This window comes from Pseudonocardia sp. CA-107938 (assembly GCF_050936315.1).
GTDB lineage: Bacteria > Actinomycetota > Actinomycetes > Mycobacteriales > Pseudonocardiaceae > Pseudonocardia.
Map to the genome: position 1 here is coordinate 2999743 of NZ_JBNJNA010000001.1, position 55778 is coordinate 3055520.

The 55778-nt window shown below is 72.7% G+C and carries 56 protein-coding genes (2 of these 56 only partly in view); 32 read left to right on the top strand and 24 right to left on the bottom strand.

The window, feature by feature from the left end; translation table 11 throughout:
- The 3 genes in view from ACQEVB_RS14940 to ACQEVB_RS14950 are tightly spaced (at most 49 nt apart) and all read right to left on the bottom strand, a layout consistent with a single transcriptional unit that may run on beyond the window.
- Positions 1–112, bottom strand: partial view of a sulfotransferase family protein gene (locus tag ACQEVB_RS14940; RefSeq protein ID WP_432970714.1) — the 5' end (the start) only. Its footprint begins 1034 nt before the window's first position; the window shows 112 of its 1146 coding nt (coding positions 1–112); it begins with the start codon at positions 110–112; its stop codon lies off the left edge, out of view.
- Entirely contained in the window at positions 109–1179 is a 1071-nt protein-coding gene (locus tag ACQEVB_RS14945; RefSeq protein ID WP_432970717.1) for a DUF1214 domain-containing protein, read from the bottom strand. Before ACQEVB_RS14945 ends, ACQEVB_RS14940 begins: the two co-directional genes overlap by 4 nt.
- Before the next feature lie 49 nt (positions 1180–1228).
- Positions 1229–1837: a TetR family transcriptional regulator gene (locus ACQEVB_RS14950; RefSeq protein WP_432970720.1), complete on the bottom strand. Its 609-nt coding sequence runs from the start codon at positions 1835–1837 to the stop codon at positions 1229–1231.
- A gap of 66 nt (positions 1838–1903) precedes the next feature.
- Here ACQEVB_RS14950 and ACQEVB_RS14955 point away from each other — a divergent pair, with 66 nt between their 5' ends.
- Entirely contained in the window at positions 1904–2695 is a 792-nt protein-coding gene (locus ACQEVB_RS14955) for an SDR family oxidoreductase (protein WP_432980364.1), read from the top strand.
- A 5-nt stretch (positions 2696–2700) separates the two neighbouring features.
- The gene (locus tag ACQEVB_RS14960) at positions 2701–3771 is read left to right on the top strand and encodes an NAD(P)H-dependent amine dehydrogenase family protein (protein ID WP_432970723.1); all 1071 of its coding nucleotides are present in this window, start codon (positions 2701–2703) and stop codon (positions 3769–3771) included.
- A gap of 4 nt (positions 3772–3775) precedes the next feature.
- Here ACQEVB_RS14960 and cyaB read toward each other — a convergent pair whose 3' ends face one another.
- The 4 genes from cyaB to kstR are packed head-to-tail and all read right to left on the bottom strand — an operon-like array spanning position 3776 to position 6837.
- Positions 3776–4333, bottom strand: coding sequence for a class IV adenylate cyclase (gene cyaB, locus ACQEVB_RS14965; protein ID WP_432970726.1), 558 nt, complete (start codon positions 4331–4333; stop codon positions 3776–3778).
- A gap of 45 nt (positions 4334–4378) precedes the next feature.
- Positions 4379–5242, bottom strand: a complete 864-nt coding sequence (locus ACQEVB_RS14970; RefSeq protein WP_432970729.1) for an LLM class flavin-dependent oxidoreductase — start codon at positions 5240–5242, stop codon at positions 4379–4381.
- The gene (locus ACQEVB_RS14975; protein WP_432970732.1) at positions 5239–6153 is read right to left on the bottom strand and encodes a quinone oxidoreductase family protein; all 915 of its coding nucleotides are present in this window, start codon (positions 6151–6153) and stop codon (positions 5239–5241) included. The genes ACQEVB_RS14970 and ACQEVB_RS14975 overlap by 4 nt, the downstream gene beginning before the upstream one ends.
- 48 nt (positions 6154–6201) lie before the next feature.
- Positions 6202–6837, bottom strand: a complete 636-nt coding sequence (gene kstR, locus ACQEVB_RS14980; protein ID WP_432970735.1) for a cholesterol catabolism transcriptional regulator KstR — start codon at positions 6835–6837, stop codon at positions 6202–6204.
- A gap of 139 nt (positions 6838–6976) precedes the next feature.
- Here kstR and ACQEVB_RS14985 point away from each other — a divergent pair, with 139 nt between their 5' ends.
- The 6 genes from ACQEVB_RS14985 (at position 6977) to ACQEVB_RS15010 (ending at position 13849) form a co-directional block, all read left to right on the top strand.
- The gene (locus ACQEVB_RS14985; protein ID WP_432970738.1) at positions 6977–9121 is read left to right on the top strand and encodes an acyl-CoA dehydrogenase family protein; all 2145 of its coding nucleotides are present in this window, start codon (positions 6977–6979) and stop codon (positions 9119–9121) included.
- A 68-nt stretch (positions 9122–9189) separates the two neighbouring features.
- Positions 9190–10245 (top strand): acyl-CoA dehydrogenase family protein, encoded by a 1056-nt coding sequence (locus ACQEVB_RS14990; protein ID WP_432970741.1) that lies wholly within the window; start codon positions 9190–9192, stop codon positions 10243–10245.
- A gap of 10 nt (positions 10246–10255) precedes the next feature.
- Entirely contained in the window at positions 10256–11428 is a 1173-nt protein-coding gene (locus ACQEVB_RS14995) for an acyl-CoA dehydrogenase family protein (RefSeq protein WP_432970744.1), read from the top strand.
- Positions 11425–12306 (top strand): bifunctional MaoC family dehydratase N-terminal/OB-fold nucleic acid binding domain-containing protein, encoded by an 882-nt coding sequence (locus ACQEVB_RS15000; RefSeq protein ID WP_432970747.1) that lies wholly within the window; start codon positions 11425–11427, stop codon positions 12304–12306. The genes ACQEVB_RS14995 and ACQEVB_RS15000 overlap by 4 nt, the downstream gene beginning before the upstream one ends.
- Positions 12303–12683 carry an acyl dehydratase gene (locus tag ACQEVB_RS15005; RefSeq protein WP_432970750.1) on the top strand — a complete coding sequence of 127 codons (381 nt, stop codon included), beginning with the start codon at positions 12303–12305 and terminating at the stop codon, positions 12681–12683. The genes ACQEVB_RS15000 and ACQEVB_RS15005 overlap by 4 nt, the downstream gene beginning before the upstream one ends.
- A complete protein-coding gene (locus tag ACQEVB_RS15010) occupies positions 12680–13849 on the top strand; it encodes a lipid-transfer protein (protein WP_432970753.1) in 1170 nt (389 codons plus the stop codon). Before ACQEVB_RS15005 ends, ACQEVB_RS15010 begins: the two co-directional genes overlap by 4 nt.
- 6 nt (positions 13850–13855) lie before the next feature.
- Here ACQEVB_RS15010 and ACQEVB_RS15015 read toward each other — a convergent pair whose 3' ends face one another.
- Positions 13856–14290, bottom strand: a complete 435-nt coding sequence (locus tag ACQEVB_RS15015; RefSeq protein ID WP_432970756.1) for a MarR family winged helix-turn-helix transcriptional regulator — start codon at positions 14288–14290, stop codon at positions 13856–13858.
- 62 nt (positions 14291–14352) lie between these two features.
- Between ACQEVB_RS15015 and ACQEVB_RS15020 the strand changes: the two genes are divergently transcribed.
- On the top strand, positions 14353–14721 hold the full coding sequence (locus ACQEVB_RS15020) for a VOC family protein (RefSeq protein WP_432970759.1): 369 nt from the start codon (positions 14353–14355) through the stop codon (positions 14719–14721).
- A gap of 64 nt (positions 14722–14785) precedes the next feature.
- On the opposite strand, the gene ACQEVB_RS15025 is transcribed toward ACQEVB_RS15020, so the two are convergent.
- The 6 genes from ACQEVB_RS15025 to kstD all read right to left on the bottom strand — a co-directional run bounded on the left by ACQEVB_RS15025 (position 14786) and on the right by kstD (position 20174).
- Complete coding sequence (locus tag ACQEVB_RS15025; protein WP_432980367.1) at positions 14786–15049, bottom strand: NUDIX domain-containing protein; 264 nt, start codon at positions 15047–15049, stop codon at positions 14786–14788.
- 147 nt (positions 15050–15196) lie between these two features.
- The gene (locus tag ACQEVB_RS15030; protein WP_432970762.1) at positions 15197–16054 is read right to left on the bottom strand and encodes a MaoC/PaaZ C-terminal domain-containing protein; all 858 of its coding nucleotides are present in this window, start codon (positions 16052–16054) and stop codon (positions 15197–15199) included.
- A gap of 11 nt (positions 16055–16065) precedes the next feature.
- On the bottom strand, positions 16066–17094 hold the full coding sequence (locus tag ACQEVB_RS15035) for a 2Fe-2S iron-sulfur cluster-binding protein (protein WP_432970765.1): 1029 nt from the start codon (positions 17092–17094) through the stop codon (positions 16066–16068).
- A complete protein-coding gene (locus ACQEVB_RS15040) occupies positions 17087–17362 on the bottom strand; it encodes a hypothetical protein (protein ID WP_432970768.1) in 276 nt (91 codons plus the stop codon). Before ACQEVB_RS15040 ends, ACQEVB_RS15035 begins: the two co-directional genes overlap by 8 nt.
- Positions 17359–18495 carry a Rieske 2Fe-2S domain-containing protein gene (locus ACQEVB_RS15045; protein WP_432970771.1) on the bottom strand — a complete coding sequence of 379 codons (1137 nt, stop codon included), beginning with the start codon at positions 18493–18495 and terminating at the stop codon, positions 17359–17361. The genes ACQEVB_RS15040 and ACQEVB_RS15045 overlap by 4 nt, the downstream gene beginning before the upstream one ends.
- Positions 18492–20174 (bottom strand): 3-oxosteroid 1-dehydrogenase, encoded by a 1683-nt coding sequence (kstD, locus tag ACQEVB_RS15050; RefSeq protein WP_432970774.1) that lies wholly within the window; start codon positions 20172–20174, stop codon positions 18492–18494. The genes ACQEVB_RS15045 and kstD overlap by 4 nt, the downstream gene beginning before the upstream one ends.
- A 97-nt stretch (positions 20175–20271) precedes the next feature.
- Between kstD and ACQEVB_RS15055 the strand changes: the two genes are divergently transcribed.
- The 5 genes from ACQEVB_RS15055 to hsaB are packed head-to-tail and all read left to right on the top strand — an operon-like array spanning position 20272 to position 25383.
- Positions 20272–21873 (top strand): FAD-binding protein, encoded by a 1602-nt coding sequence (locus ACQEVB_RS15055; protein ID WP_432970777.1) that lies wholly within the window; start codon positions 20272–20274, stop codon positions 21871–21873.
- Between the two features lie 9 nt (positions 21874–21882).
- Positions 21883–23046, top strand: coding sequence for a 3-hydroxy-9,10-secoandrosta-1,3,5(10)-triene-9,17-dione monooxygenase oxygenase subunit (gene hsaA / locus ACQEVB_RS15060; RefSeq protein WP_432970780.1), 1164 nt, complete (start codon positions 21883–21885; stop codon positions 23044–23046).
- Positions 23046–23927, top strand: coding sequence for a 4,5:9,10-diseco-3-hydroxy-5,9,17-trioxoandrosta-1(10),2-diene-4-oate hydrolase (gene hsaD, locus ACQEVB_RS15065; protein ID WP_432970783.1), 882 nt, complete (start codon positions 23046–23048; stop codon positions 23925–23927). Before hsaA ends, hsaD begins: the two co-directional genes overlap by 1 nt.
- Positions 23924–24826: an iron-dependent extradiol dioxygenase HsaC gene (gene hsaC / locus ACQEVB_RS15070; RefSeq protein ID WP_432970787.1), complete on the top strand. Its 903-nt coding sequence runs from the start codon at positions 23924–23926 to the stop codon at positions 24824–24826. Before hsaD ends, hsaC begins: the two co-directional genes overlap by 4 nt.
- Positions 24823–25383: a 3-hydroxy-9,10-secoandrosta-1,3,5(10)-triene-9,17-dione monooxygenase reductase subunit gene (gene hsaB / locus ACQEVB_RS15075; RefSeq protein ID WP_432970790.1), complete on the top strand. Its 561-nt coding sequence runs from the start codon at positions 24823–24825 to the stop codon at positions 25381–25383. Before hsaC ends, hsaB begins: the two co-directional genes overlap by 4 nt.
- Positions 25384–25769: 386 nt before the next feature.
- Here the strand turns inward: hsaB and ACQEVB_RS15080 are convergent, their stop codons facing one another.
- Positions 25770–26900 carry a steroid 3-ketoacyl-CoA thiolase gene (locus tag ACQEVB_RS15080; RefSeq protein ID WP_432970793.1) on the bottom strand — a complete coding sequence of 377 codons (1131 nt, stop codon included), beginning with the start codon at positions 26898–26900 and terminating at the stop codon, positions 25770–25772.
- Positions 26901–27021: 121 nt separating this feature from the next.
- Between ACQEVB_RS15080 and ACQEVB_RS15085 the strand changes: the two genes are divergently transcribed.
- Together ACQEVB_RS15085 and ACQEVB_RS15090 are read left to right on the top strand one after the other, a co-directional pair.
- Complete coding sequence (locus ACQEVB_RS15085; protein ID WP_432970796.1) at positions 27022–28248, top strand: cytochrome P450; 1227 nt, start codon at positions 27022–27024, stop codon at positions 28246–28248.
- A gap of 11 nt (positions 28249–28259) precedes the next feature.
- Positions 28260–29375 (top strand): NDMA-dependent alcohol dehydrogenase, encoded by a 1116-nt coding sequence (locus ACQEVB_RS15090; protein WP_432970799.1) that lies wholly within the window; start codon positions 28260–28262, stop codon positions 29373–29375.
- An 18-nt stretch (positions 29376–29393) separates the two neighbouring features.
- On the opposite strand, the gene ACQEVB_RS15095 is transcribed toward ACQEVB_RS15090, so the two are convergent.
- From ACQEVB_RS15095 to ACQEVB_RS15115, 5 genes are read right to left on the bottom strand one after another with little or no spacing between them, the layout of a single operon-like run.
- Complete coding sequence (locus ACQEVB_RS15095; RefSeq protein WP_432970802.1) at positions 29394–29816, bottom strand: nuclear transport factor 2 family protein; 423 nt, start codon at positions 29814–29816, stop codon at positions 29394–29396.
- Between the two features lie 10 nt (positions 29817–29826).
- Positions 29827–30693, bottom strand: a complete 867-nt coding sequence (locus ACQEVB_RS15100; protein WP_432970805.1) for a TIGR03619 family F420-dependent LLM class oxidoreductase — start codon at positions 30691–30693, stop codon at positions 29827–29829.
- Positions 30690–31859 carry a thiolase domain-containing protein gene (locus ACQEVB_RS15105; RefSeq protein ID WP_432970808.1) on the bottom strand — a complete coding sequence of 390 codons (1170 nt, stop codon included), beginning with the start codon at positions 31857–31859 and terminating at the stop codon, positions 30690–30692. Before ACQEVB_RS15105 ends, ACQEVB_RS15100 begins: the two co-directional genes overlap by 4 nt.
- Positions 31859–32917 (bottom strand): thiolase domain-containing protein, encoded by a 1059-nt coding sequence (locus tag ACQEVB_RS15110; protein ID WP_432970811.1) that lies wholly within the window; start codon positions 32915–32917, stop codon positions 31859–31861. Before ACQEVB_RS15110 ends, ACQEVB_RS15105 begins: the two co-directional genes overlap by 1 nt.
- Positions 32914–33873, bottom strand: coding sequence for a Zn-ribbon domain-containing OB-fold protein (locus ACQEVB_RS15115; protein ID WP_432970814.1), 960 nt, complete (start codon positions 33871–33873; stop codon positions 32914–32916). The genes ACQEVB_RS15110 and ACQEVB_RS15115 overlap by 4 nt, the downstream gene beginning before the upstream one ends.
- A 47-nt stretch (positions 33874–33920) precedes the next feature.
- Between ACQEVB_RS15115 and ACQEVB_RS15120 the strand changes: the two genes are divergently transcribed.
- Both ACQEVB_RS15120 and ACQEVB_RS15125 read left to right on the top strand, forming a co-directional pair.
- On the top strand, positions 33921–34961 hold the full coding sequence (locus ACQEVB_RS15120; RefSeq protein WP_432970817.1) for an LLM class F420-dependent oxidoreductase: 1041 nt from the start codon (positions 33921–33923) through the stop codon (positions 34959–34961).
- Between the two features lie 22 nt (positions 34962–34983).
- Positions 34984–36546, top strand: a complete 1563-nt coding sequence (locus ACQEVB_RS15125; RefSeq protein ID WP_432970820.1) for an acyl-CoA synthetase — start codon at positions 34984–34986, stop codon at positions 36544–36546.
- Here the strand turns inward: ACQEVB_RS15125 and ACQEVB_RS15130 are convergent.
- Complete coding sequence (locus ACQEVB_RS15130; RefSeq protein WP_432970823.1) at positions 36509–37291, bottom strand: crotonase/enoyl-CoA hydratase family protein; 783 nt, start codon at positions 37289–37291, stop codon at positions 36509–36511. The two genes, ACQEVB_RS15125 and ACQEVB_RS15130, sit on opposite strands and share 38 nt — an antisense overlap.
- 61 nt (positions 37292–37352) lie before the next feature.
- Between ACQEVB_RS15130 and ACQEVB_RS15135 the strand changes: the two genes are divergently transcribed.
- From ACQEVB_RS15135 to ACQEVB_RS15145, 3 genes are all read left to right on the top strand, one after another.
- The gene (locus tag ACQEVB_RS15135; protein WP_432970826.1) at positions 37353–38975 is read left to right on the top strand and encodes an acyl-CoA synthetase; all 1623 of its coding nucleotides are present in this window, start codon (positions 37353–37355) and stop codon (positions 38973–38975) included.
- Entirely contained in the window at positions 38975–40084 is a 1110-nt protein-coding gene (locus ACQEVB_RS15140; RefSeq protein ID WP_432980370.1) for an NAD(P)H-dependent flavin oxidoreductase, read from the top strand. Before ACQEVB_RS15135 ends, ACQEVB_RS15140 begins: the two co-directional genes overlap by 1 nt.
- A 216-nt stretch (positions 40085–40300) precedes the next feature.
- The gene (locus ACQEVB_RS15145) at positions 40301–41566 is read left to right on the top strand and encodes a DUF222 domain-containing protein (protein WP_432970829.1); all 1266 of its coding nucleotides are present in this window, start codon (positions 40301–40303) and stop codon (positions 41564–41566) included.
- A gap of 69 nt (positions 41567–41635) precedes the next feature.
- Here the strand turns inward: ACQEVB_RS15145 and ACQEVB_RS15150 are convergent, their stop codons facing one another.
- Entirely contained in the window at positions 41636–42364 is a 729-nt protein-coding gene (locus ACQEVB_RS15150) for a Rid family hydrolase (protein ID WP_432970832.1), read from the bottom strand.
- A 39-nt stretch (positions 42365–42403) separates the two neighbouring features.
- Here ACQEVB_RS15150 and ACQEVB_RS15155 point away from each other — a divergent pair, with 39 nt between their 5' ends.
- Positions 42404–43177: an arginase family protein gene (locus tag ACQEVB_RS15155; RefSeq protein ID WP_432970835.1), complete on the top strand. Its 774-nt coding sequence runs from the start codon at positions 42404–42406 to the stop codon at positions 43175–43177.
- A 3-nt stretch (positions 43178–43180) separates the two neighbouring features.
- On the opposite strand, the gene ACQEVB_RS15160 is transcribed toward ACQEVB_RS15155, so the two are convergent.
- Together ACQEVB_RS15160 and ACQEVB_RS15165 are read right to left on the bottom strand one after the other, a co-directional pair.
- Positions 43181–44251 (bottom strand): acyl-CoA dehydrogenase family protein, encoded by a 1071-nt coding sequence (locus ACQEVB_RS15160; RefSeq protein ID WP_432970838.1) that lies wholly within the window; start codon positions 44249–44251, stop codon positions 43181–43183.
- Between the two features lie 13 nt (positions 44252–44264).
- On the bottom strand, positions 44265–45425 hold the full coding sequence (locus ACQEVB_RS15165; protein WP_432970841.1) for an acyl-CoA dehydrogenase family protein: 1161 nt from the start codon (positions 45423–45425) through the stop codon (positions 44265–44267).
- Between the two features lie 98 nt (positions 45426–45523).
- Between ACQEVB_RS15165 and ACQEVB_RS15170 the strand changes: the two genes are divergently transcribed.
- From ACQEVB_RS15170 to ACQEVB_RS15215, 10 genes are all read left to right on the top strand, one after another.
- Positions 45524–46453, top strand: coding sequence for a 3-oxoacyl-ACP reductase (locus tag ACQEVB_RS15170; protein WP_432970844.1), 930 nt, complete (start codon positions 45524–45526; stop codon positions 46451–46453).
- Complete coding sequence (locus ACQEVB_RS15175; protein ID WP_432970847.1) at positions 46450–47961, top strand: aldehyde dehydrogenase family protein; 1512 nt, start codon at positions 46450–46452, stop codon at positions 47959–47961. Before ACQEVB_RS15170 ends, ACQEVB_RS15175 begins: the two co-directional genes overlap by 4 nt.
- Before the next feature lie 73 nt (positions 47962–48034).
- Positions 48035–48802, top strand: a complete 768-nt coding sequence (locus tag ACQEVB_RS15180) for a glucose 1-dehydrogenase (RefSeq protein ID WP_432970850.1) — start codon at positions 48035–48037, stop codon at positions 48800–48802.
- Positions 48803–49096: 294 nt separating this feature from the next.
- Positions 49097–49888 carry an MlaE family ABC transporter permease gene (locus ACQEVB_RS15185; RefSeq protein WP_432980373.1) on the top strand — a complete coding sequence of 264 codons (792 nt, stop codon included), beginning with the start codon at positions 49097–49099 and terminating at the stop codon, positions 49886–49888.
- 6 nt (positions 49889–49894) lie between these two features.
- Positions 49895–50764, top strand: coding sequence for an MlaE family ABC transporter permease (locus ACQEVB_RS15190; RefSeq protein WP_432970853.1), 870 nt, complete (start codon positions 49895–49897; stop codon positions 50762–50764).
- Positions 50761–52110, top strand: a complete 1350-nt coding sequence (locus ACQEVB_RS15195) for an MCE family protein (RefSeq protein ID WP_432970856.1) — start codon at positions 50761–50763, stop codon at positions 52108–52110. The genes ACQEVB_RS15190 and ACQEVB_RS15195 overlap by 4 nt, the downstream gene beginning before the upstream one ends.
- Positions 52107–53141, top strand: a complete 1035-nt coding sequence (locus ACQEVB_RS15200; RefSeq protein WP_432970859.1) for an MCE family protein — start codon at positions 52107–52109, stop codon at positions 53139–53141. The genes ACQEVB_RS15195 and ACQEVB_RS15200 overlap by 4 nt, the downstream gene beginning before the upstream one ends.
- 5 nt (positions 53142–53146) lie before the next feature.
- On the top strand, positions 53147–54181 hold the full coding sequence (locus ACQEVB_RS15205) for an MCE family protein (RefSeq protein ID WP_432980376.1): 1035 nt from the start codon (positions 53147–53149) through the stop codon (positions 54179–54181).
- Complete coding sequence (locus ACQEVB_RS15210; protein WP_432970862.1) at positions 54178–55371, top strand: MCE family protein; 1194 nt, start codon at positions 54178–54180, stop codon at positions 55369–55371. Before ACQEVB_RS15205 ends, ACQEVB_RS15210 begins: the two co-directional genes overlap by 4 nt.
- A protein-coding gene (locus tag ACQEVB_RS15215; RefSeq protein ID WP_432970865.1) for an MCE family protein crosses the window boundary here: on the top strand, positions 55368–55778 show its beginning. Its footprint extends 735 nt past the window's final position; 411 of the gene's 1146 nt are visible here — the first part of the coding sequence; its start codon is at positions 55368–55370; its stop codon lies beyond the right edge, outside the window. The genes ACQEVB_RS15210 and ACQEVB_RS15215 overlap by 4 nt, the downstream gene beginning before the upstream one ends.

Here is a 55778-nt window from a genome sequence, read left to right on the forward strand (position 1 = left end):
GCACCCCGAGCGGCTCGACGAACCACTCGTCGCCGAACTCGGTTAGGCCGGTCCGGGACCGGGCGGCGTCCAGCAGGTCGTCGACGCGCAGCGCCTGCGCAATAGCGGTCACCGGGACTCCTCCAGCTGGACGACGCGGCACTTCGGCACCGGGTGGGAGCTCGCCCCGAGCCAGCGCAGCAGCGCGGTGCCGCTGGTGTGGCCGGCCGGGTCGATCCAGTTGCCCCACCCGGGATCCCGCTCGGCCACGACGATCGTGAGCCGGCCGTCGTCGTCGAGCACGGCGGTGTGCTTGTTGACCGTGATGCGGTGGGCGTGGTCGAGCGACTCCATCCACCAGTTGTCCAGCTGGAAATTCCAGTACGGGCAGTCGGGCACCTCGGTCTCGATCACCCACGCCTCGCCGGGCTGCAGCGTCCAGTAGCCGTGCAGGTAGAAGATCTCGGGATCGCCACCGGCGCGCTGGAACATCTCCTGGCCGAAGTCGGGCAGCTCGTTGGGCCGGGTCATGAACAGCTCGGTCCACGCCGCGAACGTGGCCGCCGTGCCGTGCACCGCCATGGCGGCGCGACGCAGTGCCTTCACCAGGAACTCCGGGTCGAGCGGCGGCGGCTTCTCCGGCCCTCCGATGCACTCGATGCGCCACGAGCCCGGCGTCTCCGACCTGCGGTCCAGGTAGGTCTGTCGCACCACCAGGCTGGTGGAGTCCGGGGCCAGCGGCAGCCAGTTGCCCGCGTGCGGCGTCGCGCTCACGATGATCTCGACGGTGCCGTCCGGCGCGACGACGAGGTCCTTGTCGGCCAGCTCGCCGGTGGACGCCATCGTCCCGTCCTTGGCGTATCGGTTCGCCTTGGAGCCGATGCTGAAGTACGAGATCGTGCCGCGCTGCCCGGTGATCCGATAGGTGCGATCGCCGCGGACGGTCGCCGACAGGTAGACGTTGTCGGGGTTGTCCGCGCCGATCTTCACCAGGTCCAGCTCGCGCAGGCGCGGGAAGTCCGGGTCGGCGTTCTCGACGGTGGCGTAGAGCATCTCCCGGACGAGCCGCGTGAGGTAGCGGTAGCCCTCGGCGCGGTCCAGCGGGGTCGAGGGCGCGGAGTCGCGCAGCACCACCTCGCCGGCCTTCTCCAGGGCCCGGCAGAACTCGGACCACGCCTGCCCGTCGAGTACGTCGGCCACGGTGCCCCCTCACCCGAATGTAGAACACGTTCTACCACACGGCGAGTCGTCAGATCGAGCGTCGGACGGGGGCGGTGAGCATGCCGGCGAGCAGGTCGACGAGCTCGTCGGCGCGGTCCGTGGCATCGGTCGCCCCGCGTTCGTGGTCGGCGAGCAGCGCGAACAGCACGGTGGGGAGGCTGCGCAGCCGGCGCCGCCGGAGCGGTTCGGGGATGTCCCGCAGTGCGCGGTCGAGCCGCGTGATGATCAACCGAACGGCCGCCCGTTGCGCGCTGTCCAGGTTGTCGTCCGCGGCCAGTGCGGGATGGGTCCGCACCTGGTCGAGGAACCGCGCGTAGTGGGTGGCCCCGTGCTCGTACGGGACGGTGAGCATGGGCAGCACCAGCGCCGACAGCAGGGCGTGGACGTCGTACGGGTCGCCACCACCGGTCTCGATCTCGGCGAGCAGTTCGAGTCGGCGCCGCTCCATGTCGGCGATGCGGTAGTCGGCGACGGCGTGGATCAGCCCGTCGCGGCTGCCGAAGTGGTACTGGACGGCGGAGTTGTTGCGCTGTCCGGCGGCGACGGCGATGTCGCGCAGCGGCACGTCGACGCCGCGTTCGGCGATCAGCCGCTCCGCGGCCACGATGATCCGCTCGCGCGCGTCCACGGCGACCATGCCAGCACGTCGCCGCGTGAAGCGCCAGGTCTTGATTGTTAAGTGCGCATGCTCAATGGTGTGAACGTGGTCATGGAGATGTTCGGACTGGCCGGTGCTGCGGCGGTGGTGACCGGGGCCGGGCGCGGGATCGGCCGGGCGTCGGCGATCGCGCTGGCCGAGGCGGGCGCGGACGTCGTCATCAGCGCGCGAACGGCCGAGCAGCTGGCCGAGGTCGCCGCGACGATCGAGGCCATGGGGCGGCGCGCCGTCGTGGTGCCGGCGGACCTGTCCGATCTGGACGCCGCGGCCGGCCTCGCCGCCACCGCTGCCGAGCAGCTGGGTCGGCTCGACGTCGTCGTGAACAACGTGGGCGGCACCTACCCGAACACGTTCCTGACCACCACGAACGACTTCCTGGAGGAGGCGTTCCACTTCAACGTCGCCACCGCGCACGCGCTGACCAGGGCGGCGGTGCCGCACATGCTGGCCAGCGGGGGCGGCTCGGTCGTGAACATCTCCTCGGTGCTGGGGCGGCTGGCCGGCCGCGGCTACCTCGCCTACGGCACCGCGAAGGCAGCGCTCGCGCACTACACCGAGCTGGCCGCCACCGACCTCGCGCCGAGGGTCCGGGTGAACGCGATCGCCGTCGGCTCGGTGCACACCTCGGCACTGGACATCGTGGCCCGCGACGAGACGATCCGGGCGACCATGGAGCGCGCCACCCCGCTGCGCCGGCTCGGCGATCCGGCCGAGGTCGCGGCCGCGGTGCTCTACCTGGCGTCGAAGGCATCCGGCTACACCACCGGGTCGCTGCTGCGGGTCGACGGCGGCATCGGCGCCCCCAACCTGGACCTCAATCTCCCCGACCTGGAGTGAGACACGTGACGTATCGCGTCGTGCAGTGGAGCACCGGTCACGTCGGCACGTGGGCGTTGCGCGGGATCCTCGCGAACCCCGCGCTGGAGCTGGCCGGCGTGTGGGTGTCCAGTGCGGCCAAGGCCGGTCGGAGCGTCGCGGAGCTGGCCGGCGTCGACGGCCCGCCCGGCATGCGCGCGACGTCCGACGCCGACGCGCTGATCGCGGCGCGGCCCGACTGCGTCGTCTACACGGCGATGGCCGACAACCGGCTGCCCGAGGCGATCGACGACCTGTGCCGGCTGCTGCGTGCCGGCATCAACGTGGTGGCCAGCGGGCCGGTGTTCCTGTCGTTCCCCGACGGCACCGTGCCCGCCGAGGTCGTCGAGCCCGTCCGCCGCGCGGCCGCTGAGGGCGGGGCGTCGCTGTGGGTCAACGGCATCGACCCCGGCTGGGCCAACGACGTCCTGCCCCTCCTGCTGACGGGCACCTGCTACCGGATCGACCAGGTCCGCTGCTCGGAGATCATGGACTACTCCACCTACGAGAACCCGCTGGTGCTGTTCGACATCATGGGCTTCGGCAGCCCGCCCGGGCAGACGCCGTTGCTGCTGCAGCCGGGCGTGCTCACCCTCGCGTGGGGCAGCGTGGTCCGCCAGCTCGCCGCCGCCCTCGACGTGCCGCTCGACGCCGTCGTCGACCAGCACGAGCGCGTCGACGCGCCGGAGCCGTTCACGGTCGCCGGCCGCACGGTGGCCGCGGGCACGATGGCGGCCCTGCGGTTCACGGTGAGCGGCCTGGTCGGCGGCCGTCCGGTGCTGGTGCTGGAGCACGTCACGCGGCTGCGACCCGACCTCGCGCCGGACTGGCCGCAGCCGAACGGCACCGGCTGCTACCGCGTCGAGGTCACCGGCGAGCCCAACTACGTGCTCGACCTGCGCCTCGTCGGCAGCGACGGCGACCACAACACCGCGGGCGTGGCCGCCACCGCGATGCGCCTGGTCAACGCGGTGCCCGCCGTCGTCGCGGCGCCACCGGGCCTGCTCACGGCGACCGACCTGCCCCTGGTTACCGGGCGCGGGCTGGTCGCCACCTGATCAGCTACCCGCGTGCAGCACGGACCGCGCCGGTGTAGGTCTCGGTGGTCTCGTCGCCGCGGTCGATCCCCAGCTCGGTGAGCACGGCCCGGACGTCGTCGAGCGCGCCGGCGACATCGCGCTCGTCCACGATGGTCTCGATCTCGACGAACGTGCCGTCGATCTCCGGTACTCGCACGACCGTGGCGAGCATGTCCCGGCCGGCGTGGGTGAACCGGTAGTTCGAGCAATGCTTCTCGAACGCGATCTCCACGACGAACCCGAGGCCGGCCAGGATGTCGCGCGTCGCAGCTGCGTCGGCGACCTGGGTCTCCGCCTCGGGCTTGGACCCGCTGGCCTCGTCCACGGCCGCGCCCTTGTAGGTCAGGAAGCTCCGCACACCGGCGTCGGTGCGGACCTCGCGGACCCGCAGCTCACGGTCGGCGCCGGTGAACGTGCCGTCCGGGCTGTCGAAGTAGGTGTCGGAGTACACCGCGACCTCCTCCGCGGCTCGGCGGGCGAGCTCGGCGCGCACGTGGTCAGGGTCGCGGAGACGGGCCTTCAGCTCGGCTTCGATCGGCACCCGCGGGATGCTTACACAACCCACGAGCCACTCACGATTGAGCCTTCACGCGAGCAGGGCGTTCGCCTCCGCGAGGAGTTCGCACTGCTTGCGCCAGTCGCCGTCGGCGAAGCCCATGACCAGGTGGTGCGCGCCGGCCCGACCCAGCTCGGCCAGCCGGTCCGCCACCTCCGCCGGGCTGCCGGTGATGGGTATGCCGGTCGCGTCGATGCCGTAGCCCGCGCCGATCGACCGCTCGATCTCCGCCGCGGAACGCACGCCGTCGCCGATGGCGCCGGCGGCACCGACGGCAACGGTCAGCGGTCGATCGGTCAGCTCGGCGAGGCGGGCCACGCCCGCGGCCACCGCGGCCGGCGTGACGAGCGACGGGAACCAGCCGTCCGCGCGCGCGGCACGACGCAGCGCGACGGGCGACGCGTTCCCGACCCAGATCGGTGGCTTCGGCACCGCGGGATCGAGGACGACGCTCTCCTCGTCGACGACGAGCGGCTCGCCGGCCAGCAGGCCGGGCAGCAGGTCGAGGGCGCGATCGGTGCGCGGGCCGCGCTCCGCGAACGGGACCCCGGCCGCGGCCCACTGGGCAGGACCGCCGCCCGAACCGACGCCGAGCACCAGCCGCCCGTCACTGACGACCTGCAGGCTCGCGACCTGCTTCGCGGCGACGGCGTGCGGGCGCAGCGCCGGGACGAACACGCCGGTGCCGAGGGTGATCCGCGAGGTGACGGCGGCGACGGTGGCCAGCCCGACGGTCACGTCGAGGACGGGCGCGCCGATGGCGAGGTGGTCGCCGTGCCAGACGCTCGCCAACCCGACGGACTCGGCGTGCCGCGCCGCGCCACGCAGGTCGAGACCCTGGCGCCGCTGGACGCTCAGCGCGGGCAGGACCACGCCCACCGCGATCGTGCTCACGGGACCGTGATGACGATCTTGCCGCGGATGGTGCCGGCCTGGTAGCGGCGCAGGGCGTCGGCGGCCTGGTCCAGCGGGTACGTCGCCAGCACGTGCACGCGCAGCTGTCCGTCGGCGTAGAGGTTCGCCAGCTCGGCGAGCCGCGCCGCGGATCGGGCCGGCGGCGTCACGCGGATACCGAGGGCGGCCGCCTTGCCGTGGTCGACGAGGGTGAGGATGCGGGCGCGGTCCTTCACCAGTTCGAGGGTGTCGTCGAGCGCCGGGCCGCCCACCCCGTCGATCGCGGCATCGACGCCGTCGGGAACCAGTGCACGGACCCGGTCGACGAAGCCGTCGCCGTAGGAGACCGGGGTCGCGCCGAGCTCTCGAAGGTAGTCGTGCTGTGCCTCTCGCGCGGTGCCGAGCACAGTCGCGCCGCGGAGCCGGCACAGCTGCACGGCGATGGTCCCGACCGCGCCGGCCGCGCCGTGGACCAGCACGGTGTCGCCCGCTCCGACGCCGATCTCCTCCAGCGCGATGTGCGCTGTCTGCGCCGCGGCGCTGAACCCGCCCGCCACCTCCCACGGCATCGCCGCCGGCTTGGCCGTGACCTGGTCGGCCGGGACGGCGAGCAGCTCCTGGTAGCTGTTCAGGGTGCCGTAGCCGAGCACCTCGTCGCCGACCGCGATCCCCTCGACGCCGGCGCCGACCTGGTCGACGACGCCGGCGAACTCGTTGCCCGGGATCGTCGGCACGCTCGGGTCGGGCTGCCGGTGGATCTGTCCTGCGACGACCGCCACGTCGAACGGCTGGACCCCGGCCGCCTTCACCCGCACCCGGACCTGCCCCGGACCCGCGGTCGGTTCGGGCACGTCCGCGATCCGTAGGACCTCCGGCCCGCCCGGCTGGTAGAACACTGCTGCCTTGCTCATGCCGCCAGCGTTCAACATCAACCTGGGTTCAGGTCAAGGAATCCTCGGTCAGTCGTTCGCGCGGTGGTTCAGCAGGAGCTGGACGGTGAGCCGCAACCGGTTCTCGACGTCCTCGGCGGTGGCGCGGCGGGTGACCCACGCGACCAGGTTGGACAGCCACACGTCGCTGATCACCCTGGCGATCGCCTTGTCCTCGTCGGTCGCCTCGGTGACGCCCATCGCGTGCGTGAACATCCGCTCGGTCAGCCGTCCGACCTCGACCACCTCGGCCGCGACGGAGGTGTCGGCGAACATGAAGGCGCGGGTCATGGCCTCGGTGAGCTGCGGGTCCCGCTGCAGGGCCTTGGTGTTGCGGCTGAGGATGAGCAGCACCCGGTCGGCCGGGGTCGCCCCGGGGATCGTGGTGCGCTCCAGGCGTTCGAGCGTGCTCGCGAGCTCGCGCGCCAGCCCGGAGACCAGCAGGTGGATCTTGGAGGGGAAGTACCGGTACAGCGTGCCGAGCGCGACGTCGGCGCGCTCGGCGACCGCGCGCATCTGGACGGCCTCGAAGCCGCCCTTCGAGGCCAGCGCCAGCGTGGCGTCGAGGATGCGCTTGCGGCGCTGCCGCTGCGCCGGCGACCCCACTTCCGCGTCGGTGAGCGCGGTGACGACCTTCGGGTCGGCGTCGCGGGCTGCTTCTGCCATGTGCTCATTCCTGTCGTGCCGTTCCGGTGCCAGCGCTGAACCGGAACGTGTTCCATCAACATCGAGACGGTACCTCCCGACCCGTCGTCGCGCCCACATGGGCCACCCAAGAAGTGAAACACGTTCTATAGTCGCCGCCGTGACGATCGCGATGACGGACGAGCAGCGCGCACTGCAGGACGGGATCCGGGCGTCGGTCGCGCGGCTGGGCTGCCGGGCCGCGGTGCGCGCCGCCGAGTCCGGCCCCGGCGACTGGTCGGCGCACTGGTCCGCGATGGCGGAGGTCGGTGTGTTCGGCGTCGCCGTGCCGGAGGCGCTCGGCGGTGGTGGCGGGACCGTCGTCGACGTGGCCGCCGCGCTGGAGCAGTGCGCCGTCGAGCTGGTGCCCGGACCGGTCGGCACGACCGTGCTCGCCGGCTTGCTCCTGGGCGGCGAGCTGCTGACCGGGGTGGTCGACGGCGCGACGCCGGTGGCGGCCGCCTTGGACACCGGCTCGCTCGTCGCGGTCGAGACACCCGATGGCCTGCGGATCGACGGGGTGGCTCCGGCCGTGCTCGGCGCAGGGCCGGCGCCGTTGCTGCTGCTCGGCGCCACCTTGGCGGGTGCCGACGTTTGGGTCCTGCTCGACGCCGACCAGCCGGGCCTGAAGGTCGAGGCGCGCCCACCCGTCGACTTCTCCCGCTCGCTCGGGCGCGTCGAGGCCGAGGGCGTGCTGGTGCCGCCGGGGCGGGTGCTGCCCGGCGTCAGCACGGCGCGGGTGCGCGACCTCGCTGCCGTGCTGCTCGCGGCCGAGGCCGCCGGGATCGCGCGCTGGTGCGTCGACGCCGCGACCGGGCACGCGAAGGTCCGCGAGCAGTTCGGCCGGCCGATCGGCTCGTTCCAGGCCGTCAAGCACCTGTGCGCGGAGATGCTGCTCCGCGCCGAGCAGGCCGCCGCGCTCGCCTGGGATGCCGCCCGCGCCGCCGCCGACGCACCCGACGAGCTGCCGCTGAGCGCGGCCGTCGCTGCGGGCACGCCGCTGGACGCGGCTGTCGACACGGCGAAGGACGCCATCCAGGTGCTCGGCGGCATCGGCTTCACTTGGGAGCACGACGCGCACCTCTACCTGCGGCGGGCGGTGGCGAACCGGCAGCTCCTCGGCCCGACGGCCGGGTGGCGCGAGCGCGCGGCCGCGCTGGCCGCCGGCGGCGCCCGGCGCACGCTCGGCATCGAGCTGGACGCGGCGACGGAGGCCGAGCGGCCGGCCGTCCGGGCCGCGGTCGCGCAGCTGGCCGAGCTGCCCGAGGGTCAGCAGCGCACGCGCCTGGCCGACAGCGGCTACCTCGCCCCGCACTGGCCGTCGCCGTACGGTCTGGACGCGCCGCCTGCGCGGCAACTGTTGATCGACGAGGAGCTGCGCCGGGCCGGGGTGTCCCGGCCGGACCTGGTGGTCGGCGGCTGGGCGGTGCCGACGCTGCTGGAGCACGGCACGTCCGAGCAGCAGGAGCGGTTCGCCGCGCCGACGCTGCGCGGCCAGATCACCTGGTGCCAGCTGTTCAGCGAGCCGGGCGCCGGGTCTGACCTGGCGTCCCTGCGCACGCGGGCGGAACGCGTCGACGGCGGCTGGGCGCTGACCGGCCAGAAGGTGTGGACGTCGTTGGCGCGGGAGGCGCACTGGGGCATCTGCCTGGCGCGCACGAACCCCGATGCGCCGCTGCACCGCGGCATCACGTACTTCCTGGTGGACATGCGTGCCCCGGGCATCGAGGTGCGCCCGTTGCGTGAGATCACCGGCGACGCCGTGTTCAACGAGGTGTTCCTCGACCAGGTCTTCGTGCCGGACGCCGACGTCGTCGGCGAGGTCGACCGCGGCTGGCCGCTGGCCCGCACGACGCTCGCCAACGAGCGGGTGGCCCTCTCCGGCGGCTCGTCGCTCGGCCAGGGCGTGGAGCGGCTGCTCGCCCACGGCGGCACCGGCGAGCGGACGGGCGCGCTGGTCGCGCAGGGTCTCGCGGTGTCGCTGCTCGATCTCCGTGCGACGCTGCGCCGGCTGGGCGGCGAGGGTCCCGGCCCCGATTCGGCGCTGCGCAAGCTGATCGGCGTGCGGCACCGCCAGGACGTCGCCGAGGCGACGCTCGACCTCGCCGGCCTGGACGGGGCCGCCGTCGACGGCGAGGCGGCCGCGCTGGTGCACGAGTTCCTGCTCAGCCGCTGCCACTCGATCGCCGGCGGGACGACGCAGATCCTGCTCACACTCGTCGGCGAGCGGATCCTCGGCCTGCCGCGGGAGCCGGCTGCGCGGTGAGAGGTTGCGGCGCCCGCCCGCGGACCCAATACTAGAACAGGTTTCAGTTATCGGCGCGAGGAGTGCGGGTGGACTTCAGCCTGGACGAGAGCCAGCGCGAGGTCGCCGATCTCGCGCGCGAGGTGCTGGCGCCGGGGCCCGACCCGCAGGCGCTGTGGAAGTCGCTGGGCCAGGCCGGGCTGCTGACGCTCGCCGTCCCCGAGGAGCTCGGCGGGGCCGGGCTCGGCGTCGTGGAGTGCGGGCTGGTGCTGACGGAGGTCGGGCGCCGGACCGCGCCGGTGCCCGCGCTGGCCACGCTGGCGCTCGGCGTGCTCCCGGTGGTCCGGTGCGGCACCGCCGAGCAGCAGCGGGTCGTGCTGGAGGAAGGTGCGGTGCTCACGGCTGCCCTGCACGAACCGTCGACTCCGCTGACGCTGCAGCCGCGCACGAGCGCCGAGCACGACGGCGCCGGGTGGGTCGTCACCGGCACCAAGATCGGCGTGCCGTACGCCGCGTCGGCCCACCGGGTCCTGGTGCCGGTCGCGCTGCCCGGAACGGGCACGGGCGTGCTCCTCGTCGACCCGCAGGCGCCGGGCTGCGCCGTCGTGCCGGCGCCGACGTCGAGCGGGCTGCCCGAGCACACGCTCGTCCTCGATCGGGTGTCCGTGCCGTTCGACGCGCTGCTCGGCGCCGACACCACCGGCCACACCGTGGCCGAGCTGCACCGGTGCGCGCTCGCCGGCGCGAGCGCGGTGGGCGCCGGGGTGCTCACCGGCGCGCTGGAGCTGACCAGCACGCACATCGCGACCCGGGAGCAGTTCGGGCGGCCGCTGGCCACGTTCCAGGCCGTCGCGCAGCAGATCGCCGATGTGTACGTCGCGGCCAGGATCCTGCAGCTCGCGGCTCGCGCGGCGGCGTGGCGGCTCGGCGCCGGGCGCGCTGCCGACGCCGACCTCGACGTCGCCGCCTACTGGCTGGCCGAGGCACCGGCCGCCCTGCAGACCTGCCAGCACCTGCACGGCGGGCTGGGCGTCGACATCACCTACCCGGTGCACCGGCACTACGCGTGGGGCAAGGACCTGGCGCGGTTCGTCGGCGGTCTCGACCTGCGCGTCGAGCGGCTGGGCGAGCGGGCAGCGAGCTGAGGAGACCCCGTTGGAGATCGACCTCACCGACGAGCAGCGCGCCCTGCAGGCGGAGCTGCGCGCGTACTTCGCCGGCCTGCTCACGCCCGCCGAACGCGAGGAGCTGCTCGTCGAGCGGCACGGCCGGACCTACCGCGACGTCGTCCGCCGGATGGGCGCGGACGGGTGGCTGGGCGTCGGTTGGCCCGTCGAGTACGGCGGGCGCGGCTTCGGCCAGGTCGAGCAGCAGATCTTCGTCGACGAGGCGGCCCGCGCCGACGTCCCGCTGCCGGCGGTCACCCTGCAGACCGTCGGCCCGACGCTGCAGGCGTGCGGCACCCCCGAGCAGCGCGAACGGTTCCTGCCCGCGATCCTGGCCGGCGAGGTGCACTTCGCGATCGGCTACACCGAGCCCGGCGCGGGGACCGACCTGGCGGCGCTGCGCACCACCGCCGTCCGCGACGGCGACACCTACATCGTCAACGGCCAGAAGATCTTCACCACGGGCGGGCACGACGCCGACTTCGTGTGGCTGGCCTGCCGCACCGACCCCGCCGCCGACCGGCACCGCGGGATCTCGATCCTCATCGTCGACACGTCCGACCCCGGCTACTCGTGGACCCCGATCATCACCTGCGACGGCGCGCACCACACCAACGCCACCTACTACGCGGACGTGCGCGTGCCGGTGTCGATGCGGGTGGGGGAGGAGAACCGCGGCTGGCAGCTGATCACCACCCAGCTCAACCACGAGCGCGTGATGCTCGGCCCGGCGGGCCGGATCGCCGCCCTGCACGACCGTGTACGCGGGTGGGCGGCGGAGCGCAGCGCACCGGACGGCACCCCGCTGCTGGACCTGCCCGACGTCCGCCGGGCGCTGGCGCAGAGCTTCGCCGTCCGGCACGTGAACGAGCTGCTGAACTGGGAGGTCGCCGCGTCCGCAGAGGCTGGGCCGGTGACGATCGCGGACGCGTCCGCCACGAAGGTGTTCGGGTCGGAGGCGGTGCAGCGGATCGGGCGGTCCCTCGAAGAGGTCGTCGGGCGGCACGGCGACCCGGCCGACCCGGACACCGCCCGGCTCGCCCGCTGGCTGGACGTGCACGCCAAGCGCAACCTGGTGATCACGTTCGGCGGCGGCGTCAACGAGGTCATGCGCGAGCTGATCGCGACCGCCGGCCTGGGCCTGCCGCGGGTGCCCCGATGAGCACGCAGCTGATCGAGGAGGCCGCCCGGCGGCTCGTCGCGGCCGGGGACTGCGCCCCGCGGCTGGCCAGGGACCCGGTCAACGAGCCGATGGTGCGCAACTGGACCGAGGCGCTCGGCGACGCGAACCCCGCCTACCCCGAGGTCGCGCCCCCGGCGATGGTGCAGGTGTGGACGATGCTCGGCTTGGGCGGGCAGCGCCCGGCCGACGACCCGCTCGGTGCGATGACCGCGATCCTCGACGAGGCCGGCTACACCTCGGTGGTGGCGACCGACTGCGCCCAGACCTACCACCGCTACCTGCGCCCCGGCGAGCACCTGTCGGTGCGGTCGCGGCTCACCGACGTCGTGGGTCCGAAGCGCACCGCGCTGGGGGAGGGCTGGTTCGTCACCACGGTCAGCACGTGGAGCGTCGGCGCGGAGCCGGTCGCCGAGATGATGTTCCGGGTGCTCAAGTTCCGGCCGCCGGACCCGCCTCCGCCGCCGCGGGACGTGCTGCGTCCGACGGTGAACCGCGACACCGAGTTCTTCTGGGCGGGCCTCGCCGAGGGGGAGCTGCGGGTGCAGCGCTGTGGTGACTGCGGCGCGTTGCGCCACCCACCGGGGCCGATGTGCCCGCGCTGCGGTGCGACCAACCCGTCGTACGTCGTGGCGTCGGGGGACGGTGAGGTCTACAGCTTCGTGGTGCACCACCATCCGCCGGTGCCCGGCCGGAGCCTGCCGTTCGTGGTTGCTCTGGTGGAACTGACGGAAGGGGTGCGGGTGCTGGGCGAGCTGCGCGACGTCGACCCGGCGGAGGTGCGCGTCGGTCTGCCCGTCCGGATCGTGTTCGACCGGATCGATGACGAGCTGACGTTGCCGGCCTGGGGGCTGCGGTGACTCCCGCCGTCGGCGACGTGTTGCCGGAGCTGCGGCTCGACGTCACCCCGACGTTCGTGGTCTCGACGGCGCTGGCCACGCGCGACTTCCAGGACGTCCACCACGACCGCGACGCCGCTGTGGCCCGCGGGTCGAAGGACATCTTCCTCAACATCCTCACGACGACGGGCCTCGTGCAGCGCTGCGTGACCGACTGGGCGCCGTCCGCGCTGGTCCGCGGGGTCGCGATCCGGCTCGGCGTCCCGTGCTACGCGGGCGACACGCTGGTGCTGAGCGGCCGGGTCGTGGCGGTCGAACCGGAGGTGGTGGTCGAGGTGGTCGGCCGGTGCAGCCTTGGCGACCACGTCACCGGGACCGTCCGGGTGGAGCTGCCATGAGCCTGTCCGGGGCGGCGGCGATCGCCGGGATCGGGGCGACGGAGTTCTCGAAGGACTCCGGGCGCAGCGAGCTGCAGCTGGCCGCGGAGGCGGTGCGTGCCGCGCTCGCGGACGCGGGACTCGGGCCGTCGGACGTGGACGGGCTCGTCACGTTCGCGATGGACAGCAACGCCGAGATCGCGGTGGCTCGCGAGCTGGGCGTGCCGGAGCTGCGGTTCTTCAGCCGCATCCCGTACGGGGGCGGGGCGGCGTGCGCGACCGTCGGGCAGGCGGCGATGGCGGTCGCGACCGGCGTGGCCGACGTCGTGGTCTGCTACCGGGCGTTCAACGAGCGCTCGGGGTTGCGGTTCGGCCGCACCCAGACCGGCGCGGTGGCGGCGGCGACGTCGAGCGGCATCGACAACGGCTGGCACTACCCGATGGGGCTGAGCACGCCGGCGGCGACGGTGGCGATGTTCGCCCGCCGGTACATGCACGAGTTCGGCGCGACGAGCGCGGACTTCGGCCGGGTCGCGGTCGCAATGCGCCGCCACGCCGCCACCAATCCAAACGCCTGGTTCTTCGGCCGCCCGATCACCCTGGACGACCACCAGGCGTCGCGGTGGATCGTGGAGCCGCTGCACCTGCTGGACTGCTGCCAGGAGAGCGACGGCGGCGTGGCCCTCGTCGTCACGAGCACCGAGCGGGCCCGGGAACTGCCGCACCCGCCGGCCGTGATCGCGGCGGCCGGGCAGGGCAGCGGACCCGACCAGTTCACGATGACCAGCTACTACCGCGACGACCTGGCCGGCCTCCCCGAGATGGCCGTCGTGGCGAAGCAGCTGTGGCGGCAGGCCGGGATCGGGCCCGCGGACGTCCAGGTCGGGATGCTCTACGACCACTTCACCCCGTTCGTGCTGGTGCAGCTGGAGGAGCTGGGGTTCTGCCCGCGCGGCGAGGCCCGGCACTTCGTCGCCGACGGCGGTATCGAGCTCGGCGGCACTCTCCCGGTGAACCCGCACGGCGGCCAGCTCGGCGAGGCCTACATCCACGGCATGAACGGCATCGCGGAGGGTGTGCGGCAGGTGCGGGGCACGTCGGTCAACCAGGTCGACGGGGTGGAGCACGTGGTGGTCACCGCGGGGACGGGTGTGCCGACCAGCGGGCTGGTGCTGGCGGCGGGCTGACCCGCCTCACCTCAGGGAACGGATCATGCTCTGCAGGATCCGGAACGCGTCCGCCCGCTCGGCCTCGGTCAGGCCCGCGGCCATCCTGACCTCGACGGACCGGACCGCCGCGGACGCCTTCTCCAGCCGCCGTCGACCGCGCTGTGTGAGCCGTGCGGGAAGAGCCTTCCCGACCGGCGCTTCGGCGGGCCTGGTCACGTAGCCGTCGCGTTCCAGGGACTGGAGCAGCACGTTCATCGACTGCCGCGTCACGAACGCGCCCCGGGCGAGCTCGGAGTTCGACAGGCCCGGTCGCTGGGCCAGCAGCTCGAGGCAGCTGTACTGCGTGACCGTCATCCCGAGTGGTCGCAGCACCTCCTCCATGGCTGCGCGGAGCACGCTCGACGCCTCCTTCAGCGAGTAGCCCAGCGACGTCTCCAGGTCGATGCCGGCTTGACTCATGTCAGCATTCTGACATAGGTTGGCGCGTGTCAGAAGACTGACACAACAGAAGGAGCAGTCCCATGCCCGCCACCGGTCCCGACTTCATCTCGCTGCAGGCGCGCGACCTCGCCGCATCGCAGGCGTTCTACGAGCGGTACCTCGGCCTCGTCCGCTCGCCGGCCGGCCCGCCGCACGCCGTCGTCTTCGAGACGAAGCCGATCGCGTTCGCGCTCCGCGACGTCCTCCCCGGCACCGATCTCGCCTCCGTCGCCCACCCCGGGCTCGGCGTCGCGATCTGGCTCCACGCCACCGACGTCCAGGCCATCCACGACGCACTCGCCGCCGACGGCCACACCATCGTCTCGGCGCCGATCGACGGCCCCTTCGGCCGGACCTTCACCTTCGCCGATCCCGACGGCTACCACGTGACGCTCCACGACCGTGGCTGAGCTGCGAACGCCTGAGGTGAACGTGAGCGGGTTTTCCGTGGTCAGAACCCCACTGGTGTCCATCTCACCCGTACGTCGCGATGAACACGTGCCGCTGCACCGTGTCGATGTAGTACATCCACGTGTCGAGGACGGGCCCCGTCGTGACCTTCCACCCCGTCTCCGCGGCGATCTCCCTAGCCACACAGTCCTCGGGCGACTCGCCGATCTCGATCCGCCCGCCGGGCAGCTCCCACTTGTCGCGCTCGTTCCTCGGGGCTCGACATCGCGCAGCGCGGTGGCCGTCCCGGTGGTTGCGGTGATCAAGGGCAAAAGGTCGTTCCGGGATCGGTCAAGAGCGACCTTTTGCCCTTGATCACGGCCGCCCGGAGCAGCCAGGCCCGCACGGCCGTCGATCATGGGCAAACCGTTGTTTGTGAATCGATCCACCACAACGTTTTGCCCATGATCAACGCCGCCCCACCGGCCGCGCTCCTCAGCGCCGGGCCAGCACTGCATCGGCCAGCACCGGGGTGTCGGTGCCTGCGACCGACGTGGCGAGCACGAGCTGCTCCCCGGTGTCCCACACCCGTGTGCGGAGCGTCTCGCCCGGCACCACCACCCCGGCGAAGCGGGCGGAGAAGGTGCCGACCTTGGCCGCGTCGCCGTCGAGGAGGCCGTCGACGACGGCCTTGCAGACCATCCCGTACGTGCACAGCCCGTGCAGGATCGGCCGGTCGAACCCGGCGCGCGCGGCGAAGGCGGGGTCGGCGTGCAGCGGGTTGCGGTCGCCGCACAGCCGGTACCAGAGCGCCTGCTGCGGCAGGGTCGGGGTCAGCAGTTCGGCGTCGGGTGAGCGGTCGGGCGCGGGTACCCGCGCGGCCGATCCGCGGTGGCCACCGAAGCCGCCCTCGCCGCGGGCGAAGATGCTGGACCGGGCCGTCCACAGCAGGGTGCCGGCCGCGTCGACGACCTCGGTCTCCTGGACGATCACGGCCGCGCTGCCCTTGTCCTGGACGTCGACGATCCGCCCGCGCGCCACGGCGCTGCCCGCCGTGGGCAGCGGGCCGGGCACGGTGATCTCCTGGCTGCCGTGCAGCACGGCGGCCAGGTCGATCTCGACGCCGGGCAGCGAGACGCGCGGCGGCTCGGTCAGGCGCAGGGTCGGCGCGATGACGCCGAACGTCGGCAGCACCTGCAGGTCGGCCTCGTACGCGTAGCGCAGCTCCCGCGGGTCGACGGGATCGGTGCCGGCACCGAGCGCGAGGTGGTAGAGCAGCACGTCGGAGGTGTCCCAGCGGAACGCGCGCTCGGGAAGGGCGGCGCCGATGGCCTGGTCCGGGTCGATGGGCACGGGATCGCCGATCAGTCGTAGGTGACGGAGACGCTGTCGCTGGCGGCCAGGGCCTGGCAGGCCAGGATGTAGCCCTCGTCGAGGTCGGTCTGGTCGAGCACCTGGTTCCGCAGCATCGTGACCTCGCCGGCGGTGATCCGGCACGCGCACGCGCTGCACGCGCCCTCCCGGCAGGAGAACGGTGCGTCGAGGCCTTTGTCGCGCAGCAGGTCGAGCAGCTTCGTGCCGGCCGGCCAGTCCAAGGTGTGCTGTTCCCCGTCGAGCGAGACCTCGACGGTGCTGCTGGCGCCCTCGACGGCAGGCGCAGGTTCGACGTCGAACGGGTCGTCGGTGAGCGAGACGAACCGCTCGATGTGGACGCGCTTGCGCGGCACCCCGAGCTCGCGCAGCGCGTGCGTGACCTCGTCCATGAACGGCAGCGGCCCGCAGAGGAAGAACTCGCGCTCGGTGAACGGGCGAGCCAGCTCGACCAGCTGCGCCTGCGCGGGCAGGCCCTGCACGCTCTCCAACCAGTGCAGGACCACCAGCCGGTTCGGATGTGCGGCGGCGAGCGCGCGCAGCTCGGCAGCGAAGATCACCGACTGCTCGTCGCGGTTGGCGTAGAACAGCACCAGCTTGCCGCGGCCCCGCGCGAGCACCGCGCGCACGATCGAGATGACGGGCGTGATCCCGCTGCCGGCGGCGAAGAGGACGAGGTCGTCGTCGAGCGAGCGCGGGGTGAACGTGCCCGCGGGCGGCAGCGTGTCCAGCTCCATCCCGACGGCGACGTTGTCGCAGATCCAGTTGGAGCCCCAGCCCTCGTCGACGCGCTTCACGGTGACGGTCAGCCGGTCGCCCTCGTGCGGCGAGCTGGACAGCGAGTAGCACCGGGCCAGCGCCGCGCCCTCGGGCCCAGGGATGCGCAGCGTGAGGAACTGGCCCGGCCGGTAGGCGTAGTGCTGCGCCAGCTCGGCCGGCACCTCGAGGACGACCGAGCGCGCGTCGGGTGTCTCCGCGACCACCTCGGCGACGCGGAGCCGGTGCGCCCGCGGCTCAGCCACCGTGCACCGGGAGTCGGCCGGCCGCGACCGCGGCGTCGATGCTGCCGTGCAGGTCGGCGCACCCGGTGCTGGCCAGGTAGGCCTGGCAGCGGTGCACCGCCTCCGCGGTCCACTGGATGCTCGTCTGCGCGAGGCTGCTCTTCCTGACCAGCGCGCACGCCCCGCAGCGCCGACACTCGACGGCCGTCAGCCCGTCGACGAGGTGGGCGCGCCGGTCGGCCGCGGTGGCCGCGGCGAGCTCGCGGGGGTCGCGCAGCGGCCCGGTCACGGCACGCCGGACTCGCGGCGGCGCAGGTTCGCGGCCACCTCCTCCTCCCACGCCTGCACTGCGCGGGTGGTGTCGACCTCGAACTCGAACCGCTGCGTCATCTCCTCGGTGACGTCGGCGACGTCGACGTAGAACTGCTCGTACCAGCGCCGCAGCTGGTAGACCGGCCCGTCCTCCTCGCAGAGCAGCGGGTTGTCGATGCGGGTCTTGTTCTTCCAGATCTCGACGTCCTGCAGGAACCCGACGCCGGTGCCCTTCGCGAACTTCGCGGCCAGCCGGTCGGCGTCGGCGTCGGAGATGCCCGGCGGCTTGCGCACGATGACGCCCCACTGCAGCACGAACGAGTCGGCGGTGACGGGGTAGTGGCAGTTGATCAGGATCGTCTCGATCGTGAAGCCCTTGTACTCGTTCCAGAGCTTGTCGATCATGTACGACGGCCCGTAGTACGAGGCCTCCGAGCGCGCGATGTTGTCCGCGCCCGAGTACGTCGAGCCGGAGCCGATGTCCGCGCGGCCCCGGGTGTTGAGGTTCTGCGTGGCGATGTGGCCCTCGAAGATGTTCTTGAAGTACGTCGGGAACGCGTAGTGCACGTAGAAGAAGTGCGCCATGTCGACGACGTTGTCGATGATCTCCCGGCAGTTCGAGCCCTCGATCCGGACCGAGTCCCAGGTCCAGTTGCTCCACTCGTCGGAGAACGCGCCCTCGACGCGCGGGATGATCACCTCCGGTGGCGGCGGGTTGCCCTCCGGGTCGTGCCACACGAACAGCTGCTTGTTCTCCACGAGCGTGATCCACGATCGCGTCCGGGCCCGCGGCGGCACCCGCTTCGCGTACGGGATGCCCACGCAGCGGCCGTTGCCGGCCCAGCGCCAGTCGTGGAACGGGCAGGCCACGGCGTCGCCCTTGACGCTGCCCTGGGAGAGGTCGCCGCCCATGTGCCGGCAGTAGGCGTCGAGCACGTGCGGCTCGCCGGCCGAGTCGGCGAACACCACCAGCTTCGTGCCGAACGCCTCGACGGCGTGCGGCTTCCCGTCCAGGAACGGCTCGGCGAGGCCGAGGCAGTGCCAGCCGCGCGCGAACCGCGTCGGCACCGTGCCGACGTCGATCGTGCGCACCGCGTCGTCCGGGGTCATCGCATTCCTCCGCTTGCTCGGTCGACGCGCTCGGTCCTGGCACCGGTCGCCAGGTCGAGGGCGGCGACGTACCCGCCGGTCATCGCGGGTCCGATGGTCGCTCCGGCGCCGGCGTAGGTGTGGCCCATCACCGCCGCGCTCGCGTTGCCCGCGGCGTAGAGCCCGTCGACGGCCGTGCCGTCCTCGCGCAGCACGCGCCACCGCTCGTCGACGCGCAGGCCGCCCTTCGTGCCGAGGTCTCCCGGCACGATCCGCACGGCGTGGAACGGGGCGGTCGACAGCTCCGCGAGGCTCGGGTTCGGCCGTTGCCGCGGGTCGCCGTAGTACTTGTCGTACGCGCTCTCGCCGCGGCCGAACTGCTCGTCGCGGCCGGTGCGGGCGAAGCCGTTGAACTCCGCGACCGTGGCCGTCAGCGCGTCCGCCGGCACGTCGATCGCGGCGGCGAGCTCGGGGAGCGTCGTGGCGGTGTGCACCGCGCCGACCTTGCGCCAGCGACCGGGGAAGGGCTGGCGCGGACCGAGGCCGGCGAACGGGTAGCGGTTGCGATAGCGCTGGTCGAGGACCAGCCACGCCGGGATGTGGCTGACGCCGGTGGCGTGCCCCGCGTACATCGCGTGCACGGCGTCGACGTACGGCGCCGCCTCGTTGACGAACCGCCGGCCAGCGCCGTTGACCATGATCGAACCGGGCAGCGTGCGCTCGGCCAGGCAGAAGTAGGGGCCGCCGCTGAGCGGGATCGACGGGCCCCACCACGCGTCGTCCATGAGGTCGACGGCCGCGCCGAGCCGCTGACCGGCCTCGATGCCGTCGCCGGTGTTGGTGGCCGCACCCGTCGTCCACGCCGTGCCGATCGGGGCCTGCTGGTAGCGCTCGCGCATGGCCGCGTTGTGCTCGAACCCGCCCGACGCGAGGATCACCCCGCGGGTGGCCCGGATGAGCCCGTCGGCGACCCGCACCCCGACCACGCGGTCGTCGTCCACCTCCAGGTCGACCAGCGGGACGCCCAGCCGCACCGGCACGTCCGCAGCGAGCAGGCCCGCGCGCAGGCCGGCGGCGAGCGCCTGGCCCATCGTCAGCACGCGGCGCCGCAGCACCGTCGAGAGCACCCGCCGGCCGGCCACCCGCCCGGCCCGCAGCACGCCCCGCGGGTGCCGGGTGACCAGGTTCAGCCAGCGGAAGTCGGCCTGCGTGATCGTGATGCCGGCCGGCGTCGCGATGTACGGCGGGTTGAGGTGGACCAGCTCGGCGCCGAGCACGCGCGCGTCCAGCGGCCGGGGCTCGATGCTGCGCCCCTCCGGGACGCCGCCGGGCGCCTCGGGGTAGTAGTCGGCGTAGCCGGGCACCCAGGCGAATTCGAGGGGGGTCTTCGCGAGGACGAGGTCGAGCATGTCCGGGCCGTGCCGCAGCAGTGCGGCGCGCCGAGGTTCGGCGATCTGGTCGCCGAGCAGGTGCTCCAGGTAGGCCGCGGCCTGCTGCGGGGAATCGCGCACCCCGGCCTTGCGGAGCACCGTGTTGTCAGGGACCCACACGCCGCCGCCGGACCGGGCCGTCGACCCGCCGAAGCACTCCGCCTTCTCCACGACGACGGCCGTGAGACCGTGGTGCGCAGCGGTCAGCGCCGCGGTCATCCCGGCGGCACCGCTGCCCACCACGACGACGTCGAACTCGTCGACCGCCATCTCGCCTCCCCGTCGCTCCGAACTAGAACAGGTTATAGAAATCGCGTCCGGCGCGCTACGGTGACCGCGAGAACGCGTTGCAATCCGGAGGTGGCCGGTGGATCTTCGTGACGAGCTGACCGCCGACGTCGTGATCGTGGGTTTCGGCGCGGCGGGCGCGTGCGCCGCGATCGAGGCGGCCCGCGCCGGTGCGGAGGTCGTGCTGATCGACCGGTTCGCCGGCGGCGGCGCGACCGCGCTCTCCGGCGGGGTGGTCTACGCCGGCGGCGGCACCGAGTACCAGCGCGCGGCCGGCGTCGACGACACGCCCGACGCCATGTTCGCCTACCTGAGCCAGGAGATCGGCGACGCGGTGTCGCCCCGAACCCTGCGCCGCTTCTGCGACGAGAGCGCCGCCATGGTGGCGTGGCTCGCCGAGCTGGGCGTGCCGTTCGAGGGCAGCCTGTGCCCGTACAAGACGTCGTACCCGAGCGACCGCCATTACCTCTACTTCTCCGGCAGCGAGGCCTCCGGTGGCTTCCGCGACGTCGCGCCGCCGGTGCCGCGCGGGCACCGTGTCCGCGCGCCGGGAACGTCGGGCAAGGCGCTGTTCGCGCACCTCGCCGCCGCCGTCGAGAGCCTGGGCGTGCGGGTGCTGACGCAGACCACGGCCCAGCAGCTCGTCCTCGACGGCGAGCGCGTCGTCGGCGTGGACTGCGCGGCGCTCTCCGGTGCGCCGGTGGCCGCGCACCGGGCGCTGAGCCGCTACGCCACCAAGCCCGGCCTCTACGTGCCGCCGCTGCGGCGGCTCCTGCACGGGCGCGCCGCCGCGATCGAACGCCGCTCCGCCCGTCCGTTGCGGGTGCGAGCCCGGCAGGGCGTCGTGCTGGCGGCCGGCGGGTTCGTCGCCGACCGGGCGATGCTGCGCGCGCACGCGCCTGCCTACCGGGGCGGGCTTCCGCTCGGCACCGCCGGAGACGACGGCAGCGCCATCCGGCTGGGCGTGGCCGCCGGCGGGGCGACGGCCCGGCTCGACTCCGTCTCGGCGTGGCGGTTCATCACGCCGCCCAGCGCGTTCCTCAGCGCGGTGCTCGTCGGACCGGACGGGCGCCGGATCTGCGACGAGTCCCGGTACGGCGCCGCCATCGGCCGCGCGATGATCGAGGAGCACGGCGGCCGCGGCTGGCTGCTCGTCGACGCGCCGCTGGTCGCGGAGGCGCGGCAGCAGCTGCACGACCAGACGGTGTGGTTCCAGCGCATGCAGGCGCGGCACATGCTGGGCGCCCTGCGGGTCAGCGGGTCGACGGTCGAGGACGTCGCCCGCGCGGCCGGGCTCGATGCCGTCGGGTTGCGGGCCACCCTCACCGCGCACAACGACGCCGCCCGCGCAGGTGCCCCGGACCCGGCCGGGAAGCCGGCTGAGTTCGTCCGGCCGCTGCTCACGCCACCGTTCTCGTTGATCGACGTCTCGGTGCGCCCGAGCCGGTTCTACCCCTGCCCCATGCTGACGCTCGGCGGGCTCGTCGTGGACGAGGACACCGGCGCCGTCCTGCGCGCCGACGGGGCACCGATCGCGGGCCTGCACGCCGCCGGGCGCTCAGCTGTCGGGCTCTGCTCGAACTCGTACATCAGCGGGCTGTCGCTGGCCGACTGCGTCTTCTCGGGCCGGCGCGCCGGACGCCGGCTCGCCGGGGTCGACAGAAACGAGAACGCGTTCTAGTCTCGGCCCATGGGTGGGAACGTCGTCGAGGCCGTGGGTGAACTGCTGCCGGCGTTGCGGGAGCGCGCGCAGGAGGCCGAGGACGCCCGGCGCGTGCCGGAGGAGTCGATCAAGGCGCTGCAGGAGGCCGGGCTGTTCCGGCTGCTCCAGCCGAAGCGCTACGGGGGAGCGGAGGCCGACCCGACGACGTTCTACACCGCGGTCCGGTCGATCGCGAGCGCGTGCGGCTCCACCGGCTGGGTCGCGTCCGTCGTCGGGGTGCACCCGTGGCAATTGGCGCTGTTCCCCGAGCAGGCGCAGGACGACGTGTGGGGCCCGGACCCGCACACCCGGCTCTCGTCGTCGTACGCCCCGACCGGCCGCGCGGTGGCCGTCGACGGGGGCTACCGGCTGAAGGGCCGCTGGAGCTTCTCCTCCGGCTGCGACCACGCCACCTGGGTGCTGCTCGGCGGCATCGTCACCGACGCCGACGGCAACCAGATCGACTTCTGCACGTTCCTGCTGCCGCTCGGCGACTACGCGATCGAGGACGTGTGGGACACCGTCGGGCTGCGCGGCACCGGCAGCAACGACATCGTCGTCGAGGACGCGTTCGTGCCGGCGCACCGCGCGCTGAGCTTCGCCGACACCTCGCGCTGCCGCTGCCCCGGCCAGGAGGTCAACCCCGGCCCGTCGTACCGGCTGCCGTTCGCGTCGGTGTTCTCCTACGCGATCACCACGCCGATCATCGGCATGGCCACCGGCGCGTACGACGCGCACGTCGCGTACATGCGTGAGCGGGTGCGGGCGTCGTTCGGCGGCAAGGCGGCCGCGGACCCGTACTCGCAGGTGCGGGTGGCCGACGCCGCCGGCGAGATCGACGCCGCCTGGCTGCAGCTCGAACGCAACATGGCGGAGCTCATGCGGCACGCCACGGCGGGGGAGAAGATCCCGATGACGCTGCGGCTGCAGGTGCGCCGCGACCAGGTCCGCGGCACCGGACGGGCGATCGCCGCCATCGACACGCTGTTCGAGAACTCCGGCGGGCGCGTCCTGAAGAGCGGCACGCCGATCCAGCGGTTCTGGCGCGACGCGCACGCCGGCCGCATGCACGCCATCAACGACCCGGAACGGGCCATGTCGATGTTCGGCGCCGCCGAGTTCGGCGCCCCCGTCCAGGACGCGATGATCTGATGACGGTCGCCACCACCAGCTACGAATCGACCAGCCGCACCGCGCAGGTGGCCCCTGACCTGCGCATCCACTACCACGAGGCCGGCGCCGAGCACGACACCGCCGTGGTGCTGCTGCACGGGGGCGGGCCCGGCGCGTCGGCGTGGAGCAACTTCGGGCCCAACGTGGAGGTCTTCGCGCGGGCGTTCCGCACGCTCGCCGTCGACCAGCCCGGCTACGGCCGCTCCGAGGGCCCCGTCGGCAAGGAGCAGTACTTCACGCAGAGCGCGGACGCGCTGGCCGGGCTGCTCGACACGCTCGGGCTCGCGAAGGTGCACCTGGTGGGCAACTCGCTCGGCGGCGGCACCGCGGTGCGGTTCGGGCTGCGCCACCCCGACCGGGTGAGCCGCATGGTGCTGATGGCCCCCGGCGGGCTCTCGCTCAACGTCTTCGCGCCCGACCCCACCGAGGGCATCAAGCGGCTCTACGAGTTCGCCGCGCCGCCGGGCCCGAGCAAGGAGAAGCTCGCGGCGTTCCTGCGCACCCTCGTGCACGACCGGTCGCTGGTCACCGACGAGCTGATCGACGAGCGGTTCGCGGCGGCCAGCGACCCGGCCGCGCTGCGCGCGATGGCCGCGATGGGCGCCACGTTCAGCGACCCCGCGACGTACGAGGACGGGATGCTCTGGCGCGAGGCACACCGCCTGCGGCACCAGGTGCTGCTGATCTGGGGCCGGGAGGACCGGGTGAACCCGCTCGACGGCGCGCTCGTCGCGCTCAAGCTGATCCGGCGTGCGCAGCTGCACGTCTTCGGCGGGTGCGGGCACTGGGCGCAGCTGGAGAAGTTCGAGGAGTTCAACCGGCTCGTGACCGACTTCCTGGACGGGAGCGCAGCAACATGATCCAGTCGCTCGCCTACCTGCGCATCGAGGCCACCGACGTGGCCGCGTGGCGCGAGTTCGGGCTCAAGGTGCTCGGCATGGTCGAGGGCAAGGGCAGCGACCCGGACGCCCTCTACCTGCGGATGGACGACTTCCCCGCCCGGCTCGTGATCCTGCCGGGTTCGCAGGACCGGCTAGCGGCTGTGGGGTGGGAGGCGGCGAACGCGGCCGCGCTCGACGAGGTGCGCCGCGCGCTGGAGGCCGCCGGGGTGCCCGTCAAGGAGGGCACCGCGGCGGAGTGCGCCGACCGGAAGGTGCACGAGCTCATCTCGTTCGACGACCCGTCGGGCAACGCGCAGGAGGTCGTCCACGGCGTCGCGCTGGAGCACCGGCGCGTCGTCAGCCCGTACGGGCACACGTTCGTCACCGGCGAGCAGGGGCTCGGGCACGTCGTGCTCTCGACGCACGACGACGAGGCGTCGCTGCGGTTCTACCGCGACGTCCTCGGCTTCAAGCTGCGCGACTCCATGCGGCTCCCGCCGCAGATGGTGGGCCGCCCCGCCGACGGGCCGCCGGCGTGGCTGCGGTTCTTCGGCTGCAACCCGCGCCACCACAGCCTCGCGTTCCTGCCGATGCCGACGCCCAGCGGGATCGTGCACCTGATGGTCGAGGTCGGGCACACCGACGACGTCGGGCTCGCGCTGGACCGCGCGCTGCGCCGCAAGGTGCCGATGTCGGCGACGCTCGGCCGGCACGTCAACGACCTGATGCTGTCGTTCTACATGAAGACGCCCGGCGGCTTCGACGTCGAGTTCGGCACCGAGGGCCGGCAGGTGCGCGACGACGACCGCTGGGTCGCGCGGGAGAGCACCGCGGTGAGCCTGTGGGGCCACGACTTCAGCGTGGGCATGCGGAAGTGACCCGGGCGCTGGTGGATCCCGACCGGTTCCGCACCGTCCTCGGGCACTTCGCCACCGGCGTCACCGTGGTGACGGGGTGCGCCGACGGGGTGCCGGTCGGGTTCGCCTGCCAGGCGTTCGCCGCGCTCTCGCTGGACCCACCGCTCGTGCTGTTCTGCCCGGGCCGCAGCTCCCAGACGTGGCCGGTGATCTCGCGTTCGGGCCGGTTCTGCGTCAACGTGCTGTCCGCGCGGCAGCAGGACCTCTCCCGCCGCTTCGGCTCCCGCGGCGCCGACAAGTTCGCCGGCGTCTCGTGGACACCGTCGCCCGGTGGCGCGCCCGTCCTCGACGGGGTGCTGTCGTGGGTGGACGCGGAGATCGAGACCGTGCACTCCGGCGGGGACCATCATGTCGTCGTCGGGCGGGTCACTGACCTGGACGCTCGGGACGGGGACCGGCCGCTGCTGTTCTACCGGGGCGGCTACACGGTCACCGAGGTCGTCGCCCCGCCGCCCACGCCCGCAGGTGAGGTGCTGGAGTCCTTCCTCACCTGGCCGCAGCACGACAACTGGCTCTGACCAGCCCCGGCTTCCGGTGTGCGCGGCCCGCGCCCCGGTCAGTGTTCGGTGATCAAGGGCAAAATGTCACTGCGGAAGATCAACTGACGACGTTTTGCCCTTGATCACGGATGTCCGAGGTTGCGGCCCCTCCGCGGCTCCGCCGGGGCGCGCATCGGGCCCCGGCCGGCGCGGGCTGTGGTGATCATGGAAAACGTTGCTCGCGGAGATCGACAGGCCACGTTTTGCCCATGATCGACGACCGGGACCGCGGCCCCGGTACGCGCGGCCAACGCCCCGGCCAGCGTTCCGTGATCAAGGGCAAAAGGTCGCTCCGGAAGATCGACTGACGACATTTGCCCTTGATCACCGGCAACCCGGGCGCCGGAAGCCCGCGCCGCCGGACCTCAGATCCGCTCGAGGATCGTCCCAGTCGCCAAGGCTCCCCCTGCGCACATGCTGATGAGCGCCGTCGAGGCGTCACGGCGCTCCAGCTCGTGCAACGCCGTGGTGATCAACCGGGCCCCGGTGGCCCCGACCGGGTGGCCGAGCGCGATGGCCCCGCCGTTGACGTTGACCCGCTCGGGGTCCGGCCGGTGCACGCTCGCCCAGGACAGCGGGACGGAGGCGAAGGCCTCGTTGACCTCGAACAGGTCGAGGTCGCCGATCTTCATGCCGCTCTTCTCGAGCACGCGCGCGGTGGCCTGGACGGGCCCGTCGAGGTGGTAGTAGGGCTCGGCGCCGACGAGGCACTGGGTGACGATGCGGGCGCGCGGGCGCAGGCCGAGGGAGTGGGCCCGGTCGGCGTCCATCAGCAGCACGGCGGCGGCGCCGTCGGAGATCTGCGACGAGGTGCCGGCGGTGTGCAGCCCGTCGTCGAGGACGGGGCGCAGGCCGGCGAGCCCCTCCAGGCTCGTCTCGCGCAGGCCCTCGTCGCGGTCCACCGTGGTCTCGCCGACCTGCACGGGCACGATCTCGCGCGCGAACCGCCCCTCGGCGACGGCAGCGGCCGCGCGGGTCTGCGAGAGAAGGCCGAACCGATCGACGTCCTCCCTGGTCAGCGACCGGCGCTGCGCGATGCGCTCGGCGGCGACGAACTGGTTGGGCAGGTCGATGTCCCACGAGTCCGGACGCGGGGTGCCGGCACCCTCGCCGACGTTGGCGCGCAGCGGCACGCGGCTCATCGCCTCGACGCCGCACGCGATCCCGATCTCGATCGCGTCGACGCCGATCAGGCCGGCCACCAGGTGGGTGGCCTGCTGGGCGGAGCCGCACTGGCTGTCGACGGTGGTCGCGGCGGTGGCGTGCGGCAGCCCGGCGTGCAGCCACGCCGTGCGGGTGATGTTGTTCGACTGCTCCCCGGCCTGCGTGACGCAGCCGCCGATCACCTGCTCGACACTCGCCGGATCGAGCTGCGTGCGCTCCAGGAGCCCGCGCAGGGCGGCGCCCAGGATCTCCGCGGCGTGCAGCCCGGAGAGGGCGCCGCGGCGCCGGCCGATCGGGGTGCGCACCGCGCCGACGATGACTGGACGGCCCATGATGCCAAACTAGAACACGTTGCCGTTTTGGACAAGTTCGGCCCCGTCCGACCCTCCCTTCTGTCCGCGGAATGTGCTTGACTCGGTGTAGAACACGTTCCAGTCAACCGCGGAGGTTGCCGTGACCGATGTCCGGATCCCGGACGGGTTCGACTTCACCGATCCCGACATCTACGCGGACCGCGTGCCGCTGCCCGAGCTCGCCGAGCTCCGCCGCACCGCCCCCGTGTGGTGGAACGCGCAGCGCCGCGGCAGTGCCGGGTTCGACGACGAGGGCTACTGGGTGGTGACCAGGCACGCCGACGTCAAGGCGGTGTCGCTGGACAGCACGCTGTACTCCTCGCGGGAGAACACCGCTCTGGTCCGCCTTGCCGAGGGCACGACCCGCGAGCAGATCGAGATGCAGCGGTTCATCATGCTCAACACCGACGCGCCGCAGCACACGGCGCTGCGCGGCATCGTCTCGCGCGGGTTCACCCCGCGCGCGGTGAACGGGCTGCGGGACGCCCTCGCCGAGCGGGCCGAGCGGATCGTGCGCGGGGCGCTCGCCGAGGGCACCGGCGACTTCGTCACCGACGTCGCGTGCGAGCTGCCGCTGCAGGCCATCGCCGAGCTGCTCGGCATCCCGCAGGACGATCGGCGGAAGATCTTCGACTGGTCCAACCAGATGATCTCCTACGACGACCCGGAGATCGACGTCGAGCCGATGGCGGCCGCCGTCGAGCTGCTGGGCTACTCGATGGCGATGGCCGAGGAGCGCAAGCGCTGCCCCATGGACGACATCGTCACCACGCTGGTTCAGGCCGACGTGGGCGGGACGAGCCTCACCGCCGACGAGTTCGGGTTCTTCGTCCTGATGCTGTCGGTGGCGGGCAACGAGACCACCCGCAACGCGATCACCCACGGGATGATGGCGCTGCTCGACCACCCCGAGCAGTGGGAGCGCTACAAGGCCGAGCGCCCCGCCACCACGGCCGACGAGATCGTGCGCTGGTCGACCCCCGTGGTGGCGTTCCAGCGCACGGCGATGGGCGACACCGAGCTCGGCGGGCAGCACATCCGCAAGGGCGACCGCGTCGCGATGTTCTACAGCTCCGCGAACTTCGACGAGGAGGTCTTCACCGACCCGGAGACGTTCGACATCACCCGCAGCCCCAACCCGCACCTCGGTTTCGGCGGCCACGGCGCGCACTACTGCATCGGCGCGAACCTGGCCCGCCTGGAGATCGACCTGATCTTCAACGCGATCGCCGACCACATGCCCGACATCACCCGGGCCGGCGCCGCCAGCCGGCTGCGTTCCGGGTGGATCAACGGGATCAAGGCGTTCCCCGTCCGCTACGCCTGAGGAGGCGATACGTGAGAACCCGCGCCGCGGCGCTGCTGGAGCAGCCCGGCAAGTGGCAGGTCATCGACATCGACGTCGACGAGCCCGCCGAGCACGAGGTGCTCGTCCGGTTCGTGGCGGCGGGGCTGTGCCATTCCGACGACCACGCCGCGACCGGTGACATGCCGGTCGGGAAGTTCCCGCTGATCGGCGGGCACGAGGGCGCCGGGGTGGTGGAGGCGGTCGGCCCGGGCGTGCGCGCGCTGGCGGTCGGCGACCACGTCGTCGCCCAGTTCGTGCCGTCGTGCGGGCGGTGCCGCGCCTGCACGTCCGGCGGCGGCAACCTGTGCGATCTCGGCATGTACGCGCTGGCCGGCAGCATGCCCGACGGCACGTTCCGGGCCCACCACAACGGCGCCGACGTCGGCCAGATGACCATGGTGGGCACGTTCGCCGAGCACGCCGTCGTCTCGGAGTACTCGCTGACGAAGATCTCGCCCGACATCCCGTTCCAGGTGGCCGCCCTGCTCAGCTGCGGGGTGCCGACCGGTTGGGGCTCTGCCGAGTACGGGGCCGAGGTCAAGGCAGGCGACACCGTGATCGTGATGGGCACCGGCGGGGTCGGCATGAACGCGGTGCAGGCCGCTGCCGCCCGGGGCGCCGCCTACGTGATCGCGGCCGACCCCGTCGCGTTCAAGCGGGAGCAGGCGCTGAAGCTGGGCGCCACCCACGCCTTCGCGAGCATCGACGAGGCCGCCGACTTCGCGCGCTCCGTCACCGGCGGCCAGGGCGCCAGCTCGGCCGTCGTCGCGGTCGGCGTCACGACGGGCGAGCACGTGGCGCAGGCGGTGAACGCGATCGGCAAGTTCGGCATCGTCGTGGTCACCGGCATCGGCAACTACCTGGCCGAGGGCCTGCCCATCAACCTGTGGCTGCTCTCGATGATGCAGAAGCGGATCCAGGGCGTGATCTTCGGGATGGGCACGCCCCCGTTCGAGATCGCGCGGCTGGCCGACATGTACCTGGCCGGCCGCCTGAAGCTGGACGAGCTGGTCACGACGACGTACCGCCTGGACGAGGTGAACCAGGCCTACGCGGACATGCACGCCGGGCGCAACATCCGCGGGGTGATCCTGCACGGCGGGTAGGGTGATGGGGCGCTGCGCTTACGCCTGCCGCAGCGTCCCCATCGCGCGCTCGAACTCCCAGAACGCGCGCATCGAGCGGATGAGCCCGTCCGGCCCGACCCGGTAGACGAAGACGCCCTCGGTGTCGATCCGGGAGCCGCCGGGGAGGTACGAGGTGATCGTGCCGACGTTCGCGACCTCGTCGCCCGCGGCGAACGAGTCGTGGACGGCGAACGTGATGCGCTCGGCGTTGGCGATGGCCTTGTCCCAGAACGCCGCGATGCCCGCGGGACCGTGGTGTCCCGCGCCTTCGGGGTCGAAGATCGACGGTCCGACGGGGTCCTCGATGACGGCGTCCTCGGCGAAGAGGGTGAGCCACTCCTCTTTGGCGCCGCGTGACACCGCGTCCATGGAGCGGCGGGCCGCGGCACGCGCGGGGTGTTCGACCTCGGTGGCCGTCATGGTGTGCTCCTCACATCTTCGTGATGACCGTGTCCGCGAACCGCTTGATGCTGTCCTGCTTGGCCGAGAGCGGCCCGTCGAACCCGACGCCGTCGGCGAGCCACGGCACGACGAGCGCGTCGGTGACGCCGATGTCGGCCTGCTGCCGGTATCCGTCGAGGCCGAGGCGGTCGATGCACACGGCCTGGATCTCGAACGGCTCGTCGGCGCGGCCCAGCTCGGCCCGCAGTGCCGATAGCTTCCCGATGATGTCGCGCAGGTCGGCGAACTTGATCATCGCCGACGACCAGCCGTCGTGCCGGGCGGCCCGGCGCAGGCCGGCCTCGGTGTGCCCGCCCACGTAGATCGGGACGGGCTGGGTGGGTGCCGGGCTCATCTGCAGCCCGCCGAAGTCGAAGAACTCGCCGTGGTGCGACACCATCCCGCCGCCGAGGATCAGCTGCAGCACCTCGATGGCCTCGTCGGCGCGGCGGCCGCGGTGCGCGTACGGGACGCCGCACCACTCGAACTCCTCCGGCGCCCAGCCGAGCCCGACGCCGAGCCCGAACCTGTTCCCGGTCAGCACCGCGACGGACCCGACCTGGCGCGCGAGCACGACCGGGTGCCGGGACCCGAGCTTGAGCACCTGCGTGTAGAAGCGGATCCGGGAGGTGACCGCGCCCATCGCCGCCGCGGCGGCGAGGGGGTCGACCCACGGCGTGTTCGCGTCCCAGAAGCGGCTGCCGTCCGGCGTGTACGGGTACTTCGCCGACGCCGTCTCCATGTAGAACATCGAGTCCGGCAGCGCGATCGACGCGAAGCCGCACTCCTCGGCGGTGCGGGCCAGCTCGGTCAGCTGGTCCAGCGGGCTCAGCGCGATCGCCAGCGAGAACTTCACCGTGCACCTCCCGGTTTCGCCGCGCCGACGACCCACATCGCGTAGAACTGCGACCCACCGCCGTACGCGTGGCCGAGCGCGGTGCGCGCGCCGTCGACCTGGTGCTCGCCGGCCCGGCCCATCACCTGCATCGCGGCCTCCGCGAAGCGCAGCAGCCCGGACGCGCCGATCGGGTTGGACGACAGCACACCCCCGGACGGGTTGACAGGCAGCCGCCCGCCCATCTCGGTCTCGCCGGCCTCGGTGAGCCGCCACCCCTCGCCCTCCGCCGCGAAGCCCAGGTTCTCCAGCCACATCGGCTCGAACCAGGAGAACGGCACGTAGATCTCGGCGGCGTCGATCTCGGCCAGCGGGTCGGTGATCCCGGCCTCGGCCCAGAGCGCGGCGGCCGCGTCCCGGCCGGCCTGCGGGTTGACCTGGTCGCGGCCGGCGAACGTCGTCGGCTCCGTGCGCATCACTGTCGCGTGGATCCAGGCCGGCCGGTCGACGGCGTCGCCGGCCGCCTCGTCGCCGATCACCATCGCGCACGCCCCGTCGGAGGACGGGCAGGTCTCGTCGTAGCGGATCGGGTCCCACAGCATCTTCGACGCGCGCACCGACTCGAACGTGATGTCGGGCTGGTGCAGGTGCGCGTACGGGTTGCGGGCGCCGTTGCGGCGGTCCTTCACCGCCACCAGCGCGCCGATGTGGTCGGGTGCCCCGGAGCGGCGGATGTACGAGCGGACGTGCGGCGCGAAGTACCCGCCCGCGCCCGCGCCGACCGGCATCGAGAACGGCGGCACGATCGACAGCGCCCACATCGCGTTGGACTCGGACTGCTTCTCGAACGCCACCGCCAGCACCCGCCGATGCACGCCCGCCTGCACCAGGCTCGCCGCGACGACGGCCGTCGAGCCGCCGACCGAGCCCGCGGTGTGCACCCGCAGCAGCGGCCGCCCGGTCGCGCCGATCGCGTCGGCGAGCATCAGCTCGGGCATCATCACGCCCTCGAACAGGTCGGGCGCCTTGCCCAGCACGACCGCGTCGATGTCGGGCCAGTCGACGCCGGCGTCGGCCATCGCGCGGTCGATCGCCTCCCGGCACAGCCCGGCCATGGAGACGTCGGTGCGCCGGGCCGTGTGGTGGGTCTGCCCGGTGCCGAGCACCGCGGCGAGCTGTGCCGCCATCAGGACCGCCCCTCCATCACGCAGATCAGGTTCTGCTGCAGCGCCGGCCCGCTCGTGGCGTGCGCGAGCACCCGCTCGGCCGCGCCGCGCATCACCCACCCGGCCGCCTCGCCGATCCGGATCAGCCCGGCGGCGAACATCGGGTTGCCGCACAGCGGCCCACCGGACGGGTTGATCCGCACATCGTCGGCCAGCCCGAGCTCCCGGCGCAGCAGCAGCTCCTGCGACGTGAACGGCGCGTGCAGCTCCGCGACCTGCACCCCGTCGATGCCCGCTGCCGCGGCCGCAGCGCCGGTCGACGGGGAGCGGCGGAGATCCCGCGCCCCGAGCACGGGGGAGTCGACCCGGTGCTCCAGCCCGGTGATCCAGGCCGGCCGCTCGCACAGGTCACGCGCGACCGACCCGGCGGCCAGCACCACCGCCGCGGCCCCGTCGGTGACGGGTGCGCAGTCGTGGGCGCGCAGCGGGTCGGCCAGGTAGGGCGCGTCGAGCAGAGCGCCGGCCTCGGTCTCGCCGCCCAGCTGCGCGAACGGGTTAGCCGCACCGTCGGCTCGGCTGCGTGCGGCGACCTCGGCCATCTCCTTCTCGCTCCACATCCCGGCCTCCAGGCCCAGGCGGGCCTGCAGCGCGGCGATGCTCACCGAGTCCGGCCAGAGCGGCGCGACGAGGTAGGGGTCCAGCTGCAGCGCCAGCACCCGGCGCAGCTGCCCGGCCGAGGACTTGCCGAAGCCGTACACGAGCGCGGTCTCCACCTGCCCGGTGCGGATCTTCACCCACGCCTCGTACAGCGCCCATGCCGCGTCGGCCTCCACGTGCGACTCGACGATCGGCGGGAACGCCCCGATCGCGTCCACGGCCGAGACGAACGAGAACGCCCGCCCGGCCAGGTAGTCCGACGAGCCCGAGCACCAGAACCCGACGTCACGCCGCGACAGCCCCGTGGCCTCCAGCACCTCGGTGAACAGCGGCACCAGCATCTCGACGCCGTTCGTGGTGCCCGTCGTGCGCCGGACCTGCGGCGCCTGGGCGAACCCGACGACGGCGATGTCGGTAGTCACAGATGCTCCGCGTAGGACTCGAAGGGGGCGTCCGGCTCACCCGTGGGCCGGAAGTGCTCGACGTTCTCCAACGTGGTGCCCCACTGCTCCCGCGGCTTCCACACGGCCTCGACGCGCATGCCCATCCGCACCTCCTCGGCCGCGACCCCGAGCACGAGGTGCAGGAACGCGATGTCGGCCCCGTCGAGCAGCACGTACGCGGCGACGTAGGGCGGCTGGATGCGCTGGCCCAGGAACGGCACGTTGACGATGCAGAACGTGGTGACGGTGCCGCGGTCGGGGAGCTCGACCTCCTCCTCGGTCGGCACCCCGTCGGTGGGGCACGCACCGCGCGGCGGCACGTACACCTTCCGGCAGACCGGGCAGCGCTGGCCGACGAACCGGCCCTCGGCGAGCGCGCGCAGGTAGCTGCTCTCCTGCACGGACGCCGTGTGCTCGTAGCTCAGGTGCACCGGCGTGGTCACCATGGTCACCGGGTCCGTCCCCCCTGGCCCAACCACCGGCGCAGGCCCGTCGATCGGCTCGAAGCAGGCGATGTCGGTGATCGCCCCGACCCGATCGGCCGCCCAGCGCACCCGCACCCGCATGCCCGTCCGGATCCGGTCCGGCGAGCCGACGTCGACGGCGTGCAGCATCGCGGTGTCGGCGCCGTCCAGGCGGACGAGCGCCCACGCGAAGGGCCGGTCCAGCGGCTGACCGGGCAGCGGGTCGGGCATCCACGACCACGTCTCGACGAGGCCCTCGGCAGCGACCTCCACCGGCTCGTGCAGTGCCTGCGCGGTGCCCGGGTCGTACTCCGCAGGCGGGACGAGCACCCGCCCGTCCGATCCACGGACCCCTTCGACGCGGCCGTCCCGCAGGCCCGTCATGAAGCGGGAGAGGACCGGCCCCAGCGAGCGCGTGTAGTCGAACCCCACCTCGAGCGGGGCCGCGAGCGGCGCCTCCGTGGTAGCCATGGCCAGAAGTAGAACAGGTTCTCGCTTTGTGTGGCAAGGTGAGGCGCATGCAACTCGGGCTGCAGCTGGGGTACTGGGGTGCGGGGCCGCCGGCCGACGTGCCGGAGCTGATCGTCGAGGCGGAGCGGTGCGGCTTCGACGCTGTGTTCGCGGCGGAGTCGTGGGGCTCCGACGCGTTCACCCCGCTGGCCTGGTGGGGTGCGCGTACAGAACGAGTGCTGCTCGGCACGTCGGTCGCGCAGCTGTCCGCGCGCAGCCCGACGGCGTGCGCCATGCACGCGCTGACCCTCGACCACCTCTCCGGCGGGCGAGCGGTGCTCGGCCTGGGTGTCTCCGGCCCGCAGGTCGTCGAGGGGTGGTACGGGGCGCCGTTCGGCAAGCCGCTCGCGCGCACCCGCGAGTACGTGTCGATCGTCCGGCAGGTGCTCGCCCGCGAGCAGCCGGTGCGCAGCGCCGGCCCGCACTACCCGCTGCCGTTCACCGGCGACGGCGCCCTCGGGCTGGGCAAGCCGCTGCGCCCGATCACCCACCCGCTGCGCGCCGACCTGCCGATCTGGCTCGGCGCGGAGGGCCCGCGCAACGTCGCGCTCACCGCCGAGATCGCCGACGGCTGGCTGGCGATCTACTGGTCGCCGCGGCTCGGGCCGATGTACGAGGAGTGGCTGGCCGACGGCTTCGCCCGACCCGGCGCCCGCCGGCAGCGGGCCGACTTCACCGTGGCCGCGTCGTGCCAGGTCGTCGTCACGGACGATCCCGGGCCGGAGATCGCGAGGCTGAAGGGCTCGATGGCGCTCTACCTCGGCGGCATGGGCGCGCCCGGGATGAACTTCCACGCCGACGTTTTCGGGCGGATGGGCTACGCGGCGGAGGTGGCCGAGATCGGCCGGCTCTTCCGCGACGGACGCCGCGCCGAGGCCGCGGCCGCGGTGCCCGACGAGCTCGTCGCGGACATCGCGATCATCGGTCCGGCCGAGCACGTGCGGGCCGAGGTGGCGCGCTGGGAGAAGGCTGGGGTGGGCATGCTGATCGTCGGCTGCCGCAGCGTCGAGCAGGTGCGCGCCCTGGCGGGCGCCCTTGCCGTCGAGTGAAACAGGTTCTAGTTTCCTGGGTGTGACAGCCCTGGGACTGTGGAACATCGCCGCCGAGAAGCCCGACCTGACGGCCGTCGTCGACCCCGACGGGACGAGCGTGACCTACGGGGAGCTCGCGGCCGCAGCGGACCGCTACGGCCGCGGGCTGCAGGAGCTGGGCCTGCAACCCGGGGACGCGATCGTGCTGATGCTCCCCAACGGGATCGACATGCTCGCCGCGCACTTCGCCGCGCTGCAGACCGGCCTGTACACGGTGGCCGTCAACTGGCACCTGGTAGGCCCGGAGGTGGCCTACATCCTGGGCGACAGCGGCGCGAAGGCGTTCGTCGCCCACGAGCGGTTCGCCGACGTCGCCGTCGCGGCGGCGGAGGAGGCGGGGTTCACCGAGAAGGCCCGGTTCGCGGTCGGCGCGGTACCGGGGTTCCGGCCGCTGGCCGAGCTCGGCGCCGGGCAGATCGGCCGTCCCGACGTGCGGACGCTCGGCGCCCCGATGCTCTACACGTCCGGCACGACGGGCCGGCCCAAGGGCGTGCGCCGCCCGCTGACCGGCGCCGACCCGGACGACGTGCCCGGCGTCGGCATGTGGTTCTTCGGGATCTTCGGCATCGGCCCGCACGACGGGCACGTGCACCTGTGCGGCTCGCCGCTGTACCACACGGCCGTCCTCAACTTCGTGACGATCTCCATCCAGCTCGGGCACACCGCGGTGCTGATGGACCGCTGGACGCCGTCCGAGATGTTGCGGCTCATCGAGGCGCACCGGGTGACGCACAGCCACATGGTGCCGACCCAGTTCTCCCGGCTCCTCGCGTTGCGGGAGGAGGAGCGGACGCGGTACGACCTGTCGTCGCTGCGCACGATGATCCACGGTGCGGCGCCGTGCCCGCAGGAGGTCAAGCGCCGGATGCTGGAGTGGTGGGGCCCCGTTGTCGTCGAGTACTACGCGGCCACCGAGGGCGGCGGCACCACGATCATGGCGGACGAGTGGCTGGGCAAGCCGGGGTCGGTCGGCAAGGCCTGGCCGGGCTCGGTCGTGAAGGTGCTCGACGACGCCGGCAACGAGCTGCCGCCGGGCGAGCCGGGCCTGGTCTACATGCGAATGGGCACCTCGTCCTTCCAGTACCACCGCGACGAGGAGAAGACCCGCGCCGCGCGCGTCGGCGACCTGTTCACCCTCGGCGACGTCGGCCACCTCGACGAGGACGGCTACCTCTTCCTGCACGACCGCAAGGCCGACATGATCATCACGGGCGGGGTGAACGTGTACCCGGCGGAGATCGAGGGCGAGCTGGCAGCCCACCCCAAGGTCGCGGACGTCGCGGTCTTCGGCATCCCGCACCCCGACTGGGGCGAGGAGATCAAGGCGGTCGTGCAGCCCGCCGACGGCGTCGAGCCCGGCGCGGAGCTCACCGAGGAGCTGCTGGCGTTCGCGGCCGGTCGGCTGGCCAAGTTCAAGCTGCCGCGCACCGTGGACTACGTCGACGAGCTGCCGCGCGACCCCAACGGCAAGCTCTACAAGCGCCGCCTGCGCGACCCCTACTGGGCTAGCGCCCCTGGAACCGCGGAGCCCGCTTCTCGGTGAACGCCCGCGGGCCCTCCTTGGCGTCCTCGCTCTGGAAGACGGCGGTGCCGAGCTTGGCCTCCAGGCGGAAGGCCTCGTTCTCCTCCATGCCCTCGGTCTCGCGGATGGTGCGCAGGATCGCCTGTACGGCGAGCGGCCCGTTGGCGGCGACGAGCTCGGCGAGCTCCAGCGCCTTGTCGAGGGCCTTCCCGTCAGGCACTACGTGGCCGATGAGCCCGAGCTGGAGCGCTTCGGGTGCGGTGATGTGCCGTCCGGTGAGCAGGAGCTCCGCCGCCACGGTGTAGGGGATCTGCCGGGGCAGCCGCACCGCGGAGCCGCCGAGCGGGAAGAGGCCCCAGCGCGCCTCGGACACGCCGAACCGGGCGCTCTCCCCGGCCACCCGGATGTCGGTGGCCTGCAGGATCTCCGTGCCGCCGGCGATCGCCGGCCCTTCGACGGCGGCGATGAGCGGCTTCGTCAGCCGCCGGCCCTTGAGCAGAGGCGCGATCACGGAGAGGTCCCAGCCGCCGCCGCTGAACGAGTCGCCGGGATGGCTGCTCGTCATCGCCTTGAGGTCGGCGCCGGCGCAGAACGCGCCGCCCGCGCCGGTGAGGATGCAGGCCCGGATGCCCGGATCGCGATCGACCTCGTCCCAGGCCTCCCGCATGATCGCCATCATCTCGGCGGAGAGCGCGTTGCGGGCCTCCGGCCGGTTCATCGTGACGATCAGGACCGCCCCTCGTCGCTCGACCAGGCAGTGGGTCATCCAGGACCTCCAGCGCGGAACGGGTATTGCCCAGAACGATAACAGGTTCTAGTTTGGGCCGATGGCGCGCAACATCGCGGATCTCGTTGAGCATGCCGTCGACCTCGTCCCGGAGCGTGTTGCCGTGGCGTGCGGCGACCGCCAGGTCACCTACGCCCAACTGGAGGAGCGCGCCAACCGCCTGGCGCACCATCTGGCCGATCACGGCGTCGGCCCCGGCGACCACGTCGGCATCCAGTGCCAGAACTCCATCGAGGCCGTCGAGACGATGATCGCGGCCTTCAAGCTGCGCGCGGTCTCGGTGAACGTGAACTACCGCTACGTCGAGAACGAGCTGCGCTACCTGTACACCAACGCCGACCTGGTCGCGCTGGTGCACGACCGCCGGTACACGTCGCGGGTGACGGCCGTGCGCCCGGACGCCCCGCTGCTGCGCCACTGCATCGTCCTCGAGGACGGCAGCGACGAGGCCGTGCCGCCCGACCACGGCGTCGACTACGAGGCGGCCCTGACCAGCGGCAGCCCCGAGCGCGACTTCCCGGAACGCAGCGCGGACGACATCTACATCCTGTTCACCGGCGGCACCACCGGCCACCCCAAGGGCGTCGTGTGGCGGCACGAGGACGTGTGGCGCGCGCTCGGCGGCGGCATCGACTTCATCACCGGCGTTCCAGTGGCGGACGAGTGGGCGCAGTCGCAGGCCGGCAAGGACTTCGGCCTGGTCAGGATGTGCCTCGCGCCGCTGATCCACGGGGCGGCGCAGTGGGCCACGCTGCCCACGCTCTTCGGTTGCGGCACCGCCGTGCTGATGCCGAAGTTCGATCCGCACGAGGCGTGGCAGGCCATCCAGCGGCACAAGGTCAACGTCGTCACGCTGGTGGGCGACGCGATGGCCCGGCCGATGATCGAGGTCTACGCCGAGGGCGGGTACGACGGCTCGTCGCTGTTCGCGATCTCCAGCCACGCGGCGCTGTTCTCGCCGTCGGTGCAGGAGCAGTACCTCGACGCGTTCCCCAACATCGTGCTCACCGACGCCATCGGCTCGTCCGAGTCCGGCTTCACGGGCATCCAGATGGTCACGCGCGACGGCGCGTACACGGGCGGGCCGCGGGTGAAGCCCGGCCCGGACGTCGTCGTGATCGACGACGACGGGCAGCTCGTCCCGTCCGGTTCGGGCCGGGTCGGGCGCATCGCGCGCACCGGCCCCATCCCGCTGGGCTATTACAAAGATCCCGAGAAGACGGCCGCGCTCTACGTGGAGGTGGACGGCACCCGCTACGTGATGCCCGGCGACTTCGCGCGGATGGAGACCGACGGCACCGTGACGCTGCTCGGCCGCGGCAACACGTGCGTCAACACGGCGGGGGAGAAGGTGTTCCCCGAGGAGGTCGAGGGCGCGCTGAAGGCGCATCCCGACGTGTTCGACGCGCTGGTCATCGGCGTGCCGGACGAGCGGCTCGGGCAGCGCGTCGGCGCCGTGGTGGCGCCCCGCCCCGGCGCGAACCCGGACCTCGCGGCACTCGACGCCCACGTCCGCGGCCTGCTCGCCGGCTACAAGGTGCCGCGCAGCGTGTGGCTGGTCGACGAGATCGAGCGGCTGCCCAGCGGAAAACCCGACTACCGGTGGGCGAACGAGCACGCGGCCGCCCACGCGCCCGCGACCCCGACGCCGGCGGCGCCGTGATGCGCACCGACATCTGCGACCGCTTCGGCATCGACCACCCGATCGTCGGCTTCACCCCGTCCGAGCACGTGGCGGCCGCGATCAGCCGCGCCGGCGGCTTCGGCGTGCTCGGCTGCGTGCGCTTCAACGACCCCGCCGAGCTCGACGCCGTCCTCGACTGGATGGACGCCAACACCGACGGCCGGCCCTACGGCGTCGACGTCGTGATGCCGTCGAAGGTGCCCACCGAGGGCACCCAGGTCGACCTGGCCAGCCTCATCCCGCCGGGCCACCGCGAGTTCGTGGAGCGGACGCTCACCGAGCTGGGCGTGCCTCCGCTCCCGTCCGGGGGCCACGCCCGGGACGGGGTGCTCGGCTGGCTGCACTCGGTCGCCCGCTCGCACGTCGACGTCGCGTTGAAGCACCCGGTGCGGCTCATCGCCAACGCGCTCGGCTCGCCGCCGGCGGACGTCATCGAGCAGGCGCACAGCCAGGACGTCCCGGTCGCCGCGCTCGCCGGCACCGCCGCCCACGCCGCCCGGCACGTCGACAACGGCGTCGACATCGTCGTCGCGCAGGGGTACGAGGCCGGTGGGCACACCGGTGAGATCGCGTCCATGGTGCTGCTGCCCGAGGTCGTCGACGCGGTGGGTTCGCGGGCGCCGGTGCTCGCGGCCGGCGGGATCGGCAGCGGCCGGCAGATCGCGGCTGCCCTGGCCCTGGGCGCCGTAGGCGTGTGGATGGGGTCCGCCTGGCTCACCACGACGGAGTACACCGCGGGCATCGAGGCCTCTGCCATGCAGCGGGCGCTGCTCGCCGCCAGCTCGGCCGACACCGTGCGGTCGCGGATCTACTCCGGGAAGCCTGCTCGACTGCTCAAGACCCGGTGGACGCAGGCCTGGGCGGCGCCCGGCGCGCCTGAGCCCTTGCCGATGCCGTTGCAGAACATCCTGGTCAGCGAGGCGCACGAGCGGATCCAGCGGTCTGCTGATCCTGAGGTCGTCGCCATGCCGGTGGGGCAGATCGTGGGGCGGATGAACGAGATCCGTCCTGTGGCGTCGGTGATGGAGTCGTTGGTTGCGGAGTTGGGGTCGACGGTGGATCGGTTGGCGGGCCTGCAGTCCTCCTGAACTACCCCTTCGCGGTCCTGGTCTTCGGTTTGTACTGCTCGGCCTGCGTTGTGGTGCTACCGGCGTCTTCGAACGAATAATATGGTCGACCTGGCGGCCGTACCCGACTCGGAACTCCGTCTGACTGCCTTCGGTCTTGCTGCGTGCGTGGTCATCTGGCGGTGGTGCCGATTTCGAACACTTGTTTGGCAGGGCCGTTTTCGGTAAGATACAGGCATGTCCAGGTCTGTCCTTGTCGCGCAGCTCGCTGACGCTGTGGCGCGGTTGGAGGAGCAGAAGAATGCTCTCGCCGCGCAGCAGTCTGCGGCGATTCTTGCGTTGGGGCGGGCTGTGGCGGCTGAGCGGATCGATGCCGGTGTCACTGATCCCGACGATGTGCAGCGGGTTGTCGCCGAGCAGGTCGGGCTGGCCTGCCGGGTGTCTGCCTCCGAGGGTGGGAAGCGGGTGCGGATCGCCCGGGACCTGCACGCCGGCCACTCGCGTGTGCGGGCGCTGTTCGCGGCCGGACTGCTCAACGAGCAGAAGGTCGCCTTCATCACCAGCGCCGGGTCACACCTGGATCCCGAGGAACGATCCTGGGTCGATGAGCAGCTCGCCGAGCGTGGTGTAGAGACCTTGAGCGTGCGGCGCATCCACGACCTGGCGCGGAAGTTGGCGGCGGAGGTGGCGCCGGACAAGTTCGCGCAGCGCTGCGCCCGGGCCCGGTCCGGGCGGCGGGTGACGGTACGCCCCTCCGCCGAGCCCGGCATGGCGGATCTGACCGCCCACCTGCCCGTCGAACAGGCCGTGGCCTGCTACACGGCATTGCGAAAAGCCGTGAACGAGGTGTGGGTGCGGCCGGAGCCGGTGCTGCGGGGGCGGGGCGAGATCATGGCCGACACCCTCGTTGAACGGCTCACCGGACAGGCCCAGGCCGAGGACATCGACGTCCAGGTGCAGATCATCGTGCCGTTCGAGTCGCTGCTGGACCCGGACAGCCCGCTCCCGGCCGAGGTCCCCGGCCACGGGCCGATCCCCGCCGACATCGTGCGCACCGGTGCCGGCCGCAAGACGTACCGCCGGATCGTGACCCGCGACGGCATCGTGATCGGCGGCGACTCGGTGCAGCGCACCTTCACCGGCGTCCTGGCCGAGCTGATCAAGATCCGGGACGGCGGCCGGTGCACCGCCCCATTCTGCGATGCCCCCATCCGGCACATCGACCACATCGAACGCTGGCGCGACGGTGGCCGCACGACTTTCGACAACGGACGCGGCTTGTGCGAATTCCACAACCATCTGCGCGAAATCGGCACCACAGTCAGTCGACCACGCCCGCAACGGAAGCGAAGGCACGCAGACGGAGTTCCAAGTCGGGTACGGCCGCCAGGTCGACCATATGATGCAGTGAAAACCCCGGTAGCGCCGCCACAGAAGCGAGCACCCGAGGCGGCAATCCCGCTCGCGCCCCGGCGAAGCCGAAGACCTAAAACTGGGCGCTGAGAGCGCCCGGTATGAGCTCACCGACGAGTACTGATGGCGCATCCGGTGAGTGCGGAACGGACAAGCACGTCACACGACGGCGATCGCGTCCACCTCGATGAGGTAACCGGGCGCCGCGAGGGTCTCCACCCCGAGCAGGACGTCGGCGGGCTTGTGGTCGCCGAAGAGCCGCACCCGAGCCTGCTCGATGACGGGCAGGTACTCCCGGCGGTGCCCGACCACGTAGATGGTGATCTTGGTGACCTGGTCCGGTCGCGCGCCGGCGGCGGAGAGGGCGCGGCCGAGGTTTGCGAAGACCTGCTCGGCCTGCGCGGCCAGGTCGCCGGGATGGACCAGGTTGCCGTCGGGGTCGTCGGACATCTGGCCGGCGACGAACACCATGCGGCTGCCCGAGGCGGCGACGACGTGGCTGTAGGTCTCCGGCGTGTCCAGGCCGTCCGGCTGGATGATCTCGATGCCCATGGCGTTGTCCGCTCCCAGTCGGTAGGCGAGGTCGAAGTGGGTGACGTGGGGGTCGGGTTCGAGGCCGAACTGGTCGTCGCCGGGGTAGTCGCGGGCGGCGGCCGTGTCGTCGCCGGCGTAGCGGCGCACCGCCTCCTCGTCGGCCCACGTGGTGAGCAGGGTGATCCGGACGCGGTCGCCGTCGCGCCGGTGCAGGACGGTCGCGTCGAGGAAGCCGTCGATGCCGCGCATCTCGCCGACGGCGTTACCCAGCAGGTGCTGGTGGAAGGGTTCGGCCTGGTCGGCGGGCACCAGCCCGTGCCACATCCGCACGACAGGTCGCTGGGTGCTCGTCATGGACTACCTCCCCGACGGTGACGATGCCATGATCAACATATGCCCGAACCCGGCAACGATGGCGAATGGGACCTGATCGTCACGCCCTGGCACCTCGACGAGCACATCCCGGACTTCCCGGTCCCGGTCGGTGCGACCCGGGTCGAGTGCCCGGTCCCTGCCCGGATGAGCGCCCTGCACCGGGCCACCGCCGACGTGGTGGCGCAGGCGGCCAAGCCGCTGGTGCTCTCCGGCGACTGCCCCACCTCCCGCGCCGCCGTGGCCGAGCTGCAGCGCCGCCACGACGACCTGACCGTGCTGTGGATCGACGCTCACGGCGACTTCAACACCCCCGCCATCTCGACGAGCGGCTACATCGGCGGCATGGCGATCTCCATGCTGACCGGCCGCACACCCGGGTTGTTCGACGACACGCTCGGGCTGCGGCCAGTCCCGGAGGCCAGCATCGTGCTGGCCGACGCGCGCGACCTCGACCCCGCCGAGGGGGACGCCCTCGCAGCCAGCCAGGTCCGCCGGGTGCCCGCCGAGCCCGCTGCGATCACCGCCGCGCTCGGGCCCGGCCCGCTCTACGTCCACCTCGACATCGACGTCATCGACGGCGCCGAGCTGCCCGGCGCACGCTTCCCCTCCGGCCCGGGGCCCTCGCTGGCCCGGATCGAGGAGTGCCTGGCCGCTGCCTGCGCGAACGCCGACGTCGTCGGCGCCTACCTCGCCTGCGCGTGGCTGCCCGAGCACGCCGGCGACGCGAGCAGCCGCGCGACGATGTCCCGCCTCACCGCAGCACTCGGGGCCACCGTAACCTGGACCGGCTGACCGTCACTCCGCGAGCAGCGCGCCGAGGCGACGGAGCTGTGCCGTCGCCCCGCCCATGGCGAACTCGTTGCGCTTCGCCGCGACGAAGTAGCGGTGCAGCGGGTGGTCGATGTCCAGCCCCACGCCGCCGTGCACGTGAACGGCGGTGTGCGCGACGCGGTGCCCGCCGTCGGCCGCCCAGAACTTGGCGGTCGCGATCGCGGCGTCCGCCGGCAGCCCGGCCGAGACCTGCCACGCGGCCTGCCACAGGGTGAGCCGGATGGCCTCGACGTCGACATAGGCGTCGGCGAGGCGCTGGGCAACGGCCTGGAACGCGCCGATCGGCCGGTCGAACTGGACGCGCGTGCGCGCGTACTCCGCGGTGAGCTCCAAGGCCCGCTCGACGACGCCCAGCTGCGCGGCGCAGAGGCCGAGGGTGGCGTGCGCGGTCAGCCACTCGGCGACCTCCGGGCCGCCGAGCACGCGATCGCCGTCGAGCACCACGCCGGTCAGCTCCAGCCAGCCCGCGGCGTCGCCGTCGACCATCTGCTGTCGCTCGATGGTGACGCCGGGGTCGGCCGGCGTCACGAGGAACACGGTGCCGTCGGCGGGCACCAGTACGAGGTCGGCGGCGGGTCCGGACGGAACGGTCGTCCAGGTGCCGGTGAGCACCCATGTTCCGTCCGGCCGGGGCTCCGCACGCGTCGGCGCGGCCGCGTCGAGCGCCACGGTGATGACGAGGTCGCCGGCCGCGGCAGGTGCGGCCCACCGGGCCCGCTGCTCGGAGGTGCCGAACGAGGCCAGCGCGGAGGCGCCGAGCACGATCGAGGCGAGGTAGGGCACCGGCGCCACGGCCCGTCCGAGCTCGACGAGCACGCTGCACTGCTCGAGGATTCCGTAGCCGGTGCCCCCGACGTCCTCGGGGAGGGCGGCGGAGAGCACACCCGCGTCGGCCAGCGCCGCCCACAGCTGCGGGTCGAAGCGGTGCTCGCCGTCCTCCAGCTCGCGCAGGCGCTCCGGGGTGGCGTGCCGGTCGAGGATCGGGCTGATCAGGGCGCCGAGGTCGCGCTGCGCCTCGGTGGGGGAGAAGTCCACGTCAGGCTCCTGTTCAGCGGCGGAAGGGCAGGCCGAGGGCGACGGCGGCGATCATGTCGCGCTGCACCTCGTTGGTGCCGCCGCCGAAGGTGAGGATCAGCGACGAGCGGTGCATGCGCTCGACCCGCCCGCGGAGCAGGGCGCCCGGGGATCCCGCCTGCACGGTGGCGCCGGCGCCGAGCACCTCCATGAGCAGCCGGTATGCCTCCGTCGCGAGCTCGGTGCCGTAGAGCTTCGTCGCGGACGCCGCCGCAGGCCCCGGCGCCTCGCCCGACGAGGCCGCGATCCGCCAGTTCATCAGCTTGAGGACCTCGGCCTTCGCGTGCACCCGCGCCAGGTGCACCTGCACCCACTCCTGGTCGAGCACGCCGGTCTCGCGGGCCCACTCCCGCACCTCGCCCAGCGCGGTGAACAGCGGCGCTGCTGACGTGAGCGCGACCCGCTCGTGGTTGAGCTGGTTGGTGATGATCCCCCAGCCCTGGTTCTCCGGCCCGACCAGCGACGACGCCGGCACGCGCACGTCGGAGTAGTAGGTGGCGCTGGTGCCCACGCCGGCCATCGTGCGCACGGGCGTCCAGGAGAAGCCCGGCGCGTCCGTCGGCACGACGAGGATCGACAGCCCCTTGTGCTTCGGCGCGTCGGGATCGGTGCGGCAGGCGAGCCACACGTAGTCGGCGTGCTGGATGAGGCTGGTCCACAGCTTCTGGCCGTTGATCACGTACTCGCCGCCGTCGCGGACGGCGCGGGTGCGCAGCGCGGCGAGGTCGGTGCCGGCCTCGGGTTCGGAGTAGCCGATGGAGAAGTGCAGCTCGCCGGCCGCGATGCGGGGGAGGAAGAACTCCTGCTGCTCCGGCGAGCCGAAGCGCATGATCGTCGGGCCGATCGTGTTGAGCGTCAGGAACGGCACCGGCGCGCCCGCGACGGCCGCCTCCTCGGTGAAGATCAGCTGGTCCATCAGCGGCCGGTCCTGCCCGCCGAAGCGCTCCGGCCAGCCCAGCGTGAGCCAGCCGTCGGCGCCCATCTGCTGCACGACCTCGCGGTAGACCTTGCCGTCGCCGTACTCGCCGGCACCGGAGGTCAGGGCCTCCCGGCGCTCGGGGGTCAGCAGATCCGCGAAGTACGAGCGCAGCTCCGCGCGAAGGGCCTCCTGCTCCGGCGTGTACGCGACGTGCATCCGACCTCCCAGCAGACTGGAACGTGTTCTATTCAGCATAGCCGTGGTAGCAACAGGTCCCGTTGACGCATTCGAGAACGAGTTCTAGTGTCCGCCTGGTGGATCCCACGCCCGACGCATGCAGCCTCCGCGGCAGGGTCGCGATCGTCACCGGAGCCGGCGCCGGGCTCGGCCGGGCCGAGGCGCTCGCGCTGGCCGCTGCCGGTGCCGACGTCGTCGTCAACGACCTCGACGAGGCCGGCGCATCGGTCGTCGACGAGATCGCGCAGCTCGGGGCGAAGGCGGAGTTCGTCGCCGGCGACGTCGGAGAGCGGGCGACGGCCGACGCGTTGCTCACGACGGCGATCGACCGCTTCGGCGGGCTGGACGTCGTGGTCAACAACGCGGGCGTGGTGCGCGACCGCATGCTGTTCAGCCTGTCGGACGACGACTTCGACCTCGTCCTGCGGGTGCACCTGCGCGGGCACTTCCTGCTGTCGCGGGGCGCGGCGGCGCACTGGCGGGCGCAGTCGAAGGAGGCCGGTGCGCCGGTGTACGGCCGGATCGTGAACACCTCGTCCGAGGCGTTCCTGCTCGGACCGCCGGGCCAGGCCAACTACGCGGCCGCGAAGGCCGGCATCACCGCGCTGACCGTGTCGACGGCGCGGGCGATGCAGCGCTACGGCGTCACGGCGAACGCGATCTGCCCGCGTGCGCGCACCGCGATGACGGCCGAGACGTTCGGGGCGGCCCCGCAGGAGGGGTTCGACCCGCTGTCCACCGAGCATGTTGCGCCGCTGGTGGCCTACCTCGCCGGGCCGGCCGCGCAGTCGATCAGCGGGCAGGTGTTCGTCGTCCACGGCGGCATGGTGGCGCTGCTCGCGCCGCCGACCGTCGAGCGCCGCTTCGACGCCGATGCCGCCGGCTGGACCCTCGCCGACCTGCATGACTCCGTCGGCGCGCATTTCGCTGGCGCTGACCCGGCCCGGATGTTCGTCGGCGAGGACGTGCTGCGCTTGGCCCCCGTGACCCGAGAGGATCGAGGATGACCCTCAGCGTTGCCCCGCACCGTGAGTCGGTCGGGCTCACCGACGGGCTGCTGTCCGTCGACGGCGAGTGGCGCCCGGCCCGCGACGGCGCCACCTGGGAGCACCGGCACCCGGCGACGGGCGAGGTGGTCGGCAGCTTCGCCGTCGCCGGAGCGGCGGACGTCGACGAGGCCGTGCGCGCGTCGCGCCGGGCGTTCGACGAGGGCCCGTGGCCGCGCACGCGTGCTGGTGCGCGGATCCGCGTGCTCCGGCGGTGCGCCGACACCCTGCGCGAGCACGCCGACGAGCTGCGCGCCGTGCAGGCGCTGGACAACGGCGTGCCCCTGTCGTTCGGCGCGATCTACGCCACCTCCGTCGAGGCCGCGGCCGACGTGTTCGACCACCACGCCGGCTGGGTGGACAAGCTCGGCGGCCAGACGCTGCCGCCCTACCAGGGCGGCGACCACCTGGCGATGACCTTCCGCGAGCCGGTCGGCGTGGTCGCCGCCGTACTGCCGTGGAACGGGCCGTTCCTGCTGTTCGCGCAGAAGGTCGCGCCGGCGCTGGCCGCCGGTTGCACGGTGGTGGTGAAGCCGTCGGAGCACGCGACGTTCACCGTGCTGCGGATGGTGGCGCTCCTGCACGAGGCCGGCGTGCCCGAGGGTGCGCTGCAGGTCGTCGCCGGCCCGGGCGACCCGACGGGCGAGGCGCTGATCACGCACCCGCTCGTCGACAAGGTCAGCTTCACGGGCAGCCGCGCGGTGGGGCGGCGGATCGTCGAGGCGTCGGCAGCGACGATGAAGCGGGTGTCGCTGGAGCTGGGCGGCAAGAGCCCGGTGCTCGTGTTCCCGGACGCGCCGGACGTCGGGCTCGCCGGGATGACCGCCATGGGCATGGTCACCATGGGGCTGTCCGGCCAGGCGTGCGTCGCCCACACCCGCGCGCTGGTTCACCGCGAGGTCCACGACCAGTTCGTCGACGCGGCCCGCATGCTGGCCGGCATGGTCTCCTACGGCGACCCGTTCGACGCGACCGTCACGTCCAGCGCGTTGATCACCGAGAAGCAGCTCGACCGGGTGCTCGGCTACATCGACCGCGGCGTGCAGGACGGCGCCCGGCTGGTGACCGGCGGTGAGCGGCTCGGCGGCGACCTCGAAGGGGGCAACTTCGTCGCCCCGACGATCTTCGCCGACGTCGACAACGGCATGGCCATCGCCCAGGAGGAGATCTTCGGGCCGGTGCTCTCCGTCATCCCGTTCGACGACGAGGAGGAGGCCGTCCGGCTCGCCAACGACACCGAGTACGGGCTGGGCGCCGGGCTGTACACGGCCGACGCGCAACGGGCGTTCCGCGTCGCGCGGCGGCTGCGCGCCGGCATCGTCGGGGTCAACGGGTTCCAGGTCGAGCCGCACGTGCCGTTCGGCGGGTTCAAGCAGTCCGGGCTCGGCCGGGAGGGCGGCCAGTCCGCGTTCGAGGCCTACACCGAGCTGAAGACCGTGCTCATGCCGCTGACCGACGAGCTGATGTGACCGAGCTTGCGAGGGCACCATTCAGCGCAGCACCGCCGGGCACGGCGCCGACGAGCGGCAGCGAGGAGGTGTTGTGACCGGGCGGCTGAGCGGCAAGGTCGCGATCGTCACCGGTGCGGCGCGCGGCCAGGGCGAGGCGACCGTCCGAGCGTTCGTCAGGGAAGGCGCGTCGGTCCTCGCCACCGACGTCGTCGACGACGCCGGCAAGGCGCTGGCCGACGAGCTGGGTGACGCCGTGGCCTACCGGCACCTCGACGTGGGTGCCGAGGAAGAGTGGCCGGAGGCCGTCGCGGACGTCGTGGCGCGCTTCGGGCGCCTCGACGTGCTCGTCAACAACGCGGGCGTGATGCACCTGGCCCCACTCGTCTCGACCACGCTCGCCGACTACGAGCGGGTCGTCCGGGTCAACCAGATCGGCACGTTCCTCGGCATGCGCGCGGTGGTTCCAGCGATGATCGAGGCCGGTGGCGGCGCCATCGTCAACCTGTCGTCGGTGGAGGGCCTCGCCGCGGCCCGGTTCCTGACCGCGTACACCGCCAGCAAGTTCGCCATCCGCGGCATGACCAAGGTCGCCGCGATGGAGCTCGGCGAGCACGGTATCCGCGTCAACTCCGTGCACCCGGGGATGATCGACACGCCGATGATCTCCGACGCCGCCGGCGGGGCCGAGCTGGACATGGCCTGGATCGGCCGCAAGGTGGCGCTGCGGCGGGTCGGGCGGCCGGAGGAGACGGCCGCGCTCGTGGTGTTCCTCGCCAGCGACGAGAGCTCCTACTGCACGGGCGCCGAGTTCGTCAGCGACGGCGGCGCCACCGCCACGCACGCGCTGAACCTCGGTTAGGACCGCCCCGAACTGGAACGTGTTCTACCGGCGTCGGAGCGAGTGACGCGCCGACGCGTCGCAGGTGACAGGCGGTGCCGGCTGCCTGTGCCGCCCGTCGCTTTGACATTTCCGAGAACGAGTTCTACTGTGGCCCGCGCAACATGGTCTCCTGTTGCGCGCCTCGCCAACTTCTCACAGGTGGCGCGGCCGCCGGCGTCGGGGTCGACCCCCGACGACACCGACGCCGGGACAGGGGCAGGCTCCCCGCTCCCCCAGGAGGACCGCGATGACGCACACCGCCGGGTGCCGGTGATCCCGCCCAGCCGCGTGTCCGCGCTGCCCGGGGTCGCGGCGCTGCGCCAGGTCGGCCTGCTCACCACGCTGGCGTGGCAGGTGCTGCGGGCGTTGCCGCGGCGGCCGTTCCAGTGGCGCGAGTTCATCCAGCAGAGCTGGTTCTTCGCCAGCGTGACGATCCTGCCGACGGCGCTCGTGGCGATCCCGTTCGGCGCGGTGATCGCGTTGCAGCTGGGGTCGCTGACCGCGCAGATCGGCGCCCAGTCGTTCACCGGCGCGGCCAGCGCGCTCGCGATCGTGCAGCAGGCCAGCCCGCTCATCACCGCGCTGCTGGTGGCCGGGGCCGGCGGTTCGGCGATGTGCGCCGACATCGGCGCCCGCACCATCCGCGAGGAGATCGACGCCCTCGAGGTGCTCGGGATCTCGCCGGTCCAGCGGCTGATCGTGCCGCGGGTGCTCGCGGCCATGCTCATCTCCGTGCTGCTCAACGGCCTGGTCAGCGTCGTCGGCGTGATGGGCGGCTACTTCTTCAACGTCGTGATGCAGGGCGGCACCCCCGGCGCGTACCTCGCGAGCTTCAACGCGCTCGCGCAGCTGCCGGACCTGCTGGTCAGCGAGTTCAAGGCGCTGCTGTACGGGTTCGTGGCCGGCGTCGTCGCCGCGTTCCGCGGGCTCAACCCGCGCGGCGGGCCGAAGGGCGTCGGCGACGCGGTGAACCAGGCGGTGGTGATCACGTTCCTGCTGCTGTTCCTCATCAACCTCGTGATCACCGGCATCTACCTGCAGATCGTCCCCTCGAAGGGGCTCTGACCGCGGATGACCGGGACCCCGATCTCGCCCGTCAGCCGGCGCTCGCTGGGGTGGCGGGCCCTCCGTGCCGCGGATCGGCGGGCGACGGCGCTCGCGGACCTGGGCTGGCAGCTCTCGTTCTACGGCCGCGCGGTGGCGGCCGGCCCGCGCGCGGTCCGCCGCTACCCGCGCGAGACCTTGCGCCTGCTCACCGAGGTGAGCTTCGGTGCAGGGGGCCTCGCCGTCATCGGCGGCACGCTCGGCGTGATGATCGGCATGACGTTCTTCACCGGCGCCATCGTCGGCCTGCAGGGCTACTCGGCGCTCGACCAGCTGGGCACCGCGGCCCTCACCGGCTTCATCTCCGCGTACTTCAACACCCGCGAGGTGGCCCCGCTCTCCGCCGGTCTCGCACTGTCGGCGACCGTCGGCTGCGGCTTCACCGCCCAGCTCGGCGCCATGCGCATCTCCGAGGAGATCGACGCGCTCGAGGTCATGGCCGTCCGCAGCATGCCCTACCTGGTGGCGACCCGCGTGGTCGCCGGGTTCGTGGCTGTCATCCCGCTGTACGTCGTCGGGCTGCTGGCCGCCTACCTCGCCTCGCGGCAGACCACGGTCTGGTTCTACGGGCAGTCCGCCGGCACCTACGACCACTACTTCCACCTCTTCCTGCCCCCGGAAGACGTGCTGTGGTCGTTCGTGAAGGTGATCGGGTTCAGCATCGTGGTGATCCTGACCCACTGCTACTACGGCTACACCGCGAGCGGTGGCCCGGCCGGCGTCGGCGTGGCGGTGGGTCGCGCGGTGCGGACGTCGATCGTGCTGGTGGCCGTGGCCGACTTCCTGTTCAGCCTCGCCATCTGGGGCTCGACGACGACGGTGCGGATCGCCGGATGATCCGCTACGAGCAGGGGTCGAAGCTGCGCTACCAGGTGCTGGGCATCGTGTTCCTGCTGGTCGTGGCGCTGCTCGTGGCGACGGCGGTGGGCATCTACAACAAGGCGTTCACCTCGGCGGTGAGCGTCCGGTTGGAGACGGACCGGATCGGCAGCCAGCTGCGCCCGGGCGCCGACGTGAAGGTGCGCGGCGTCGTCGTCGGCGAGGTGCGGGCGGTCGAGCCGACCTCGCGCGGCGCCGCGCTGGAGCTCGCGCTGCGGCCAGACCGGGTCGAGCTCGTGCCGGCCAACGTCGCGGCGCGGCTGCTGCCGAAGACCCTGTTCGGCGAGCGGTACGTGGCGCTGCAGCTGCCCGACGACCCCGCCGCGGCCGCGATCGCCGACGGTGACGTGATCGGCCAGGACCGCACCCGCACGGCCATCGAGGTCGAGCAGGTGCTCGACCACGTGCTCCCGCTGCTGCAGGCCGTGGAGCCGGACAAGCTGGCCGTCACGTTGAACGCGCTGGCCGAGGCGCTGGACGGCCGCGGCGCGCAGCTCGGCGACACGCTGGTCGCGCTGGACTCCTACCTGGAGAAGTTCGCCCCGTCGACGCCGGACCTGCTCGCCACGCTCGACCACCTCGGGCCGGTCTCCGACACCTACGCCAAGGCCGTCCCCGACCTGCTGACCGCGCTCGCCGACCTCACCACCACGACGGACACGTTCGCCGAGCAGGGCGACCAGCTGCGCGAGTTCTATGCCGAGGTCACGGCCGCGAGCGACGACCTGGGCAGCTTCCTCGACGTCAACCGCGAGAACCTGATCGCGCTGTCCGCCACGTCGCGGTCGACGCTGGAGGTGCTCGCGCGCTACGCCCCTGAGTACCCGTGCCTGTTCCGGCAGCTCGTGGAGGGCATCCCCGCGGCCGAGACGGTGTTCGGCAAGGGCAGCGAGCACCCGCAGCTGCAGAAGATCACCATCGAGATCTCGGCCGGGCGGGGGAAGTACCGCCCCGGCGTCGACGACCCGGCGTACGGCGACGACCGCGGCCCCCGCTGCTACGACAAGGCGGTGCCGCCGGGCACGTTCCCGCAGTACCCGCCGGGCGGCCCGATCGAGGACGGCTCCACCAAGCCCCCGCCGTCCCGCACCACCCCCGATCCGGACCTGCTGCCCGGCCTCGGGCCGGTCACCCCGCCGACGGCCGAACCGGCTGCGTGGACGAGCAGCTCCGGTGAGGCGGAGCGCCGGTTGATCGCCCTGCTGATGGCCCCCGCGCTGGGCGTCATGCCGGCCGATGTGCCGTCGTGGGCGGGCCTGCTCGTCGGGCCGCTGCTGCGCGGGACGGAGGTGACGCTGGTATGAGGAGCGTCCTCGGTCCCGGGATCCGGCTGGCGGTCTTCGCCGTGGTGACGGTGCTGCTCACGGCCGTGCTGGCGGCCACGATCGCCAACACCGACCTCGGCTCCACGACCTCCTACACCGCCGTGTTCACCGACGCGTCGGGCCTCGACGTGGGCGACGACGTGCGCATCCGCGGCGTCAAGGTCGGGCAGGTGGCGTCGCTGGAGGTGCTCGACGACTCGCTGGCGTCCGTGCGCTTCGACGTCGACGCCGCGCGGACGCTGCCAGCCGGGGTCACCGCGACCGTCAAGTACCGCAACATCATCGGGCAGCGCTACCTCGCGCTCGGCGGGCTCGACGCCGTCGGGGGGCCGCGGCTCGACCCGGGCGGCACGATCCCGGTGGCCCGCACGCGTCCGGCGCTGAACCTCACCGAGCTGTTCAACGGCTTCCAGCCGCTGTTCCGGGCGCTGTCGCCGGCCGACGTCAACAAGCTGTCGTTCGAGATCATCCAGGTCTTCCAGGGGGAGGGCGGCACGATCGAGAGCCTGCTGGCCTCCACGGCGTCGCTGACGTCGACGATCGCCGACCGGGACGCCGCGATCGGCAAGGTGATCACGAACCTCGACACGGTGATCACGACGATGCGCGTCCGCTCGCCGGAGCTGTCGGACCTCATCGTGTCGCTGCAGCGCCTGGTCAGTGGGCTGGCGGGGCAGCGGGAGCCGATCGGGCACGCCATCGAGGCGCTCGGCGACCTCACGAAGACGACGGCCGGCCTGCTGGGCGAGGTGCGCCCGGCGCTGCACGACGACATCGCCGCGCTCGGCGACCTGTCGACCAACCTCAACGCGGACGCCCCGGAGGTCGACCGCGTGCTCAAGGGGCTCGCCCCGAAGCTGAACGCGCTGACCAGGACGGTGAGCTACGGCAGCTGGTTCAACTTCTACCTGTGCAAGATCGACGGCACGGTGTCGATCGACTCGTTGGGCATCACCGTGCCCTTCATGCCGTTCCCGACCACCTCGATGGCCCCGCGGTGCGGCCCGTGATCTCGATCAAGCCGCTGAGGGAGCGGAACCAGGCCGCAGTGGGAGCGGTGGCGATCGCGGCGATCGCGCTGGCGTCGGCCGGCGCGTTCTACGCCGACAACCTCCCGTTCATCGGCGGCGGCACCGGGTACTCCGCGTACTTCGTCGAGTCGGCGGGACTGGTCCCCGGTGACCAGGTCAAGGTGGCCGGTGTCCAGGTCGGCAAGGTCACCGACGTCGAGCTGGACCGGGGACGCGTGCGCGTGGAGTTCCGGGTCGACGGCGTGCGCGTCGGCGACGCGAGCCGCGCGTCGATCGAGATCCGGACGCTGCTCGGCGACAAGTTCCTCGCGCTGACGGGAGGTGGGCAGGGCAGGCAGGACCCGGCGGTGCCGATCCCCGTCGAGCGCACCAGCACGCCGTTCGAGATCCCGGACACGCTCGGCAAGCTCGCCACCACCGTCGAGGGCATCGACACGCAGCAGCTGGCGCGCAGCTTCGACACCCTCTCGAAGACGTTCGCCGACACCCCCGAGCACGTCGGGGCGGCCATGACCGGGCTGTCGCGGCTCGCGGAGTCGGTCGCGTCCCGCGACCAGGAGCTGGCCAGCCTCCTCGCCAGTGCGAACAACGTCAGCGGGGTGCTGGCCGAGCGCAACGGCGAGGTGGCCCGGTTGATCTCCGACGGCACCCTGCTGCTCGACGAGCTGCAGCGCCGCCGCGGGGCGATCACCGCGCTGCTGGAGGGCACCCAGCACCTTGCCGACGAGCTGCGCGGGCTCGTCGCCGACAACCGGGAGCAGCTGCGGCCCACGCTGGAGCAGCTCGACAAGGTCACCGAGCTCCTGCAGCGCAACCAGGACAACCTGTCCCGCTCGATCGCCGCCATGGCGGTGTACAGCAGAGCGTTCAACAACGTGGTGGGCAACGGCCGGTGGTTCGACGGCTACCTGTGCGGGCTGCTCCCGCCGACCGTCAACGCCGGCGCCCTGCAGATCAACCCCGGTGGCTGCCCGCCGCCGGACACCGGCGAGTTCCCGATCACCGGCGGTCACCGATGACCGGGCCGCTGCTCGGGCGCCGGATCCCGGCCGGCCCGGCGCGCACGGTCGCGCTCGTGGCCGTGCTCGCGGTGCTGGTCGCGGCCGTCGTCCACGTCGTGTCGGGCGGGTCGGGCGGCACCCGCATCACCGCGTTCTTCGACCGGGCCGTGGGGCTCTACCCCGGCTCGGCGGTGCGCGTGCTCGGCATCCAGGTCGGCAGGGTCGACGCCGTCGTGCCCGAGGGCGGCGTGGTGCGCGTCGAGCTGACGGTCGACGATGTGCCGGTGCCGCCGGACGCCTCGGCGGTCGTGGTGGCGCCGAGCCTGGTCAGCGACCGGTACGTGCAGCTGACCCCCGCCTACGTCGACGGGCCGGCGATGCCGTCGGGCACGGTGATCCCGCGCGAGCGCACGGCGATCCCCGTCGAGATCGACGAGCTTCTCGGGAGCATCGACGACCTGTCGAAGGCGCTGGGCCCCGGCGGCGCGAACGCGACCGGCGCGCTCTCGGACGTGCTGCAGACCGCCGCCGCCAACCTCGACGGCAACGGCGAGAACCTCAACACGGCGATGACCCGGCTCGGGCAGCTCGCGGGCACGCTGTCGGACTCCCGCGGCGACCTGTTCGCCACCATCGACAACCTGCAGAAGTTCACCGCCACCCTGGCCGAGAGCGACGACCAGATCCGGCAGTTCCAGAAGCGCCTCGCCTCGGTGACGGGCGCGCTCGCGGACGACCGGGAGCAGGTGGGGGCGTCCCTGCACGCACTGGCCGACGCGCTGGAGGAGGTCGACGGGTTCATCGCCGACAACCGCGAGCTCGTCGCGTCCAACGTGGAACGACTGACCGGGATCACGAAGGCGCTCGTCGACCAGCGGGCCGCATTGGCCGAGGTGATCGACGTGGCCCCGCTCGGCGCCACCAACTTCATCAACGCCTACGACGCCGCGTCCGGCTCGGTGGCGGTGCGCGGTGACTTCGCCGAGTTCGCCCTCTCCCCGACGTTGCTGCTCTGCGCACTGGTGCAGCGCGGCACCCCGACGGTGGTGCCGCCCGCGGTCACCGCCACCTGCGGGAAGCTCGCGCCCATCCTCGACGGCACCCTGCCGCTGCCCACGGTCGAGCAGCTCCTCGGTGCACTGCAGCAGGGCAAGCCGCCGCCGCTGCCGTTGCCGCTGGTGGACGCGCTGACGGGCGGCACGCGATGAGGCGGCTCGTCGCGGTCACCGCCGCCGTGCTCCTGCTCGCCGGCTGCGGGACGGGTGGATTCAGGGGCCTCTACGACGCGCCGCTGCCCGGCGGCGCGGACCTCGGCGCGCGGCCGTACCGGGTCACCGTCCAGTTCGGCGACGTCCTTGACCTGGTGCCGCAGGCCAGCGTCAAGCACAACGACGTCGCGATCGGGCGGGTGGACGGCATCGCGCTCGCGCCCGACAACTCCGTCGCGACCGTCGACGTCGTCGTCAACGGCGACGTCCAGCTGCCCGCCAACGCCCGGGCCGAGCTGCGGCAGTCCAGCCTGCTCGGCGAGAAGTACGTCGAGATCGCGGACCCGCTGGGCGAGCCGCCGCGCGACGTGCTCCGCGACGGCGCGGTCATCCCGGTGGCGAGCACG

Coding starts and splice junctions, on each gene's coding strand:
- ACQEVB_RS15015 (WP_432970756.1), bottom strand. CDS start 14,290: ATGAGTCAAGCCGGCATCGACCTGGAGACGTCGCTGGGCTACTCGCTG.
- ACQEVB_RS15095 (WP_432970802.1), bottom strand. CDS start 29,816: ATGACGGCCACCGAGGTCGAACACCCCGCGCGTGCCGCGGCCCGCCGC.
- ACQEVB_RS14950 (WP_432970720.1), bottom strand. CDS start 1,837: ATGGTCGCCGTGGACGCGCGCGAGCGGATCATCGTGGCCGCGGAGCGG.
- ACQEVB_RS15120 (WP_432970817.1), top strand. CDS start 33,921: ATGCAACTCGGGCTGCAGCTGGGGTACTGGGGTGCGGGGCCGCCGGCC.
- ACQEVB_RS15140 (WP_432980370.1), top strand. CDS start 38,975: ATGCGCACCGACATCTGCGACCGCTTCGGCATCGACCACCCGATCGTC.
- ACQEVB_RS15200 (WP_432970859.1), top strand. CDS start 52,107: ATGAGGAGCGTCCTCGGTCCCGGGATCCGGCTGGCGGTCTTCGCCGTG.
- ACQEVB_RS15175 (WP_432970847.1), top strand. CDS start 46,450: ATGACCCTCAGCGTTGCCCCGCACCGTGAGTCGGTCGGGCTCACCGAC.
- ACQEVB_RS15000 (WP_432970747.1), top strand. CDS start 11,425: ATGAGCACGCAGCTGATCGAGGAGGCCGCCCGGCGGCTCGTCGCGGCC.
- ACQEVB_RS15130 (WP_432970823.1), bottom strand. CDS start 37,291: ATGACCCACTGCCTGGTCGAGCGACGAGGGGCGGTCCTGATCGTCACG.
- ACQEVB_RS15195 (WP_432970856.1), top strand. CDS start 50,761: ATGATCCGCTACGAGCAGGGGTCGAAGCTGCGCTACCAGGTGCTGGGC.
- ACQEVB_RS15010 (WP_432970753.1), top strand. CDS start 12,680: ATGAGCCTGTCCGGGGCGGCGGCGATCGCCGGGATCGGGGCGACGGAG.
- kstR (WP_432970735.1), bottom strand. CDS start 6,837: ATGGCAGAAGCAGCCCGCGACGCCGACCCGAAGGTCGTCACCGCGCTC.
- ACQEVB_RS15150 (WP_432970832.1), bottom strand. CDS start 42,364: ATGACGAGCACCCAGCGACCTGTCGTGCGGATGTGGCACGGGCTGGTG.
- ACQEVB_RS15135 (WP_432970826.1), top strand. CDS start 37,353: ATGGCGCGCAACATCGCGGATCTCGTTGAGCATGCCGTCGACCTCGTC.
- ACQEVB_RS15145 (WP_432970829.1), top strand. CDS start 40,301: ATGTCCAGGTCTGTCCTTGTCGCGCAGCTCGCTGACGCTGTGGCGCGG.
- ACQEVB_RS15020 (WP_432970759.1), top strand. CDS start 14,353: ATGCCCGCCACCGGTCCCGACTTCATCTCGCTGCAGGCGCGCGACCTC.
- ACQEVB_RS15190 (WP_432970853.1), top strand. CDS start 49,895: ATGACCGGGACCCCGATCTCGCCCGTCAGCCGGCGCTCGCTGGGGTGG.
- hsaD (WP_432970783.1), top strand. CDS start 23,046: ATGACGGTCGCCACCACCAGCTACGAATCGACCAGCCGCACCGCGCAG.
- ACQEVB_RS15115 (WP_432970814.1), bottom strand. CDS start 33,873: ATGGCTACCACGGAGGCGCCGCTCGCGGCCCCGCTCGAGGTGGGGTTC.
- ACQEVB_RS15165 (WP_432970841.1), bottom strand. CDS start 45,425: ATGCACGTCGCGTACACGCCGGAGCAGGAGGCCCTTCGCGCGGAGCTG.
- ACQEVB_RS15080 (WP_432970793.1), bottom strand. CDS start 26,900: ATGGGCCGTCCAGTCATCGTCGGCGCGGTGCGCACCCCGATCGGCCGG.
- hsaA (WP_432970780.1), top strand. CDS start 21,883: ATGGGTGGGAACGTCGTCGAGGCCGTGGGTGAACTGCTGCCGGCGTTG.
- ACQEVB_RS15105 (WP_432970808.1), bottom strand. CDS start 31,859: ATGGCGGCACAGCTCGCCGCGGTGCTCGGCACCGGGCAGACCCACCAC.
- ACQEVB_RS15045 (WP_432970771.1), bottom strand. CDS start 18,495: ATGACCCCGGACGACGCGGTGCGCACGATCGACGTCGGCACGGTGCCG.
- ACQEVB_RS15210 (WP_432970862.1), top strand. CDS start 54,178: ATGACCGGGCCGCTGCTCGGGCGCCGGATCCCGGCCGGCCCGGCGCGC.
- ACQEVB_RS15155 (WP_432970835.1), top strand. CDS start 42,404: ATGCCCGAACCCGGCAACGATGGCGAATGGGACCTGATCGTCACGCCC.
- hsaC (WP_432970787.1), top strand. CDS start 23,924: ATGATCCAGTCGCTCGCCTACCTGCGCATCGAGGCCACCGACGTGGCC.
- kstD (WP_432970774.1), bottom strand. CDS start 20,174: ATGGCGGTCGACGAGTTCGACGTCGTCGTGGTGGGCAGCGGTGCCGCC.
- ACQEVB_RS14975 (WP_432970732.1), bottom strand. CDS start 6,153: ATGAGCAAGGCAGCAGTGTTCTACCAGCCGGGCGGGCCGGAGGTCCTA.